The organism is Shewanella sp. HL-SH8 (assembly GCF_051165765.1).
GTDB classification, from domain to species: Bacteria; Pseudomonadota; Gammaproteobacteria; order Enterobacterales; family Shewanellaceae; genus Shewanella; species Shewanella glacialimarina.
This window is the reverse complement of the sequence record NZ_CP195039.1, coordinates 2,458,428-2,516,098: the sequence shown is the minus strand read 5'-3', so window position 1 is coordinate 2,516,098 and position 57,671 is coordinate 2,458,428. Positions and strand designations below refer to the sequence as shown.

Sequence of the window (57,671 nt, the reverse complement as noted above, 5' to 3'; positions counted from 1 at the left end):
GGAATAACACCATGTACATGATAGTTAAACACGCCCATCTGACAATAATTGCACTGACGTTTATATTTTTCATCATCAATTTTGTGTTAACGATGAGAGGTTCTGACAAGGTGAATAACAAACTGCTAAAGGTCGGCCCGCATGTTTTGTACACACTATTTATCTGTAGTTTTATCTACCTTGTCGTGGTTAACCCACTTAACTTATATCCATTCGTAAACGGCTGGGCCTCTTCTAAGCTAGGCGGCTTTGTGCTTTATGTATTATCTATTACGTTGGCACTTAAGTGGGCAAAGTCAACCTTGTGGCGTGTAGTCGGTTTGCTGAGTGCCATATTTTGGCTAGTGATGAGTGCACGATTAGGGTTTGCTGATCATCTTAAATCTAAAGCCGTTGCTGATGGCAATACCTACATTGAGTTAGTACAGTCGTTACTTATCGCTGTTAGCTAGGCTCAATGTCATAACAGTGGCTAATTCTGTTTGGCCACTGTTATGAATAACTCAAATTAGTACCTGCAATCATAGTGATAGCGATGCGATAGATTATCCACAATAGTTTACTTATCGTTACCCTATTCTTCTGCCATCATCAATACTTAGTGGCTTGAGTGAATAAAATATCAAATTGAGTTATGGGTACTGGTCGACTAAATAAGTAGCCTTGAAAATGAGTACAACCTTGGCTGACTAGATATTGCTGTTGTGGCAAAGTTTCAACACCTTCAGCAATCACATTTAATCCTAAGCTGTGCGCCATAGAAATAATGGTCTTAACAATTGTTTTATCGTTCTTATCGACACCTAAATCACGAACAAACGACTGATCTATTTTAAGTTGATGTAGTGGTAATGTTTTTAGGTATTGTAACGATGAATATCCGGTTCCAAAATCATCTAATGAAAACTGGATACCCATTGTAGCGAGTGTATTCATTTTATGAATGATGGTTTCAATATTATTCAATAGTATACTTTCTGTTAATTCAATTTTAAGTAGACTAGGATTAATACTATATTTATCAATATTATTCTTTATTATTTCAACAAAATCAGCTTGATGAAACTGTCTGGCACTGACATTAATAGATAATGATAGCCCCGCAGTGCTGTTATTTTCTTGCCAGGCTTTAAGTTGAATACAGGCCGATTCAAGTACCCACTGTCCTATATTGAGAATAATTCCAGTGTCTTCTGCTAGTGGAATAAAATCTAACGGTGAAACGATACCTCTCTTCGGATTAATCCAGCGGATAAGGGCCTCTACACCTATAGGGGTGTTAGAACTGTCTACTTGAACTTGATAGTATAATTGAAATTGATTGTGTTCTAGGGCAAATAGTAAGTCACGTTCAAGCTCAACTTTATTGATAAGAATACTCTCCATCTGGGGGTCAAAGAAACAAAAGGCATTGCGGCCTGATTTCTTAGCTTGGTACATGGAAATATCAGCTTGTTTAAGCAATTCGTCTGAAGTTGTTTTATGCCCTAGAAATAATGCAGCCCCTATACTAGTGCTAGTTGAATAACTATGCCCCGCTATATTGTATGACTGATTAATACTGTTCAAAATATTAGCCGCAATAGCTTTAACCTCTGTTGCGGCAATCACGGCGTTAATGTGTAAATTTTCTAACAGAATGACAAATTCATCACCACCAAAGCGAGAAATGGTATCACCTTTACGCATAATAGTGATTAAACGATTAGCGACCTGTTGCAATAACATATCGCCAATGTCATGACCTAGGGTGTCATTAAGTGTCTTGAAGTTGTCGAGGTCAAGGAATAATAATGCTCCGTAGTGGTTGCTACGTTGGCTCAATATTAATGCTTGTTTTAACCTGTCATCTAACAGTCGACGGTTTGGTAATTTTGTCAGCGGGTCAAAGTAGGCTAGTCTTTCTATTTGAATGGCGTCTTCTTTTTGCTTACTGATATCTTGAACCATCGCCATTACATAATCAACATTGCCATTTGTTTTACGAACACAGCGAACAACTAGCATGGTGGAAATGACTTTACCCGTTCGACTAATAAAACGTTTTTCTAAACTGTAACCATCAATTTCATTAGCAAGTAATTTGGTGAATTGTTCTACATCGGCGGCTAAATCATCTGGATGAGTTAAATCAACCCATGTTAACGCCTTGAGTTGTTCTTCGGTATATTCCAACATGGTACAAAGACAAGAATTTATACTGACCCAGCCTTTATCTGCTGAGGTCACTGTTAAGCCAACTAAATCTAATGAATAAAATGAGGCTAACTGCGCTTCTCTTAAGGCTAGGCTATCAAGCATTTTATCGAAATGCTTGGCCAGTGACGCTGCCTCATCATCGCCCTGCATATTTACGCGTAAATGAGTTGATCCTGTTTGTACTTTATCGGCGACTTTTTGGATTATATGCAAGCGACGAGTTAAATAACGGCTAGCTAAGGTCGTAATCAAAACACCAAACAAAATTGCAGCAAGTACATAAAAAAAGCTGTATATTTTGATTTGCATAATTTCTTCTAGATAAGTTTTTTTATTTAAATCAATAATCACCCAACCCACTTTGCGTTCTACTAATATAATAGCCTTAGCAAACTCTATGTTATTTTTTGAATACTTTACATGTTGAGTTTCAATATCATTCGGAAGCGTCTTGATGTGCGCCCCCACTTGGCTGGGGTCAGTATGCGCCAGAACTTGCCCCTGTAAACCAATGACAATGGCATGCTTTAAATCGGGATAGTGTGATAAGGCACTGACAATTTCCTGAAGACCATCAAAGTCTCGCGAGGAAATCAAAATGGCAGAAGATGACGATAAAGTATCAGCAAGGGCAATGGCTTGCTCTTTATACTGTTGAATTTTAATTGTCTGTTGATGCTGAGTCGTATTCCAAATAAATAACCCCATCATCAAGATCACGGTTATTGTCATACCCGCGACCATTTGGCGATGTAATGAGCCTACGAGTATTTGTTGCAGTTTTTTAATCATAAATGACTTCCACTGGTCGCATGTTTTCAGCAAAATTATATTTGTGCGTACAACATCATCAGTATCACTAGTCTAGTTAGATGGAACGGTTTCCATACCGATAATATTTAAATTTGTTTTTATCCGAAAATGTTATTTTCTAAAAGTGAATTTATTACTAATGTAAAATACTGTTTTTGCACATAATCAATACTTAACAAGCACGTTTCAGGATAATTATAGATTACTGTCAGCAATTAATTTACAACTTAGTACTTTAATGGGCCTTACTGGGTTCGTTGTTTATTGTGTGGCTGATGATAAAACATTAATGTCTTACCCACACTTAACCTGTCTTTATCGGTCATATTATTCCAGCGAGTGATCTGCTCTACACTGACTTTATATACCCTGGCGATGCTCCAAAGTGTATCGCCATACTGAACTGTGTGGTTACCGTTAACGGCGGTTTCACCTTTAGGCGTTCGAACTGTATTTGCCATTGTGGGTTTATTCGATGAAACTTGAGCAGATTTGGCGGCGGCCAGTTCTACATCTAATATCACTTGTGACGTTAAATGTGGCATAAAAAGTATTTGGCCTGCGATAATTCGATCACCACTAATGTCATTCATTTCTTGAATTTTAGACACGCTTATTTGATGACGTTTAGCAATAGCACTTATATTGTCACCTGCTTTTATCTGATATTTGAACCATTTAACTCTTTCACTAATGTCGGTGTCTTCAAGCGCTTTTTTAAACTGATTTACTTTACTGACTGGCACAACCAATTGATGTGGTCCGTCGGGCGATGTTGCCCAGCGATTAAACCCCGGGTTTAACTTTTGCAGTCGAGTAATGGGTATATTCGCCAGGTCGGCTGCTACAGCGATATCAATTTGACTACCGACATCAATCACTTCAACGAGCGGTTTGTTAGGAATTGATTGAAGGTTAATGCCATAACGTTCGGCATGTTTTATGACATCTGCAATTGCCAGTAATTGCGGTACGTATTGTCTGGTTTCTTTGGGTAAGGGTAAAGCCCAAAAGTCGGTGCTTAAGCCCCTAGCTTCATTGTATCGAATAGCCTCTCGCAACCGCCCTTCACCCGCATTGTATGCTGCTAATGCGTATAACCAGTTGTCAGTTTTTTTATACAAGTATTCCAACATATCTAATGCTGCAGTTGTGGCTGCAGGGACATCTCTTCTGCCGTCATACCACCAATTCATTTCTAATCCGAAATGACTGGCCATGGGAGAAGTAAATTGCCATAAGCCTGATGCATCGGCGCTGGAATAAGCAAGTGGATTAAAAGAGCTTTCAACCATAGGTAATAAAGCCAGCTCTATGGGTAAGTCTCTATCGTTAAATTCTTCAACAATTAAATATAAAAATGGTTTCGCACGTTGTGAAATACGTTCTAGATGCTGTGGATTATTGATATACCATTGTCGATATTGATTAACTAACTGTTCATCTGGAATAGGGATATCCATCGAAAAACGGATACGTTCCCACACATCACCACTATCTTGATACGGGCGGCGGACTAAAGACTTAGGCACTTTTGATGATGTTGTATTATCAAGATTACGAGAGATTTTTTCTGTTTCGACATCTTTAACCGTCACGGTTTGGCAACCACTTAACAGGATAAAACCTGTAGCAATAACAAAAATTGATGTTCTCAATTAAAGATGTTCCTTGGCAATGGCGTCGATATTTATGTGATTCGATCGCAAATTTTTTAAACAAAAAGTTAGACATTGTAATTTAGTTTTATTTTTCTAGCCATATGTTTAACTGCCTCATCTGTTGAAACGATATCAACAACAGATGAATACTGAAATAATCCCTCTTACAAAGAGGTGTTGATAATAGAAAACAATATTGCGTTAATTAAGTATTACTCTTCTATCGCAGATGAGCCTATACACGGTTGCCAAAAACAACGTCTTCTTTTAAGTCTAACCACATTGGCTGCTGGGCCATTACCTTGGTAAACATTCTGCTTTGTAAATAACCGTTAAGCCACTGACGCAGCTTTGGATAAGGAGATTGCAAATACCATTGCCGCTCTACCCTGGCAAACTGGCGTAAAAACGGCATTAAAGCTAAATCTGCCAGGCTTGGTTTATCTGACATTAAATATTGATGCTGGCAGAGTCGCTTTTCAAGGTCTGCTAGATAAGGTTCACACTTTTGCCTGTCATCAAGAAGTGAAGTCTCATGGTAACGTTTAGAACAGCGATATTGCTCTAAATGTCCTTTAAACTCACTATCAAACCTTTCAATCATAACTCGCATTTCAGCTAAGGCATTGGGTGCTGATTTGTGGAGATAGTCATTGGGATCGGTTTGTGAAAAAGCCCACTGCATAATCGATAAACTTTCATCAATGATCGCATTATCAAGTGTGACTAATACAGGGACAGTCCCTTTAGGCGATACAGCAAGCATTTCCGCGGGTTTATTACTCAATACTAAATCGCGTAAATACACCTGCTGACCAGAGGCATATATAGCTAATCTAGCGCGTATCGCATAGGGGCAATTTCTTAAAGAATAAAGAACAGGTAATGGCATGAAATTATTTCATCAGTAATCCGTTTAAAGAAAATATATTATATCACATTGCTAACTTAACTCTGATGCCATTAATATTCGCTATATTAAAAATGCACTAATACCGAACGTCTCTCTGAGAGTGTTATAAACCGCTATATATCTGCCAATAAACAAGCAATGATTGAAAATAATCAATAGCAGATTAGACTTGTGGGTGGGATAATCACCAAACTAGACCTCCGTGGATAATCCCTTACCGTTCTAAACAGTGATGCTTAGTATAAATTATCATTAGTCCCGCTAGGATGACTTAATTCGCTTTTTCAGCGGTATAACATGTTGGCTTTTTATGACAAATTACTCGGCTTCGCTTTACTTTGGTAATGCTGAATACAATACACGGTAGAAACTTGAATCATAAGCAATATACTCACCTTTTTCGGCGAGCCGGGGACAATTTGCCTTGACGGTAATGAGGTAAAAGCTTCGCTGTTACACGCATCAATTACAGATTCTTTATCCGATGAAATTACTTTGAACACGTTTAAACCTGAGGTATTAAATTGCTTTTACCAAAAATGCAGGGTTGAGAGCATGATGCCTTTAATAATTCACTTACTTTAACTTACCACCCCCTGTTTATTTGTAAATTAATTGAGGCGACAAATATCCTGATACAAGGAGATATATGTAAAAGGCCGAGATTGTTATCTGAATTATTAGAGGGCTAACCAAGCAAAAGACAAAGTGATACTGTATTTTTATTGTAAAAAGCTAGGGATCTATTAACAGTGTTGTAACTAGATACCTTGCGTATATCAATTGCGGTGTTATTATTTGATTTATTATTACCTTTGATCATAAAAAGGATTACATTCATAGATAATTCAGATACTAAGCTCGAAAGCTTTGGCGTGTTGCAACAAACTCGTGTAATTGCTTTATTCTCCCTCGTTGGCATGTCAATCACCTTCGCCATGGCGCTTTTTGCTATTTACGATAATAATTTTATATTATTTCTAGCCTTAGGCCTATCTAGTGTCATTTATGCTGCTGCCTACTATCTTGTTAAACAAAAAAAACATGTTAAGTTAAGTTCGTACATTGTTATTTATTCACTTTATGTATTGATGTTTTACTTAATTTACTCGGGTGGAGTTGCCTTAACGGGACCGCTGTGGATTTTTATTGTTCCTCCCGTATCTTTGTATATTCATGGTTTCAAGCGTGGCTTAATCAATATTGTTATTTTTATCGTAATAAGTTGTCTGATTATGTTTTGGCCACAACACATTTATCCCCACGCTGTTTACCCTACCGAGTTTAAACTTAGGCTACTGTATTCATTTTTAACCATCAGTTTTTTATCTGCCCTGTATGAATTTTCTAGAAATGAATTGTATAACAATGCGTTAGTTCTTAACGCTAAGTTACATCATCTTGCTCATTTTGATGAGCTGACTGGGTTACATAATCGCAGAAATGCGCAAGGCATATTAAATCAATATGTCAGTACTGCAGACGTTTCAGCGCCTTTTTCGGTATTATTATGCGACATCGATTATTTTAAGCAGGTTAATGATAAGTATGGTCACAATGCGGGGGATAAGCTGTTAGTTGATATTGGAAAGGTATTTAATCATAACTTAAGAGATTTAGATTATGTCGCACGATGGGGCGGAGAAGAGTTTCTTTTTATATTAACCGATACGGATAAAGTGAAAGCTTTTGATGTTGCAGAAAGGGTTCGTTGTGCAGTATCACAACATCTTTTTAGTCTGGAAGAGGAAGATATCAGCGTAACAATTAGTATTGGTATAGAAGAATACCACTCTCAGTTAACCATAGATCAGTTAATTAATTACGCCGACAAGCATCTCTATGAAGCAAAAAGATTAGGCCGTAATCGCTCAATTCCAGTACCAAAATATTAAACAAGCTTAATCCTGTATATAGTATTTAACGCAGTTTCTACCGTCAGATTTCGCTAGGTAAAGCTGTTTATCGGCACGTGCAAGTAAGGTATCGACATCATCACCCGTTTTAAAGTTTGAAATCCCTATAGATACCGTAACATGACCAAGATTTTGTTTAGTCTCTTTACCAATTGTTAGCTGTTTAGCAGATATGCGAGTTCTTAATTTCTCGGCGACAATCACGGCATCACTTATTTTGGTGTCTGGCAACATGATAATGAATTCTTCACCGCCATAACGAGCAACGAAATCTTCACCTTTAACGGCATTTTTCAAGGCTAAAGCGACATAAGCTAGCACCTTGTCACCTATCAGATGGCCATATGTATCATTAAAGGCTTTAAAATTATCGATATCAATCAGTAATAAGCAGCAGCCTGTTTGTGTTTCTTGAAAAGAGGTGAGTTGCTCTAATGCAAAAACTTCATATGCGCGACGATTATTTAATGAGGTTAATTCATCTGTCATTGCCACCTTACTTAAATTTTCCATTTCACCTTTTAAGTTAAGCAGTTCATCACCAAGTGTGACAAGATCAGATTTCATTCTATTATTATCAGCAACAACCTGCTCTACTTCTGCCGCTATATTTAGTACTAAATCGGCCAACATTTCTGACGATGGGTTTTGTTGTAGTTGCTCACTAAACCCGGATAAATTCTCACCAAATGAGGCTGTACCTTCGGTCATTTGATCAATTTTATTAAATAAGCTTTTTATTAGAATATGCGTTTCAATCTGAACATTTTCGATGATTTCTGGGCTACGCTCTTCAATAAAGCGATTATATAGACCTGAAGTGACGCTGGGAGTAAACACGACTCCATTGGCAATTAAACCATCAATAGCTCTTTTCAAATTAAGATTCGATTCGGCAAAATACTCATACCAAATTGCATAATTTTCTGGGGTCACGGGAATATTAAGCGCTGTCATTTTAGGTACGGCGAGTCTAAGAATATCTGCTGTTTGCTCTATATTTTGGTTATGCTGCATCATCTACGACTATCCTAATGACATTGTGACTGGTGTTAATGACTATAATAATGTTATGTCACACTTGTTACAGAAAAACAATTGTTTACGTGTAAATAGGTGTTAATTTGTTACTGGCCGCATCAGCCATTTCTATTATAATGTTAAAGATTAAATTTAATTTTATTTTTAACCCTTTTGTTATCTCTGTGCGTTTACAATTATATATTAGGTAATTATTTGGACGTCAAAGAGGTTTTTATGAATTATGTATTACCATTATCAGTTGTACTTTTATCAACTGGTCTATCATTTTCAGCTAATGTGATGGCGACAAGTCCCGTTTATCAAGAGCAACTAAATACTCTGTCTGCTAAAACAGATGTGTATACCGCAAGTGATTATGTATCTTCAGAGCAAATTAAGATGTTTCCTAAGCCTGATGACAATATGAAACAGCATGTTATAACACTGCCTACATTATCAAATGAAGACCAGTATATGCTTGAAATCCAGATTGGTCAGAATAAGTTAGTCGATTGTAATCGGCATAAACTTATGGGTGAAATTGTACAAAAAACGGTTGAAGGCTGGGGGTATAATTACTTTCAGGTAGATAAAATAATGACTGGCCCAAGTACCATGATGATGTGCACTGAGCCTAAGACGACTCAGTTTGTGATACTAGGGGAAAGTATAAATGAGAATTATGATAGCCGTTTACCAAAAATATACTACTTGCCACATGATGCACAGCTAAGATATCGCATTTGGCGCGCTGAAACACCTTTTAGCTTTAGTGGTAACTAACTCTGTAATATATTGTTTTTGAATAATAATCAAGCTCGGTTGTTGTAATGTTTGGCGATACTAATTTGTATTAACGTGTACTTATTGCTATGTACTCATTTACAGGTATTCGCTCACATTGGATATAATAGCCGAGCATTCAATATTCTATTTTGATGCTTTAAAATGATTAATATCGTCTTACTCGAACAACTTGCATTGTTTCAACTTTGAAACCCGCTACAGTCTGCTCTCGTGGGTAATAAGTTAAATTCACTTTTTGACCCACCAAGCTTTTAAACTTTTTATTACGACGATATTTGAAAGGAACATCAAAACCTTTAATCATTAAGGTTTGTAATACCCATTCACCCTGCTCTCGCTGAGTATGCGACTCAACTGTCACGCCGTCACTGTGGATTAGGTTTGAATGTTTTTTGAGTAACTCATCACTGTCTGTAGTCATTTATCCTCCAAAGTGTTTAAAACATTTACGATCTCTTGATAGCGCCATTCGCTTAATGCACCATATCCAGCCAGATTTTTAACCTTTAATCTGGCCAGAATGGGCACACTCATACCCGCAAGAAACTTTGTTAACGTAGAATGAGTGATAGTAATATTTTTAACTTTAACCTGTTGTTCTAATTCAGTTATAAACTGATTAAGTTGGTTTTTATCAATTTTTTGGCTTGTATGGGTAACAGGCAACTTTGCGACTTTACCGTCACACACACTGCAATGATGGCATTCAATTGGCGCGTTCATATCATCAAAGTAACACGCTAAGTTTCGCGACAAACACTTACCTAGCTCGAAAAAACGGACTAACTGGGCAATACGCAGTATCTCTTTAGTCTCTTTATCTTTAAAGTATGTATGCATTTGCGAAGCAATAGAAACCTCAACAATAGCGGTCATATTAACATAAAATACTTGAGTCATTTTCTTTGTTTCTAAAATAATTAATTCTTGCTCGGCTAAGTACTCAAGTGCGGCAACGACTCTTGCTCTAGGCTCCTTTGTGGCTTGATGTAATCCATCAAAATCAAGTTGGCCCCAGATTTTTTTGAACTGAGTATGGTCAAATATCTTTTGTATAAATGCGGCTCTAGATGGGTCAAAACGAGCCAACAAATCCAGCTTGTCAATTAACAATTGGTATTTAAAATCTGCAAAATAAGCAAATGTAGGTTGGATAACGCCCTGCAGTTCAAGTTGAACCAACAGCGTTTTCAAAGGCAATGTTTTGATATTACAGGCTTTGGATAGTGCCAGCTCTTGCATTTCCCATTTGCCGGTTTCATCGGTTTCTGTTTGAATAATGTTGAGTAATTTTTCGATATCTTGCAAATCTGGCGTATCAGCGTAAACAAAATTCTCAATGGTATTTAAGCCATCTAAATTGGCTAAGGTGATACATGTTGATGCTTGGCCATCTCTACCTGCTCGTCCTATTTCTTGACTGTAATTTTCGATTGATTTAGGTAAATCGTAATGAATGACAAAACGAATATCAGACTTATCTATGCCCATACCAAATGCAATAGTGGCTACAATGACTTGAATTTGGTTGCTCATAAACTGTTGCTGGATTGATTGCCTAGCCTGGGTATCCATACCAGCATGATACGCCTGCGCATTGATACCATTGCTTACTAGCGTGCTAGCAACTTGTTCTGCGGTTTGTTGCAATGTCACATATACAATACCACTGCCAAATAAGGCTTGGATTTGGCGAGTTAATTGCTGTGTCTTATCCAACTTAGCAACAGGAACGACCTGTAAGTTAAGATTGTCTCGATAAAACCCAGTTTGAATGACATGTTGAGCTTTAATACCAAATCGGGCACACATGTCCTGCTTAACTTTCTTGGTTGCTGTCGCGGTTAATAACAGCACTTGTGGAATAGAAAACGTTTGGCAAATTTGCGGTATTTTAAGATAGTCTGGCCTAAAATTGTGCCCCCATTCTGAAATACAGTGAGCTTCATCTACCACAAGCTGAGAAATAGTCACTTGGGAGAGGAACTGCCTGAATCTTTCATTTTTAAACCGTTCAACCGACACCATCAGTATTTTACATTCACCCTGCTTTACCGAGTGCATGACAGATTGAATTTCTTGTTGATTAAGGCTTGAATCAATACTTGCTGCGTTTATGCCTGTTGATTTAAGAAAAATCAATTGGTCTTGTATTAACGCAAGTAAAGGGGAAATGACCAAAGTAAGATGGGGGAGATTAATTGCACTGAGTTGATAACAAAGTGACTTACCTGATCCCGTAGGAAATATTGCTAGCGTAGACTGTCCTTGTATAACCTGCTGTATAGCCTCTAACTGACCGTCTCTGAAAGTATCAAAACCAAATTGTTGTTTTAATTGCTGATACAAATATGCTGCACTGTGGCGATCGGTCATCAATCTATTCCTAACGTTATCATGCTATTTTTGTGCGGGAAGTTTCCTCGCAATATATTTATTGATTAGTTCAGTTAACTTGTCTTCAAAAAACTCTTCAAGTTGGGCTAAATCAGCGTCACAGGCTAAAACATATTTAGCCGCTTTATCTTTTGTTAATATTTTACCTGCAAGGCTGTATTGTAACTCATCTAAACTTTTATCAAATCTGGGAGTAAGTTGCCATTGGCAAATATCAGCATTGAGTGACTGCAATGCACGTTCTGCGATGGAGCAAAATATTTCAATATGATCAATTCCATCTGGCCCTAAGCAGCCAGGCTCTAGGCGATACAGTATCACCAATTTGCTATTAACCATGCTTTGACTATGTTGAGTAACGCCATCACCCATGAGGAAATATCCTTAATATACCTGCATCAATTCAGTACTATAATCTTACTTGTTATTAATTTAGATCGCGAATAAATTAACATTGGTGACTATTTCGCTGCATGTACAGCATCAAGATACTGCTGTTGATAATCACTAATTGGCGTTAATGTATCTTTTGCGCGTCGATTTCTACCCAGTAATGATGACTCAACAAACAAATCGAACCATTTCTGAAGTACGGCACCATTTAAAGGCTCTCCAGCAGCTTCAAGCGCTAATGCTGCAACTTCCGCCGTGCCTAATTGAAAGTCATGGCTCCCTTTTCGAAGTGCATAGGTTGCCAAGATCTCAGGAGAAAAAGACAGTACCGGCATACTGTGAAGATAAGTACTTTTACGATACATTTTTATGGCTTCACGCCAACTGCCATCAAGCATCACTAATAAGGGACGCTTGCCCGCTAATTGCTGCGTGTCAACATGATTGATAACAGGCTGATGACTTTCAATGTACTGCTGAGGAAAAATTAAATAAGGCTGATAGATGGGGTTATCTAAGAGTGCCAACATTGCTTGAGGCGGACTGGTTCTGTCCCATAAAAAAGCATGAGTGTCTGGAATCAGATCGGCAATTAATCGACCAGAGTTAGTCGGCTTTAACACTTCATCATTATACATTACCAACAAAAAACTCACTGTCGATGTCAGTAACTGACGTAACGCACAGGTACAAAATTGTTCACCTAATAGGCACAGGTCACAACGAACGAGCTTCTTTCCTCTGGCACTAAATGGCTTAGTTGAGAGTGACTTTCTATATAAATAGAGTTGATGAACAGCGTGCTGTGGCGCATTTGACTTGTCAGTCATAACTTTCACTTATGCAATGAAAAAATCACCACTTAGATAAGTGATGATTTTTAGATAATTAGCTGGCTATTATAAAATACGTTTTAGCAAAAAGTCTGCTTTTAATCGCCGTATTCGATTCATTATCTTCTGAACCGGCTGCGGGTAAGTACGTAATGCGTCTAATTGACTGTAGTGAAATAAGCGCTCTGTATATTGCAGAATATGGATTTGCTCATCAATAAACTGTTGCTTCCAGCTGCCGGATTCATCATGCAATAACAGGCCGTTTTCTAGATCTAATGCCCATGCCCTAGGGTTTAGATTTGAACCGGTTATCAAATGTTTTCTATCATCACAACTGATGCCTTTAAGATGATATGAGTTATGTTCATGCTTCCACAAGTGGATACTCAATAGTCCTGATTCAATGGCCCATTGCTGACGTTTGGCAAACTTGCGTAACGACTGCTCATACATATAAGGTAAGGCGCCAATGGTAGAGAAATCTTTTTCTGGTGGAATATAAAAATCATTGGCGGTTTTATCACCGACAACGATATCCACTTTAACACCTTCTTTTAGCTTCTTGTTTATCACTTTAGATAACGCAGCTGGCGGATTAAAATAGGGCGTACAAATGAAAAGGCGTTTTGATGCACTGTCAACCAAATCAATAATCACTTGATTTAACGTATTGTCTTTTTTTCCAAGTCCAACAAGTGGCGTGACTCTATTGCCAATACGAGTAGACACATATTCGTAGTGAGCTTGTGATAAACGGTTTTTAAAATTGCGAATATCATTTTTGTCACTAACCACTTCGGTTTCAACTGGCTGTGTTAATGCTGTTACCGCAGGATCGCTAATAATGTAATCTTGGATCATAGTGCGCATGCTTTGTGCAAGTTCAGCACTTTTAATCAGATGGTATCGATCAAAGCGATATTTATCAGCTTGCTGCATGTAAATATTATTGATACTTGCGCCACTATAAATAACTGTGTCATCAATAATAAAACCCTTTAAGTGCAACACGCCCATAAACTCACGTGACTTTACTGGAACACCTAAAATATCAATGGGATATTGTGCTGCAGCAATGGCTTTTCTATATAAGATATAATTACCGCTATCCCCTTTTTGGCCAATCAAACCTCTTCTAGCCCGATGATAGTCAACCAGCACTTTAACATCGAGTGAAGGATTATTGGCTTTGGCGGTTAATAATGCTTGTAGCACTTCTCTACCCGCTTCGTCATCTTCAAGGTACAAAGCAGCAATATAAATTGATGTTTTAGCTGACGCGATTTGACTCATTAACGTTTGTTTGAAATTTTTGGGTGTTAATAACCAATTTAACGCATCAGGTGATAATGAAATTCCACCAAGCTTGTCCAGCAAGGCATCCTCCTTAAAATTGTGTACCATTGCGATAATACCTTTCACGCTCTAAAACATGAAAAATGACAACAATATCTTTAATTGATGACTGTACCGTTAATATGATATCGCGAACGGCGTACTCGACAGCATCTTGAATAAGTTTATCACGGGGGAACCAAGATATTTCGATCAACACCAGCCCTAAAAACGGACTTGCACCACTAAATTGCTTTGATTCAATCCACTCTAATGTATAACTACTCTTTGCATTACCACAGAGTTTAGAAAGCTGCTCAAATAATGGTTGGCTGATCTGCTCCGCAACGCGTTGGTTAACACCACGTATTGTTATGTGGGGCATATCGTTAACTCTGACTGTGAACAAGTTGGCATAGAAAGTACCGATTTAAAAACTATTGAGCAAGAAATTTCTGTTAAAACCCCTCATACCAGCATTTTTAGCAGTTTAAATGCTCACTTTTGTGGCGTAAAGCCCGTAATAATTGTAAATTTTTATTTTATACAAATCATTTTAAAACGCTTACAATTGCCGTAGTTTACCTAGATTGATTACCTTAAGTTGCTGATATATGCGTTTACATAAACCGTTGAACTTGTTCATTACCGCTTTAGTGTTATTTTGCCTAGATAGCTCAGCACAGCAAGTATTAACTCATACACAAATTGAACAAGATAGTGCTGAGGATCAGCTACATGTTGCTGCAATAATGAATTTGATCAAGCCGGAATCATCACTCATAGCATTAAGTGTGTGGGATTTAGCTGATAATAGGAGCGTATTTAAACAAAATTCAAATGCCTTGATGAACCCTGCCAGTATACAAAAATTACTGACGGCATTAGTCAGTGCAAAACAACTGGGTCAATCATTTCAATATAGAACCCAGCTTTTAAGCGAGCAGAAACTCGACATAACAAATGGTATATTGAAAAATGAGCTTTATGTTACTTTTTCTGGTGATCCAACTCTAAAGCAACGCCATTTAATTACCTTGATTAATCAATTAAAACAAGCAGGTGTTCACACTGTTAATGGCAACATACATCTTATTGGCCATCACCAAGATCAGCTTCAAGCACCTGGTTGGGTGTGGGATGATTTAGGCATTTGTTATGCCGCCCCTATCTCTAGTTTTATTATTGATAAAAATTGTGTTTTCGCTAGGCTTAGCGCAAATGGTTACAACAAAAAGGCGACCTTAAAAGTCATGGGGAAAAGACCGATATATGTTGAAAATGAAGCCGTTTTCGCGCCATATCAGCCAAGTGCTATTCCATGCGATTTACAGTTAATAAGAAAAGACAGTAATCATTTTACTCTTAAAGGTTGTTACGCTGGAGCCAAATCTTTACCGTTAGCCATTGCAATTAACGAACCTCTAGGTTATGCCGTCAATGTTGTTAAAGCGATTTTTAAGCAACAAAAGATAAGGTTAACCGGTAAAGTTGTTGTTGATACAACACTGGCCATACCAAATGGAGAATTGCAGCCTATTGCCACGCATTTATCAGCACCTTTGCCTAAGCTGATTGATGAGATGTTACTTAAATCAGATAACCTGATGGCTGAAGCCTTATTACGCACCAGCGCCGAGGATTTTAAACAACAGCCATTAAACTTTAAGCAGACAACACAAGCTTTAGTCGTCATGTTACGGGAATTGGGGATTGAGCTTGAAATGGCAAACATTGCCGATGGCTCAGGCCTTTCTCGCTATAATTTATTATCCGCAGAACATGTTATGGCTGTTTTAAAAGTCATTGCCACTGATCAGGATTATCAATACTTACTCGGCAGTCTGCCTGTTGCGGGCATAAAAGGCACCTTAAAGTACAAACGTTATTTCACTAAACCGCCATTAAAGTTCAAAGTCATGGCGAAAACCGGCAGTATGTTAGGCGTGTCAAACTTAGCGGGCCAGTTTCAAGCATCTAATGGTAAAATGTATCTGTTTGTGTTGATCGAAAATGGACTTAGTCCGAAAATCAAGCGAAAACAAAAAGCCCCTTTCTCGGCTATTTTATTGCAAAACTTGATGGATATGCCATTAGTTCGTCTACCAAATTAGTTCGTCTAACAAAAGATCACTCTATTCAGTAGAGTAAAGTCAAATAACTGCCAACAAAAAAAGCACCTTTCAGGTGCTTTTTAAACTGGTGCTATTACCTTTGTTAGTAAATGATGACTTTGTTAAAACATTTCAGCCGGCATCTGCATGATAGACACATCACCCTGATTAACCTGAGACAAATGGTAATCCACTTTGACCAGTAATTTATCCATATAAAAGTCAGCTACATAGCGCTTTTGTTGGCTAAAGTCTTTATCAATGTGATGAGTAGACTTATCCGCCATAACTAACCAGAAATATCCATATAATGCATAACCAAATGCATCCAAATAATCGACCGCACTAGCATTAATCAATGCAGGATGAGCTACTTTGTTATCGTTAATGTAGGCCGCTGTAACTAATAAAGCATTCAATCGTTCGCTGACTGCTGCAATATGCTTTTCGGATACATGGGTAAGGGTTTGCAGAGTTTGAATTGATTCTTCAATAAATAATGTCAAAGCAACTAAATTATCTCCGGTCACTTTACGGCCTAAGAAATCAATGGCTTGAATACCATTTGTACCTTCGTAAATTTGAGCAATTCGAGTATCACGTACAAATTGTTCTATACCCGTTTCACGAATATAACCATGACCACCAAAAACTTGCTGCGCCATAATAGTCGCATCAAGGCCTCTATCGGTTAAAAATGCTTTGGCAACAGGTGTTAATAATCCGACATACTGGCTGGCTTTGGCTTTTACATCGCCTTCGCCATATTTAGCCAAATCAAGTTGCTTACCAGTCAATACCGATAAGGCGCGCCCAGCTTCTGTCATTGCACGAATTGTGAGTAACATACGGCGCACGTCACCGTGCACAATAAGGGGATCTGACACGCCCGTTGGCTTAGTGCCTGCGGCTACGCCTTGCAAACGCTCTTTAGCATATTCACTGGCCATTTGATAAGCTGCTTGTGCGTTTCCTAGCCCTTGTATGCCAATCGCTAAGCGTTCATAGTTCATCATGGTAAACATACACACTAGGCCACGATCTGGCTCGCCTATCAAATAACCAATGGCGTTATCATAATTCATTACACAAGTCGCTGAGGCTTTCAACCCCATCTTATGTTCAATTGAACCAACCGTTACGCCATTAGCCTCGCCTAAGCTGCCATCAAGATTAACCTTAATTTTTGGCACTAAAAATAATGAAATACCTTTAGAATCTGGTAATTTTGCTAACACGAGATGGATAACGTTCTCAGTTAAATCCTGATCGCCACCAGTGATAAAGATTTTATTACCTGTGATGGCGTAACTGCCATCCTCTTGTGGTATGGCCTTGGTGCGAATACCACGTAAATCAGACCCGGCATGCGGCTCTGTCATATCCATGGCACCAGCCCATTGGCCAGAGTATAAGTTAGGTAAGTAGGTTTGTTTTAACTCATCACTAGCATGGGCATTAATACACAGTGCGGCGCCAGCCGTTAGCGAACTATAGAGAACGAATGAATTACAAGCACTGTAGCCCATTTCGTCGACCAAAATACCTAGCATTTTAGGCATACCCATACCGCCAAATTCGGCATCACCACAAAGACCAACCCAGCCACCTGCAGAAAATTGATTGTATACTTCTTTAAATCCATCGGGAGTAATAATTTTATTGCCATCATGGACGACGCCTTGTTCATCACCGCTTCTATTAATAGGGTGAAGTAAGTCGCGACTGATTTTGTTGGCTTCATCAAGAATAGCAACTGCAGTGTCCATATCAACCATGTCAGCTAATTCTGGTAATTGTTGCCAGGTATTTGTGGCATCAAATACGTCTTCTAACAAAAATTTCATGTCCTTTAGGGGCGCTTGGTATGGGTTCATATCAGTCTCTCAAACGAATAATTAAAACAGGTGTTTAAATTTATATAATTTACTCGCTGAATACAAGTGTAAACTGGTTCATTTACGATATTGCGTTAAAATTATACTACTTAATATATTTACGAATGCTTAACCGTTTTAGGCCATTTTTAAGTTAGAATAACTGCAATTGTTAACGATGTAGATGTAATGATGCCCCTGCAAAAGTTTTATGACTCTCTTGAACAAGTAACTATAATTGGTAATGCTGATGGAGATTGGCTGCCATCAGCTAATGGTGTTTCGATCACCTTCAATGCTACGCAACATAAAGACACTATTACTATTTGTAACGGTCCTTATGCCGGTGTAGACGAGGCATTTACGGTAGAAAGAAGTCATAACGATGCTATTTTTGTGCAAATATTAACCACAGTTGCTAACAGCTTAATAAAAAGAATTGATTGTTGGCCGTCATCTGGTCTTGTTACTGCAATAATGTCTGCAATGATATCTAAAACTGTTTACTTAACTCGCATGTCATTATTGCCTTCATTGGCAAGAAGCGTAACCATGGGGGAAACAGAAACTTTACCCTGTATGGTTCATAATTGGCTTGGTGAGAGGCGTATTGCATTAGGGATAGCACTCACTCATCCTCATCTGCATTGGCCCGAACTTTATGTGAAACCCAAATTTAACTCATCAATAGCTACCCAAAAGGGATTTAATCCAATTTCAGCATTATTGGGTGAGCATAATGATATGCGGACCCCGGCTTTAAAATGCCAAGTAACGCTACCTGATGACTATGTTGAGCAGCTGCAAATGCTGAAACAAATAGCGAGTTTAGATGCGCACTTCTGGCTTGAAGCAGCTAACATAAATAACCTGCTTAAATGTGAAAAACTATTTTATAATCAAACACCTGAAAATGGGTTATCCAATTGGTTTTTGATGGATTTTAATGCATCTCAGCATCTAGATGATATTCGCCATCATCTAGCATATTGCCAACAAATTTTGGCATTTAAAGCATTAAGGGTATAAAAAAAAAGCCTCAATCAATTGAGGCTTTTTTTATGTTGCAGTAATTATTTACCACATCAGATCATCAGGAATAGCATAATTAGCATATGGGTCATCTGCGTCAGCAACTTGTGCGACTGCATCTTGTGCGCTTGAATCCCATAAATACCCGCACCACTGAGGAACCAATAAATTAACTCTCACCGCCAATTTGTGGGGGACTAAATAGCTTTTATCTTCATAACGAATAATGCCCAATGAACCATTTAATAATTGGCCTTGAATTTTGTCATTAATATAGACAGAAAAAATCTTTTTTTCTAAGGTGTAGTTAAATTTAGTCTCAGCATCTTTTGGAATAGAGATGGCAAATTTTATGAATTCAGAGATTAAACCTTTCACTTGGCCTTTTTCAGTTGCTTCATTAAAGCGTTGTTCATTCAATTGCTTATCTTTTCTAGCTTGAAGCTGTTTTTGCTCTGCTATTTGTTGCTTTAATACCGTGCTACCGTCATCAACGTTGGCTTTCTTATCGCGACGCTTCTGTGTTTTCACATTTTTAACGCTTTGTTTGCTAGTTAAACCCGCTTTTAGTAATTGATCTTGTAATGCATTTGCCATGGTAGAACCCTTAATTATAATCCGTGTTTTGCTGCCAAACTGCCTAATTCGGTCATTGCGATACTCGCCCCCCCAAGTGACCAGCCACCGTCCACTGGCAACACGACGCCTGTGATATAAGAAGCCATATCGGAAGCCAAAAATAATGCAGCATTGGCAATATCTTGTTTCTGGCCATTACGTTGTAATGGCACACTTGAAGCGACTTTTTGTTGTAATGCTTCACTGGGAGCAAGTCTATTAAAACCTTCCGTTCCCTCAATTGGCCCTGGCACGATTGAATTTATCCTGACTCCCTCTATCCCCCACTCTAAAGCTAAAGTGCGCGTTAACATATCGACCCCTGCTTTAGCAGCGCAAACGTGAACCTGCAAAGGCATAGCGATATAGGCTTGAGGTGCTGAAATTTGGATAATAGAAGCTTTGGGACGTTTCAGTAAAGGATAAGCTTGTTTAAGCACTTGAAAACTGCCAATAAGATCAATATCGATAACTGACTTGAAGCCATTATTAGACAGTTTAGCTGCACTGGCAGGAAAATTACCTGCCGCGCCACTCACTAATACATCGATATGGCCATAGGTTTGTGAAATAGTGGCAAACCCTATCGCTAAAGCGTTTTCATCTCGTACATCAAAACTGACGCCAATGTGTGTGCCACTTGGGTTTGCTTGCTTTAATAATTCAACAGCTGAGTTCACTTTGTCTGCATTTCGACTGGCAGCGGCTACATTGGCGCCAGCTTGAGCGAAACTAATGGCAACGTGTAAATTGATCCCAGAAGTGCCACCGACAACAACGACATTTTGACCTGTATAATCAAACATATTTTATCCTTAATACGTTCAGCAAGTGAGCTACAAAATTAGCGATACTATTAGACTTGTAAAGATTGATGTATTGCCGTCAGCGCTGCGAGAGGATCTGCAGCCTGCGTAATTGGGCGACCTATTACTAAGTAATCAGAACCCGCGATAATAGCTTGTGGTGGCGTCATAATCCGATGTTGGTCGCCTGCATCACATCCTACAGGGCGTATGCCAGGGGTAATTAAATTAAAATCTTGACCAAAAGTCGATTTCAATAATTTTGCTTCCTGGGCCGAGCACACCACACCGTCTAAACCAGCTTGATGTGTTAGCTTAGCTAAACGTAACACATGTTCAAATGCTGGTACGTTAATACCAAGCAAGACTAAGTCTTCATCAGACATTGAAGTTAGTACAGTAACCGCAATTAATAATGGTGCATCTTTACCATATTTGTCTAGGGATTGTTTTGCCGCTTGCATCATGGCTAAGCCGCCACTGGCGTGCACATTGGTCATCCAAACGCCCAGATCCGCAGCAGCACTAACAGCTTTAGCCACAGTATTGGGAATATCATGAAATTTAAGGTCTAAAAACAAAGCAAATTTACGCTGATGAATATCGTCGACAAGTGTTGGCCCAAACAAAGTGAACATTTCTTTGCCGATTTTTAACCGGCATAAAGCAGGATCAAGTTTATCAATAAGCGTTAAGGCTTCAGCTTTGTTGTTATAATCTAAAGCCACAACAATAGGTTTATCAGTCATACTTTCTCCAACGTTTACAGTCAATTTTTTGAATTTTTATTTGCGCTAAAACTCAATGAGAACAAAAATCTATTCACCATCAAGCCCTTTTATTCGCTTAATGCTGCCCCAATGCTTACAAGAAGGACAATGCCAATACAAGGCATGAGCAGGAAAGCCACACTCACGGCAGCGGTAGCCAGGTCGAAATTTAATTTGTTGTTCTACTAATTTTTCAAGCATAGATAAACTTTGTTTAGCTTTACCATCTTCAGCTTGCTTAATATGTAGCTTCATTAAGTGCTGAAAACCTTTCATGGTGGGATGTCGATATAAATTATCTAACATCATAGCTTCAGCTGAGTCACTATTATTTTTTGAAATCTGATGCTCTGCCAATGCAATAGCAACACTCGCACCCGCGCCTTGTTTTAATGCCAGACTCAAAAGTTGCTCATAACCTTCGCTGTCCGATGACTGGCGGTAAACTTGTTTGGCAATGTTAATACTGTCGGGGAACAGTGCTATATCAGCATCAATTAATTGATGTAACGAATCCTTACATTCTTTTATTTGATCACTATCGAGATAAATATTCGCTAATGCAAGCCATGCACGCCCACAACTGGCGTCCTGCTTGATGGCTAATTGAAGTTTTTTAATTTTTACGAGCATGTCTGTAGCTTCATCAGCAAGCTGACAGTAGAAATGTGCGGTGGTAACTTTAAACACTTGCTGACGCTTTTTGGGCAGTTTTTTTGTCACATCAATGGCATTTTGCCATTCCTTAGTGACCTGATAGATTGAAATAAGCTGAGATTCGGCTTCTTCACTGTGATCATCTTGATTGACAAGATTAAGAAAGATTTCTTCTGCCCTATCGTAAAATCCGGCAGCCATATAATCTTTACCTAACTCCATCATAGCGATATCACGTTGTTCAGCGGTCAAGTTTGGTCTAGCGATAAGATTTTGATGAATACGAATAGAGCGGTCAACCTCACCGCGTTTTCGAAATAATGAACCTAATGAAAGATGAGTATCTATTGTTTCATCATCAACATCTAGCATACTAATAAATAGGTCAACGGCTTTATCTGACTCATTAGAAAGCAAAAAATTCAAGCCGGTAAAATAATCACGGCTTAATTTTTTACTTTTTTGACTATCGCGTTGCAGAATACTTCTGCGCCCCATGTACCAGCCGTAACCGGCAGCGATAGGCAATAATAAGAACAAAATTTCAAGCATAGTTAGCTAACGGTATCCACATTAAGTTGCTCTGTCGTACGGTGAGTCGGTATAGCCGTAATGTGACCAAGTTTGCTCAGACTTTTATTGGCTTTACGCAGTGCCAACTTCATTTTCATGATGTAAAAACTGGCTAATAACCAACTCAACATAAAACCCGATAAAAATACCACTGCCAAAACAACCGGTAAACGGTACTGTCCCTCTGCGATAAAATAACTCAATGTCACTACCTGCTCATTTTTAGCGCCAAACAATAATGCCAAAATAAACAACAACCCAACAATAATGATTGCAAAAAAAGACTTCACGGGATTCTCCATCAGAACAAAGCAATATAATGATTATCTAAGATATTTACGGCGCTGACCAGCTTTGACTTTCAATAGGTACAAAAAAGCCTCCAATTGGAGGCTTTTTATTCAAGCGTTAATCATTGATTAACCGCATCGACACGTTCGCGCAGTTCTTTGCCTGGCTTAAAGTGCGGTACATATTTGCCATCCAATTCAACTGAGGTACCAGTTTTAGGATTACGGCCAACACGTGGTGCACGATAATGAAGCGAGAAACTACCAAATCCACGGATTTCTATACGATCCCCGCTTTCTAATGTTGTCGCCATTTGGTCCAACATTTCTTTTATGGCAGCTTCAACCTCTTTCGCCGACAGTTGCGACTGCCTAGTGGCGAGTTTTTCGATAAGTTCAGATTTTGTCATCTTAGTTATTTCCTATTTCCAAGCCAAACACAGTCGCCTAATGGGGAGGCTCTCTCCCCATACAACAGGCGATTTTCGATTACTTACGAGCAGCTTTAAACGCTTCAGCCATTGCATTGCTGATAACCGCGTCATCTTGCTTGTTCAAAGTAGCGATAGCTTCTTTCTGTTCAGCTTCATCTTTCGCTTTGATAGATAAGCTGATAGAACGATTCTTACGATCTACGCCCATGAACTTAGCTTCGATAGCATCACCTACTGAGTATACAGTAGATGCATCTTCGATGCGCTCAGCAGAAATGTCAGCAACACGGATGTAACCTTCAACAGTATCAGCTAGTTCAACTGTAACACCTTTAGCATCAACAGCAGCAACGGTACCGTGTACTACGGTGCCTTTCTTCTTGTCAGCTAAATATGCATTGAATGGATCATCTTCAGTTTGCTTAACACCTAGGCTGATACGTTCACGTTCTGGGTCTACTGAAAGAACCACTGCATGGATTTCGTCGCCTTTCTTGTACTCAGACACTGCATCTTCGCCAGTACCGTTCCAAGAAATATCAGATAAGTGAACAAGACCATCGATTCCACCGTCAAGACCGATAAAGATACCGAAGTCAGTGATTGACTTGATCTTACCAGATACTTTGTCGCCTTTGTTAAACTTAGTTGCGAAGTCATCCCATGGGTTAACTTTACACTGTTTAAGGCCAAGAGAAATACGACGACGTTCTTCATCGATGTCTAATACTAACACTTCAACTTCATCACCTAAGTTAACAACTTTAGATGGGTGAATGTTCTTGTTAGTCCAATCCATTTCAGAAACGTGAACTAAACCTTCAACGCCTTCTTCGATTTCCACGAAACAGCCGTAGTCAGTTAAGTTAGTTACGCGACCAGTAAGACGTGTGCTTTCTGGGTAACGCTTGCTGATTTCTAACCATGGATCTTCGCCAAGTTGCTTAAGACCTAGTGACACACGAGTGCGTTCACGATCGTACTTAAGTACTTTAACGTTGATTTCGTCACCAACATTAACGATTTCAGATGGGTGCTTAACACGTTTCCACGCCATATCAGTGATATGTAATAGACCGTCAACACCACCTAAATCTACGAATGCACCGTAGTCAGTAAGGTTCTTAACGATACCTTTAACTGCTTGGCCTTCTTGTAGATTTTCAAGAAGTGCATCACGCTCAGCACTGCTTTCTGATTCGATAACAGCACGACGAGAAACAACAACGTTGTTGCGCTTCTGATCAAGCTTGATAACTTTGAATTCTAATTCTTTGTACTCTAAGTGAGCGGTGTCGCGAACTGGGCGCACGTCAACTAGAGAACCTGGTAAGAAGGCACGGATACCGTTTAATTCAACAGTGAAACCACCTTTAACTTTACCATTGATGATACCGATTACAGTTTCAGCATCTTCGTACGCTTTTTCTAGAACGATCCAAGCTTCATGACGCTTAGCTTTTTCGCGAGACAGTTGAGTCTCACCGAAGCCATCTTCAACAGAGTCAAGCGCAACATCAACTTCATCGCCAACTTGAATTTCTAAAACGCCTTGTGCGTTTTTGAATTCGTCAGCATTGATTGGGCTTTCAGACTTAAGGCCTGCGTCAACAAGTACCATACCGTTTTCGATGGCAACAACAGTACCACGAACGATAGAACCTGGACGGAACTCCAGAGTTAGAAGGGATTGTTCAAATAGATCAGCAAAAGATTCAGTCATGTTTTTGGGTTACTTTATGTAATAAACCACCATCCATCCTAGATGTGGAGTCTAGTAATATAATCCACGTCATCCATAACGCGAATACCTACAGCTAGTTTAGCTTAAATAACTAATAAAGTTACTATTTATCTTAACTAGTCTGTAATTTTTTTATTTACGTGCTCTAACACTAGAGCCAGTACGCCTTCAATTGAAATGCCGCTAGTGTCTATCACTAAGGCATCTTCAGCTGGCACTAACGGAGAAGCTGAACGATTTATATCACGTTCATCTCGTTCGATAATTTCAGCTAAAAGGCGGTCGATTTTAACATCGAAGCCTTTGTCCTGCAACTGATTAAAGCGTCTTTCAGCACGCTCTTGGGCAGAAGCCGTTAGGAATATCTTGGCTGGGGCTTGGGGGAACACAACTGTTCCCATATCTCTGCCGTCAGCAACTAAACCTGGCGTGGCAGAAAAAGCACGTTGGCGGCGTAGTAATGCTTCGCGTACACGCGGTAAAGCTGCGACCTTAGAAGCCGCATCTGAGCATTCTTGACTGCGGATGGTTGTCGTCACATCCTCGCCTTCAAGTACCACTTTAATGGCATTACTGTCTGCGTGAGTCAGAAACTGCACATCTAAATGAGCAGCCATTAACGTTAATGCTTCTTCGTTACTTAATTCTATATGATGGTGGATAGCCGCAAGTGCTAGTACGCGATATATTGCGCCGCTATCTAATAGATGCCAACCTAAATGTTTGGATAATAATTGGCAAATCGTCCCTTTTCCTGCACCGCTTGGACCGTCCACAGTCACTATTGGAGCCCGTTCAGTCATAAATTCCTCCGAAAAACATCATCCCTGAATATAAAAAAGGGTTTAGCCAAAAATAAGCGGCAGCATTGTATAACAATTTTCAATAAAAAGCCGTTGCTAAGATAAAATTAACTCAGAAGTGTGTGTTAATAGAGCTTTTCTGCTCTATTAACACCATACCCAAGAATTGAATTTTAGGGGTTTAATCTATTTTAACAATCAGTTAAACGTTTAAACTCACTAAAAAAGGTAGGAAATGTTTTTGAGGTGCAATCGGGATCATTAATTGTGATCCCGCAGTCTGCAAATGCCAATAATGAAAAACACATCGCCATACGGTGATCATTATAAGTATCAATTGCTGCAGTATTAATATTTTCCGGCGGGGTAATTGTGATGTAATCATAGCCTTCATCAACTATCGCCCCTACTTTGCGCAGCTCTGTCGCCATTGCTGCTAAGCGATCGGTTTCTTTAATTCGCCAGTTGTAAATATTGCGCAATGAAGTAGTTCCTTTGGCAAATAGAGCCGCTGTCGCAATGGTCATTGCCGCGTCTGGAATATGGTTCATATCCATATCGATGGCGGTTAATGTTGATTTTCTGGCGATAATATAATCATCACCCCACTCAATATTAGCCCCCATCGCCGCTAATGCATCAGCAAATTGGACATCACCTTGAATACTTAACTTACCTACTCCTGTGACTTTAACTTCACCGCCTTGAATCGCACCAGCAGCTAAAAAGTAAGAAGCCGATGAAGCATCTCCTTCAACTAACACTTTGCCCGGTGAAATATATTGCTGCCCTGCTAGGATTTCAAAACGCTGATAATTATGGTTAATCACTTCAACGCCAAATTGTTTCATTAGAGCGATAGTGATATCAATATAAGGTTTTGAAACTAATTCACCTTTAATAATGATATTAACGCTATCTTTGGCCAACGGTGCGACCATAAGTAGTGCAGTTAAAAATTGACTAGATAAATCACCCGCAATTTCGACATTACCACCATTTAACCCCGTAGCATTAACGGTTAATGGTGGAAAACCTGGGTTTTTAAGGTAACTGATTTGGGCACCAAGTTGTTGTAAGGCATCAACTAAATCACCGATAGGACGCTCTTCCATTCTGGGCTCACCCGTTAAATTGAACTCACCTTGGCCTAACGTTAAAGCCGCACAAAGTGGCCGCATGGCGGTGCCTGCATTACCGAGAAAAAGCGTTTGAGGTTTTTCGCTGTTTAATGTTCCTGCCAGCCCTTTAACTTTACAAACAGTATTATTTTCACTGAGTTCAAATTCAACTCCAAGCTGTTTCAAAGACGCTAACATGTAGCGTATGTCATCAGAGTCGAGTAAGTTGGTCAGTGTTGTCGTGCCTTTAGCTAATGTGGCAAGCAACAATGCTCTGTTCGAAATGCTTTTGGAGCCAGGAATATTTATTTCGCCATTCATGTTAGCGATAGGCTCTAAATGCAGTTGCTTCATTTGCTTTCTTCTTATATAAATTGATTAAAGTTTCGTTAACCAGGTTTCAAACATCCCTTATTCTATCGTTAAAAAATAGATTAAGTGGAACAAATTAATTACGACATAAATATGACACAAACCATAATTAAGACACTTATTTACTTACGCACTGTCACTAATTGTTGTGTGTTGATTTAGCATATAACCTCAACCATGCTCATTATCTTTATCAAATAAGACATAGCTCGTAATGGGTAACCATTACAGCAGAATAGTTTCAAAAATAACAGAATTATTTATTTGTCAGCATAAGTTTCCAACTGAAAAATACTCAACTAGAAATTAAAAGCCATTGTTTAGATTAATGACTTTAACTATCTGTTTAAAGCACGTTATCCTAAGAGCAATTCGCTAAGTATGCGCGATAATTTAAAATAGTATAAGTAAACAGCGCTAATAAAAGGTATCCACATGTTTGAATTATTAACAGCCTTACCAGCCGATCCTATTTTAGGATTATTAACCCAATACCGTGCAGATAATCACGCCAATAAAGTCGATTTAGGTGTAGGTGTTTATAAAGACCCTAAAGGTCACACGCCAATTCTAGATTGTGTCAAAGTTGCTGAGCAACGTCGTACCGACACTGAAGATACTAAGGTGTATATTGGTCCAACCGGTTCACCTTTATTTAATCAGTTAATGACTGAGCTCGCTTTTGGTAAAAGCCATCCAGCTCTTCTGGCTAACCGTATTAGAACGGTTTCAACTCCTGGCGGCACTGGCGCGCTGCGTGTTGCTGCCGATTTCATTAAACGCTGTCGCCCTAATGCAGTGCTATGGGTAAGCGATCCAACATGGGCCAACCATACTGGTTTATTTGAAGCCGCGGGGATCACAGTTAAAACCTATCCCTATTATAATTACGACACAAAATCATTAAAATTTGAACAAATGATTGCCGCGTTGAAACAGATCTCAAAAGATGATGTTGTGCTATTACATGCTTGCTGTCATAACCCCAGTGGTATGGATTTAACCACAACGCAATGGGATGAAGTCATTAAGGTGACTGCGCACCAAGGTTTTACACCACTTATTGATATGGCTTACCAAGGGTTTGGTGACGGTGTAGACGAAGATGCCTACGGCGTAAGGGAAATGGCCAAAGCAGTTGAGAACATGATTTTATGTAGTTCCTGTTCAAAAAACTTTGGCCTGTACCGAGAGCGCATCGGTGCATGTTCAATTATCGGTAGAGATGCCGCTCAATCTGATGTGGCCTTTTCCGTATTACTGTATGTTGTTCGTTGCATTTACTCTATGCCGCCAGCACATGGCGCGGCCATTGTTGAAACCATATTGGGTGATGAAACACTAAAACAGCAGTGGCTTGATGAATTGGCTGTGATGCGTAATCGCATTAATGGCAATCGTGCAATGTTAGTTAACAAGTTAATTGAACAGGGTGTTAGCCAGGATTTCAGTTTCATTGCGGCACAAAAAGGCATGTTCTCTTTTTTAGGGATCAGCCCTACCCAAGTTGAAACACTTAAATCTCAGCACAGTATTTATATGGTCGGTTCTAGCCGGATAAGTATTGCTGGGATCAGCGAGTCAAATGTAGACTATCTGGCTAAATCAATTGCAACAATATTATAATTGGTTAGCCATTATTGGTTTAATCATTGTGTTGTTAATAGTTCATTTAACGGTTAATCAACTGATGAAACGTAACTAACTATTTAGTATGTTGTAATAGATTAAAATTAAAAAGGGCTGATAATTCAGCCCTTTTTGCTATGAAAAAATTTGATTAACTGTGCTTCTTTGCGAACGCATGCATAAAGTCTACTAGTTTTTGTACACCTTCTAGTGGCATGGCATTATATAAACTCGCTCGCATACCACCAACGATACGATGGCCTTTTAATGCCACTAAACCTGCTTTTTCTGCGTCAGCTAAAAACTCAGCATCAAGTGCACTATCAGCTAGTTGAAAAGTCACATTCATTCTTGATCGATTATCAATATCAACGCCATTTTTATAAAACGCTAACTCATCAATACAGGTATAAAGCAGTGCAGCTTTTTGCTGGTTTATACTCTCAATCGCAGCAACCCCACCCACACCTTTTAACCATTTGAAAACTTCTGCTGCCAAGTACCAGGCAAACGTAGGTGGGGTATTAAACATTGAATCATTATCTTTAGTGATGGTGTAATCCATCACTGATGATTGTACTAAGGTTGGCATTGCCAACATATCATCACGCACTATCACTATCGACAAACCTGATGGACCTATATTTTTTTGTGCTCCAGCATAAATAAGACCAAACTTGCTGACATCAATTGCATGGGACATGATTGTTGATGATAAGTCCGCAACCACTGGCCAAGGACTTTCTAAGGCGTCAAATATTTCAATACCATCAACGGTTTCGTTGGCACAGTAATGTACGAAGCGGTAATCTTTATCCATGCTCATTAAATCAGGTAAGCATACTTGATGTAAACCATTTATCGTTTCGACTATATTGATTTCATCAATTTGTGAATCGCCAGCAATGCGTTTAGCTTCTTTTACCGCTGAACTTGACCATTGGCCCGATGTTAAATACAAAGCTCGGCCTTTATCGCCTAAAAAGTTTGTCACTACATTGGTAAACTGACCTCGACCACCACCATGCATAAATAGCACATGGTAATTTTGTGGAATGTTCATGAGCTCGCGAAGATTTTTTTCAGCTTCTTGTGTTAAGGCAATAAACTCTTTACTGCGATGACTTATCTCCATCACGGAGACCCCTAGCCCATTCCAATCAATTAATTCCTGTTGTGCTTTTTGCATTACCGGTTGCGGTAACATCGCAGGACCTGCACAGAAATTATAAATTGTGCTCACAGACAACTCCTTCACTCTACTAATGATGATAGATTTTTGATGTTCAATGTCAGTAATACTAAGGACTTTATCAACCGTTGAATAGCGCTTTTTTAAATGTTTTTGATGAAAAATTTTCCGTAAAACAAAACGAGCGCCAAAAGGCGCTCGTTTTCAATTAATCAACACTGACAATATTATGATTGCTCGTCTGACTCATCTTTAACTTCAGTATCACTAACTGCTTCAACTGTATCCACATCCGTCGTTGCTTCATCTGCTTCTGCAGTAGGATCAACAATGATTGGGTTACCGTCTTCATCTAATTCTTCATCAGATTGGATTTCTTCGATACGCTGCAAACCGACCACTTTCTCGTCTTCTGCAGTACGAATAATTGTCACACCTTGGGTGTTACGACCAATGACTGATACGCCTTCAGCTGGAGTTCTTACTAAAGTACCTTTGTCGCTTATCAACATTATTTCGTCAAAAGCACCAACTTGAACAGCGCCAACAACAGCACCATTTCGATCGCTGACTTTAATAGAAACCACACCTTTAGTGCCACGGCTCTTAGCTGGGTATTCACTTAGTTCAGTACGCTTACCGTAACCGTTTTCCGTTACAGTTAAGATAGCACCATCACCTTTTGGCACAATCAGGGATACTACGCGTTGGCCATCTTCTAACTTAATACCGCGAACACCTGTTGCTGTTCGGCCCATAGGACGTAGTGCAATGACTTCTTCACCGGTTTCTGCGTCAATTTTCACTTCACCCGTTTCAGAATCGCGTGCTTTTTCATTAAAGCGAACCACTTTACCGGTATTAGAGAACAACATGATGTCATCACTACCTTCAGTGATATCAACACCAATGAGCTGATCGCCCTCTTTCAGGTTAACAGCAATAATACCGTTTGCACGTGGATTACTGTAAGCAGTAAGTGCAGTTTTCTTAACGGTACCGTGCGCGGTAGCCATGATGATATATTTGTCATCAGCATATTCGCGAACCGGTAATATGGCGGTAATGTGTTCACCTTCAGATAAAGGTAATAAGTTAATAATTGGACGGCCACGTGCAGTACGGCTAGCCAATGGCAATTGATACACTTTAAGCCAGTACATTTTACCAAAGTCAGAGAAGCAGAGAATAGTATCGTGGGTATTAGCCACTAGTAGCTTCTCAACAAAATCTTCATCTTTTACTTTAGTTGCCGCTTTACCTTTACCACCACGACGTTGTGCTTGGTAGTCAGAAAGAGGTTGATACTTGGCATAACCTAAATGTGATAAGGTCACAACAACATCTTCTTCGTTGATCAAGTCTTCAAGACTCATATCAATTTCATTAGCGTTAATAATAGTACGACGTTCATCACCGTATTGCTCAAGAATTTCTTCTAGCTCTTCTTTGATGACTTCCATCAAACGCTCAGGACTGCTTAAAATCAGCAACAAAGCAGCAATAACAATTAACAATTCTTCATATTCAGCAAGAATTTTGTCATGTTCAAGACCGGTTAAACGGTGTAAACGTAACTCAAGAATAGCCTGTGCTTGTTGCTCAGTTAAATAGTAAGCCCCATCACGAATACCGTACTCAGGTTCTAACCATTCTGGACGAGCAGCATCATCACCCGCTTTTTCTAACATACCTTGTACGTGACCTAATTCCCAACCTTGAGCAACAAGCTTGGCTTTCGCTTCTGCTGGTGTTGGTGAGGCTTTAATTAAGGCAATAATCGGGTCGATGTTAGCCAATGCGATAGCAAGAGCTTCAAGAATATGAGCACGTTCACGGGCTTTTCTTAATTCAAATACTGTACGGCGGGTAACCACTTCACGGCGGTGAAGAATAAAGCACTCAAGCATTTCCTTAAGGTTAAATAACTTAGGTTGGCCATTTGTTAGCGCGACCATGTTAATACCAAACGAACATTGCATCTGAGTTTGAGCATAAAGGTTATTAAGAACAACCTCGCCCACTTCACCACGTTTTATCTCAATAACAATACGCATACCGTCTTTATCAGACTCGTCACGTAAACCACTGATGCCTTCGATTTTTTTATCTTTAACAAGCTCAGCAATTTTTTCAATTAGACGTGCTTTGTTAACTTGATATGGAATTTCATGAACAATAATACGTTCGCGACCATTCTCATCAGTTTCAACATCAGCCTTTGAGCGCATAATTGCGCGACCACGGCCAGTATTGTAGGCATCAATAATGCCTTTTCTGCCGTTAATCGATGCTGCTGTAGGAAAATCAGGACCAGGAATGTATTCCATTAGCTGCTCAATTGATAAGCTAGGCTCTTCAATTAAGGCTAAACACCCTTTAACAACTTCGTTTAAGTTATGCGGAGGAATATTGGTTGCCATACCCACAGCAATACCTGATGAACCGTTAATGAGTAGGTTCGGTACTCTAGTTGGTAATACTGCTGGAATAAATTCTGTGCCGTCATAGTTAGGTACAAAATCGACCGTTTCTTTCTCTAAATCAGCCAATAAAGAATGGGCTAATTTCTGCATACGAATTTCGGTATAACGCATCGCAGCCGCTGAATCACCGTCAACCGAACCAAAGTTACCTTGGCCGTCTACTAAGGTGTAGCGTAATGAGAATGGCTGTGCCATACGAACAATAGTGTCATAAACAGCGGTGTCACCATGTGGGTGGTATTTACCGATTACGTCACCGACAACACGAGCGGATTTTTTATAAGGTTTGTTCCAGTCGTTTTTAAGTTCGCTCATTGCAAACAAGACACGGCGATGTACAGGCTTTAGGCCGTCACGCACGTCAGGCAATGCACGACCAACAATTACACTCATAGCGTAATCTAGATACGAATTTTTGAGTTCGTCTTCAATATTAATTGGCGAAATAGATGAAGCCAGATCAGTCATAAACTGCGCGTTCCCCTGAAATTGAGCTGACGATTTTTAATCTATAATATCGTCAAGCTTTAAAACGTGATTTGGCATTCTAACACAGTTATTTAATGTCGCCAGAGCAAACCTAAACCAAATTGACTTTAGTGTTAATAAAAAGGCTAACTTACTCATTTACCAGTAACTTAGTACTTTAGCAAGTCCGGTTTTAATGGTTTAAAAATGTTTATATTGAGCAACAAACAATCAATACAACCAATAGATTGTTTAAATAACCACCTGAACATAGCAAAAGTTGACTGGGATCATCTGCATTGGCATATTTTAGCCCTATTAAAAACTGCATCAATGGATATAATGTCATCCATAATGCATAACGATATCTAGGTACATCATGTCTACTGAAACTGCTGCGAATAAAAATGTCGACCCCGATGAGATTGCTAAATTTGAAGCAATGGCACAAACCTGGTGGGATCCAAATGGCTCCTTTAAACCGTTACATCAGCTTAATCCATTACGTTTAAATTATATAGATCAAACAGCTCAGGGCATTTTTGGTAAAAAAGTGCTCGACATTGGTTGTGGCGGCGGAATTTTATCTGAAAGCATGGCTAAAATCGGCGCCCATGTAGATGGCTTAGATATGGGCAATGAACCTCTTGAAGTGGCTCGTTTACATGCATTAGAAACTGGTGTGACAGTCAATTACATCAAATGCACCGCTGAAGAGCACAGAGATATGCATCAAGCTTATTATGATGTGGTGACCTGTATGGAAATGTTAGAACATGTCCCTGACCCGCTATCTGTCATTCAAGCATGCTGTGACATGGTGAAACCAGATGGCTATGTGTTTTTCTCAACCATTAATCGTAATTGGATGTCTTATTTAACTGCGATTGTCGGTGCAGAGTATCTACTTAAGATGCTGCCAGTAGGCACCCATGATCACAGCAAGTTTATTCGCCCTTCTGAATTAATTAATCTTGTCGATAAAACAGACTTATTGTGCAAAGACGCATTGGGCATAGCCTATAACCCACTATCTGGTGTGTTTAAATACACTAACAGTGTTGATGTTAATTACATGATTGCTACACAAAAAGTCGATTAGCATTGTTTGCTACCGCTTAGGAGTCTGCGTGTTAAAGCCCTTGATTAAAGGTGTGTTATTCGATTTAGACGGCACACTTGCCGATACTGCGCCAGATTTGGTCTATGCACTGAACCTTGGCATGGCTGATGCGGGTTATGCTCCATGCAGTCTTGAAAAAGTGAAGCATGCTGCCACTCATGGCAGTTTGGCGCTGGTTAAGGCTGCACTGCCTGATATTAGCGATGATGAGCAAAAACAGATCCAACAAGCATTATTGCATCATTACCAGCTCATTAATGGTGACAAAAGCATTTTATTTGATAACCTTGCAGAGTTATTGAATCATTTCGATGATAACGGTACTCCCTATGGAATTGTGACTAATAAGCATGCTCGCTTTGCCCGCCCTTTGGTTGACAAACTCGGCTTGATGTCGCGAATTAAAACTCTTATCAGTGGTGATAGTACGTTGCACCCTAAACCTCATCGCGCCCCTATGCTACTTGCCGCGCAGCAGATGAACATCAGTCCTGAATCGATTATTTATATAGGAGATGCTGAACGTGACCTTATCGCGGCTCAAAATGCTAATATGATTGGTGGAATAGCGCATTGGGGTTATTTATCGCCCCAAGACAAACCTGACACTTGGCCTGGACAACTCCATTTTAAAACCACACAGTGTTTACATGACTATTTTGTATTGAACCGTCAACTTACTTAATATTATCGATATAAACGGTGTTGTTAAACGGCTTTTAAGCTAACTCAAACAATCAATCAAAGATCAATCTAAAAATCAGCTAATAGAATCGATCGCTGATATTTTTAGCGATCAAATTCTTTTAAAATTACGGACAATTATTCTACAGCCTACAGAAAAGCTATATAAATTTGGGGTGTAGGGTTAGCTTTTACTAACTGTTGCGATTATCCTCAACTTATCCACAAGATGTTCTAGAAATTGTGGCTTGCAAAAACCCTCCAACCTCACTATCTTGTATGTTAGATTTTAAAAAACACCATATCTTGTGTGTCAAATGCAATCACAGACACTAATGATTTGTTTAAAATAACTCATTTAATTAAGCTGAACGGGTGACTTAGCGTGCTAAAATGTCTCAATCCGTCGTATTTAATGCTTCAGCATGATTGTTTTTACATAAAAACGTAAACGTGGTTAGACACGATCGCTTTTGGTATTAAGCGCTCAATCACAATAACAGATATAATCAAGGCCTCTCTGCAATGAATAGCAATATGACTGTCACTAAACGCTGTGGCGAACGTGAAAATATCGATTTAGACAAAATCCATCGCGTTATTACTTGGGCAACCAAGGGATTAAAAAACGTCTCTGTATCTGAAGTTGAACTCAGATCGCATCTACAATTTTTTGATGGTATTCCAACAGAAGCGATTCATGAAACGATCATCAAAGCCGCGGCAGATCTTATTTCCCCTGAATCACCCGATTATCAGTTTGTGGCAGCACGCTTAGCGGTATTCCATTTACGTAAAAAAGCATTTGGTCAGTTCGAACCGCCTAAATTATATGACCATGTCACCAGACTGGTTGAAATGGGCAAATATGATATGCATATCTTGGCTGATTACAGCCGCGAAGAGTTAGACATCTTAGATACTTATGTTGACCATTGGCGCGACATGAACTTCTCTTATGCCGCCGTTAAGCAATTAGAGGGTAAGTATCTAGTTCAAAACCGTGTCACTCACGAAGTATATGAAAGTGCTCAGTTCCTTTATATATTGGTTGCTGCGTGTTTATTTTCAAAATACCCAAAAGACACTCGTTTACAGTTCGTAAAAGATTTTTATGATGCGACATCAAGCTTCAAGATATCTTTACCGACGCCGATTATGGCTGGTGTACGTACGCCAACACGTCAATTTAGCTCATGTGTATTGATTGAGTGTGACGATAGCTTAGATTCTATTAATGCAACCGCCTCATCAATTGTGAAATATGTCAGTCAACGTGCTGGTATTGGTATTAATGCTGGTCGTATTCGTGCCTTAGGCAGTCCTATTCGTGGCGGTGAAGCTTTCCATACTGGTTGCTTACCCTTTTATAAGTATTTTCAAACTGCGGTAAAATCATGCTCACAGGGCGGCGTTCGAGGCGGAGCGGCAACACTGTTTTACCCAATATGGCATTTAGAAGTAGAATCTTTACTTGTACTGAAAAATAACCGTGGTGTTGATGATAACCGTGTTCGCCATTTAGATTATGGTGTCCAGTTAAACAAGTTGATGTACCAACGTTTAATTAAAGGCGAAGATATCAGTTTATTCAGTCCATCTGATGTACCGGGTTTATATGATGCATTTTTTGAGGATCAAGTTGAATTTGAACGTTTATATGTTCAGTATGAGCAAGATCCAGCTGTGCGTAAAAAGCAAATTAAAGCGGTTGAGTTATTTTCGTTGATGATGCAAGAGCGCGCTTCTACAGGCCGTATCTATATTCAAAACGTGGATCACTGTAACACCCACAGCCCATTTGACTCAAAAGTAGCGCCAATTAAACAGTCTAATTTGTGTTTAGAAATCGCCCTGCCGACTAAGCCATTAAAGAACATTGATGATCCTAATGGTGAAATTGCACTTTGTACTTTATCTGCACTGAATTTAGGCACCATCAAGAATCTAGAAGAATTAGAACCGCTAGCTGAGCTTGCAGTTCGTGCGTTAGATAATTTACTTGATTATCAAGATTATCCGATCATTTCGGCGCAGTTAGGCTCAATGAATCGACGTACTTTGGGTATAGGCGTCATCAATTACGCCAATTACCTTGCTAAAAATGGTAAGCGTTATTCCGATGGTTCAGCCAATAATTTAACCCATAGAACATTTGAAGCGATTCAATTTTATCTATTAAAAGCCTCAATGAAACTTGCCCAAGAGAAAGGCGCCTGTCCGTTATTTAACGAGACAACCTATTCTAAAGGCATTCTACCCATTGATACTTACAAGCGTGACTTAGATAAAATTTGTGATGAGCCACTACATTTAGACTGGGAAGGTTTACGTACCGATATTTTGCAATATGGTTTACGTAACTCAACATTATCAGCATTGATGCCGTCTGAAACCTCGTCGCAAATATCTAACGCCACTAATGGTATTGAACCGCCACGTGGTCTTATTAGTGTCAAAGCCAGTAAAGACGGTCAATTAAAACAAGTTGTACCCGATTTTGACACATTGAAAGATCAATACGAGTTATTATGGAACATGCCAAATAACGACGGGTATTTACAACTTGTCGGCATTATGCAGAAGTTTGTTGATCAGGCGATATCTGCCAACACTAATTACGATCCAATGAAGTTCCAAAGTCGTAAAGTACCTATGCAAACACTATTAAAAGATTTGCTAACGGCTTACAAGCTGGGTGTAAAGACATTGTATTACCACAACACCCGTGACGGTGCGTCGGATCAACAAGATGAGATAATATCCATCGAAAAAGAAGACGATGATTGTGCCGGTGGTGCGTGTAAGATATAAACCTCTGGTTTATTGATATCACTTAATTAAGAAATTAAATGCGGGGAGCACTCCTCGCTTTTTTGGGAAAAGAAGTATGGCTTATTCAACATTTTGTCAAACACCTAATGATGCGACTCAAGAACCTATGTTCTTTGGTCAACCCGTTAATGTGGCGCGATATGACCAACAAAAATACGAGATTTTCGAAAAATTAATCGAAAAGCAGTTATCTTTCTTTTGGCGACCAGAAGAAGTAGATGTCAGCCGTGACAAAATTGACTTTGCCAGCCTTCCTGATCATGAAAAGCATATTTTCCTGTCAAACCTTAAATACCAAACTTTACTTGATTCGATTCAAGGCCGCTCACCTAACGTAGCTCTTTTGCCGTTAGTGTCACTGCCAGAACTCGAAACCTGGATTGAAACCTGGTCTTTTTCAGAAACGATCCACTCTCGCTCATATACTCATATTATTCGTAATATCGTGAACAACCCATCAGTGGTGTTTGATGATATTGTTGAAAATGAGCAGATTTTGAAACGTGCTGGTGATATTGCTAAGTACTATGATGATTTGATCTACCTGACCCAAGTTAATAATTTACACGGTGAAGGTACTCATTTGATTAATGGTCAAGAAGTAACGGTTAACTCCCGTATTCTTAAGAAGACCTTGTATCTTTGTATGATGTCAGTCAATGCATTGGAAGCAATTCGTTTTTATGTCAGTTTTGCTTGTTCATTTGCCTTTGCTGAACGTCGCTTAATGGAAGGTAATGCCAAAATCATTCGCTTAATTGCACGTGATGAAGCACTTCACTTAAATGGTACCCAACATATTTTAAGTTTAATGCAAGGTGGCAAAGACGATCCAGAAATGGCTGAAATTGCCATTGAGTGTTATTCAGAAGCCTATGACTTATTCCACAAAGCAGCTGAACAAGAAAAAGAGTGGGCTAAATACTTATTTAAAGACGGCTCAATGATCGGCTTAAATGAACAAATTCTTTGTCAATATGTTGAGTACATTACTAACCAACGTATGAAAGCGGTAAACTTACCTTTACCTTACGAAGAATTGTCTAATCCACTCCCTTGGATGAAGAACTGGTTAGAAAGTGATGCTGTGCAGGTTGCACCCCAAGAAGTTGAAGTATCATCTTATCTTGTGGGGCAAATTGACTCGGCTGTCGATGGCGATGAGTTTTTAGATTTTGACTTATAAACACTTTTTCATTACAGCGCCGATTGTTAGCTTAAAGGGACAACCGGCAATCTTGTTCGGCGGTAAACAAGCAACATTGCTTGAGGCGCTTGAGGACAAGAAAGTAAAAGTTTTTTCAGAGTGCCGTAATGGATTTTGCGGCGCCTGTAAAACAAAAGTCATTTCTGGTGAAGTCACTTATACCAAGCAGCCGTTGGCTGAACTTGAGCAAGACGAATGCCTACCCTGTTGCTGTATTCCAAAAACTGATTTAAATCTTTCATTGTCGAAGGACGATAGTGAACAGGTTAGTGCAAGCAAAGTAAATCCTACCCAGTCAATGACAAATAAATCACAACAAGGAGTTGAAATGGCTTTTCTCCTAGATGATGCAATACTTGGTGGGAATTGACATCAAATAAAATCACTATATTAACAGTATAAAACCTCGTATAATCAAAAATTTAGCTAAAAAAAATAAAGTCATGATGATTTATATCAAGTTTTAGATGAATTATATCGACACAAGATACCTAGATAGATTTTTGTTTGAACATCCCCTTTACGACAAGGTATGAAGTAGATAGCATTATCAGCACTATGAACTACTCCATCGGCCGCCCTTTTGTCTTCACATCAAAAAAGTAACCATTTACCAAGGTAAAACTTGACCATTTGCATGTTTAAACACCCCTGTTTGGCTTAGATCAAGTTGACTTATTAACTTTATTAGTCGGCCGGCGGATTCTGTTGCTGAAATATCGCCATTATGATTAACCATATCTGTTTGCACATATCCTGGATGGTAAATACCCACAGCGATATGTCTTTCGGCCAAATCAATACTCAGTGACATTGCAGCAGCATTTAACGCTGCTTTAGACATTCTATATCCATAGCGTCCACCGGAACCATTGTCTGCAATAGATCCCATTCTTGAGGTGATCATCGCCACTTTACTTCCATGACTTAATTGATCTTGTAAAGTATTCACAATTAATAGTGGTGCTAGTGCATTTACTTCAAACTGTTCTCTAATGCTACTTATATTTAAATCAAACAGACTTTCATCACGTAATATGCCCGCGTTACAGACTAATATATCAATATGAATACCCCGCAAGCCGTTTACCATTGCAGTGATACCTGAAGCGGTTGCGACATCAACCTCGGTAATGACATTAACCGATAATGCAGCTAATTTATCGGATGATTGACGGCATAAAGCATACACATTAAAACCTAAATCTTTAAAACCCTGTGCAAACGCTAAACCTATGCCACGATTTGCGCCGGTGATGACCACATTTTTACTCATTCCATTTTCCTATTATTGTTGGTTAACGTAAATGATGATTCAACAGATGGTAGTCTCACTCACTCTTTATCCAGAGTAGCAGCTAACTACATATCTTAGTTCAATAAAACTGCTGAACAGCATAGCAAGATTCTAATGGGCAGAGTAATGTTAAATCAGGATAATATTTTATAGAGACTTTCTACCAACTCTAGTACCTTAACGACAGTATGTTTAAACCTATTACTAATATTAATGCATAAGGACACAGGGCTATGTCATCATTGTCAAACACATCATCCAAAGCATTAGCTAGCCTTACTCTGCCTAATGATATTAAAGCCCATGAAAATATATGGCATCAACGTATACTCGGTGAAGACAAGCAACGTAGAAACGATCACCGCAGCCCTTTTCAGCGAGACCGAGCCCGTATACTTCACTCAGCTGCTTTTAGGCGTCTACAGGCAAAAACCCAAGTGTTGGGTATTGGCATGAACGATTTTTATCGTACTCGCCTTACACACTCACTTGAGGTATCTCAAATTGGAACCGGTATTGCTGCCCAACTAAGACGTAAGTATCCGAATCTTAAATATTTACTTAATTCAATGAGCTTAATTGAGTCACTGTGTCTAGCACATGATATTGGTCATCCTCCATTTGGTCACGGTGGCGAAGTAGCATTACACTATATGATGCGTGATCACGGTGGCTTTGAGGGCAATGGTCAAACCTTTAGAATATTAACCCGCCTTGAACCTTATACGCCTGATACTGGTATGAATTTAACCCGCAGAACCCTATTAGGTGTACTGAAGTATCCTGCGCCCTACTCTCAGTTAAGAATTGATACTCATCAAGCCGAGGTTAAACATCATCGCCAGTTAAAACCATCACAATGGCCGCCAGTTAAGGGCATTTTTGATGACGATAAACCGATACTCGATTGGGTACTGTCTAGCTTGACCGAACATGATCAACAATTGTTTCTATCCAGTGAGCAAAGTCTTATTCATCCTGATTACCCACACTTAAAAACAAAGTTTAAATCACTTGATTGCTCTATTATGGAGTTAGCTGACGATATAGCCTATGCGATACATGATCTTGAAGATGCCATTGTCATGGGTATTGTGAGTGCCAGCCAATGGCAACAAGATGTCATGAGTCAACTGCAAGGTATTGAAGACAATTGGCTTAAAAAGGAATTTAACACTATTGGTGATAAACTATTTTCTCACCAACATCACTTACGTAAAGACGCTATAGGCACACTCGTCAATGCATTTGTCACCGCAATTAATATACAAATTAAGCCTGAATTTGATGAACATTTATTAAAATACAATGCAGAACTAGAAACGGATTTTGCACTAGCTTTAAATGTCTTAAAACAGTTTGTGTTTAAATTTGTTATACGCAAACCTGAAATTCAAATGCTCGAGTACAAAGGCCAACAAATTGTAATGGAGTTGTTTGAAGCATTTGCATCCGATCCCGAACGATTACTGCCTTTAAATACCGGTGAACGTTGGACTAAAGCTGCCGAAGCAGATAACAATCCAATGAGGGTGATGGCGGATTATATATCTGGCATGACTGATGGCTTCGCAGCCAGATTACATCAACAATTATTTGGTGGCCAAGCGTCAGGAATGCTAGATCTCAGCCGAGAACCTTAACCATATTAATGTATAGCTTAAACGTCACGCCCTATTCGCTAACCTTTTAACTTTAGCATATAGGGCGATAAATACTTTTATGGGTATGGCTAGGCCCTAATGCAATGTTGATTACAACACTCAGCGACCTAGAAAATAGGATAAATATGGCTAACCTCAGCTCGGGATAATAAACGCTTACCAAACAGCCCTTTGTCTTGCTAACTGTGTTATTTTTTTCACAAGAGTACGTGCAATAGGCCAGCTATTGACGTGTTAATGCGCCTTGTTTTCAAAACAAATAGCAAGTTTGCTACAAAATAAGCTAAATCTGTTGAATTCAGCTTATTGAGCCCATCTCTTAACCCGAGTTGAGGTTAACTAAAGCTCAATCTGCTTATACTGTAGGGTGTTTTTGTTGACCCCAAGATTTGACAAAATAGCGTAATGGTATTTGTGAGACTAAAATGCCCATCAGCATTAATCCACACCCGAGTATTGCTCTAGCATCTAAGGTTTCACCCAGAATAACAATGCCACCAATTGCTGCAAACACAGTCTCTAAACTGAGAATAATGGCAACATGCGCTGGATGGGCATTTTTTTGTGCGACAACTTGTAAAGTATAACCCACGCCCACTGAAATAATCCCTGAATACGCTAGTGCGGCCCAGGCTAATCCAATATTAGCAACCACAGTCGTTTCAATCATCATAGAGACCGTAATACTTAATAAGCCACAGAAAATAAATTGTAAATGCGACAATAATATCGGTGAGTGTTTTTTGGCAAAGTGGTCGATGATCAGGATATGTATCGCCCAAAATACAGCGCCAATTAATTGCAATAAGTCACCATAGCCGATACTCATATCGTCTTTGATGCTTAAAAAATATAATCCCACCACAGCAATTGCACAGCCAATCCATGTATTAACACCGGTTTGATGTTTAAGAATAAGTCCAAGCACTGGCACTATTACAATATATAACCCTGTGATAAATCCAGCATTAGCCGCGGATGTATACTGTAACCCCACTTGTTGCAATGACGCGGCAATAAACAATACTGAGCCAGCACTAATTGACGCTATCAAAAGTGATTTCTTTTGGCCAACTAGTAAGGTTTTTTTATTGGCGAAATACCAGATCAATGGCAATAAACTCAGAGCACCAATAAAAAATCGTAAACTATTGAACATAAAGGGCGCTAAATGTTCCATCCCCAAAGATTGCGCAACAAATCCAAAGCCCCAAACAGCTGCTGTTAACAATAATAATAAATTAGCAATCACAGTTATTTCACCGGAAAAAAGAAAACAAGATTACTCAAGTTGTTAACTGACTACAAGATAGCCTGCTAATTTATCCTTCTAACATAAAAAACAGATAAAGCTTTTTAATCTACGCGAGCTAGGTTAGCCTAATTATTAACAAGTTTGCTAAGCCATTTTATTGATAAGCTTCATCGGAATTAATCACTCACCATGCAATTAAATGAATTTTTGATACGCTTTCAACTGCAACCTCTTTCAGCCAATAACATTACCTCTGCACCAGCACATTATCCTGGCAGAGAAGCCGCTGTGCTTATCCCTATTCAGCAGATTGGCGGTGAGCTATATCTCATCTTAACTAAACGCGCGATGCATCTTCGTCACCATCCTGGTCAAATAAGTTTTCCAGGCGGAAAATTTGAGCAAAGTGATCGTAATGCAATTGATACCGCACTTCGTGAAGCACAAGAAGAGATTGGTTTGCTAAAAACCAACGTCGATGTGATTGGCTCATTTCCACCGCACAAAACATTCACCGGATTTGAAATCACGCCAATTGTTGGCATTATCAAACAACCTTTTAAGCTAACAATTGATCCTGGTGAAGTAGCCAGCTGCTTTAGGGTGCCACTTAATTACTTTAAACAAACGAGTAATCGTCATTTAGGCCAACACTGGCGCAAAGGCAAGTGCTATGAAGTGCACTATATGCCGTTTGAGGATAAATTTATTTGGGGCGTGACGGCTGCGATGATTGACCTATTGTGTCGACATATTGACAACTATGGCTTAATCAAATAACAAAGCGGATATATAAACCGGCAGATAAAGACACTAACAACAACAAGGGAATATTAAACCATACCCCCATCCGCGAGGTAGTTTTTGCATAAAAGTTAACCAACAAATTAAGCAAGCTGACACCCGCACACCACCAAATAATATATTCTAATTTTACCGTTAATGCCGGATCCCAATTTAAACGTACCTCGGCTCCTTTTGATAAGAAGTAACCTACTGCACGATCTGGTCTTGCCTCACCGTAAATAAGTAATGCATAGATAGCCAAACTCCATCCTAACAAAGACAATATGGTTAATATGACTTGCAATACACCTAGCCGTGACATCCTGTATCCTTAAAAACGATAAAAAAACCATTAACTCAAACTTATTCCAATTTAATCTGGAAAGCTAAATCACTCATATCCAGCGACAAACAGAAATATACGTTCATTTCAGCCAGTATTTAAACCTGTTAATTAACACTATCATAATAATATCTCTAGAATAGCGTTTTCAGCTTGAGAAAAGCCACCATAAAGGTAAGATAAAGGCAAAATTACTTACTATTTTAATGTTGGAGAATAAAGCAACAATGAGCATTGCATCTGTCGCTTCTGTATTTAAAGGTGAACACGTCGTTGGTTCGCAAGTCACTGTACGTGGCTGGGTGAGAACTCGTCGTGATTCAAAAGCGGGTATCTCTTTCTTGGCCGTGTATGACGGCTCATGTTTTGACCCAATTCAAGGCGTCGTGCCAAATAGCCTAGCCAATTACAATGACGATGTATTGAAATTGACTGCTGGCTGTTCTGTCGTAATGACCGGTGAAGTCGTTGCCTCTCCTGGCGCTGGTCAAGCATTTGAATTACAAGTATCTGAATTGTTAGTCACAGGTTTTGTTGACGATCCAGATACTTACCCAATGTCGGCTAAACGTCATTCGATTGAGCATTTACGTGAACTTGCGCATTTGCGCCCACGCACTAACATTATTGGTGCTGTTGCGCGAGTACGTAACTGTTTATCGCAAGCTATTCATCGCTTTTATAATGAAGAAGGTTTTATCTGGGTATCTACCCCGCTGATCACCGCCTCTGATTGTGAAGGCGCAGGAGAAATGTTCCGTGTGTCGACATTAGACATGGAAAATCTGCCTCGTACCGCTGACGGTAAAGTCGATTACGATAAAGATTTCTTCGGAAAAGAATCATTTTTAACCGTATCAGGTCAACTAAACGCTGAAACCTATGCTTGTGCATTATCAAAAGTATACACCTTTGGTCCAACCTTCCGTGCTGAAAACTCTAACACTACTCGTCACCTTGCCGAATTCTGGATGGTTGAGCCTGAAGTGGCATTTGCGACCTTAGATGATGCTGCTGAACTCGCTGAAAAAATGCTTAAATTCGCATTTAAAGCGGTACTTGAAGAGCGAATGGATGATTTAAACTTCTTTAATGAACGAGTTGATAAAACTGTTATTGAACGTTTACAGTCATTTGTTAACAGCGATTTTGCCCAAGTGGATTACACTGATGCTGTTGAAATTCTTAAAAACTGCGGTAAAAAGTTTGAGTTCGATGTGGAATGGGGTATCGATTTACAGTCTGAACACGAGCGTTATTTAGCTGAAGAACACTTTAAAGCGCCTGTTGTAGTGAAAAACTACCCGAAAGACATTAAAGCTTTCTATATGCGCTTAAATGATGATGGTAAGACTGTTGCCGCAATGGACGTATTAGCACCAGGTATTGGTGAAATAATCGGTGGCGCACAACGTGAAGAACGTTTAGACGTACTTGATGCTCGTTTAGCTGAAATGGAGTTAAGCCAAGAAGATTACTGGTGGTATCGTGACTTACGCCGTTATGGCACAGTACCCCATGCAGGTTTTGGTTTAGGCTTTGAGCGTTTAGTGTCATATGTGACTGGTGTTAACAACATTCGTGATGTTATCCCCTTCCCACGTGCGCCACGCTCTGCAAGTTTCTAAATCATATTTGTAATAAAAAACGCGCTTTAATAGCGCGTTTTTTACGTCTTTAATTCAATGAATAAAATATTTTTAGTAACATTAGGAAGACATAATTAATTGTTGTCTTAATTGCTTAACCTCATCTCGAACCGCCGCGGCCTGTTCAAACTCGAGATTTTTTGCATGCTCATGCATCTGTTTCTCAAGTCGATCAATTTGATGGCTTAAATCGGCAATACTGACATATTGGCCAATTGGCTCAGCCACCTTATCATAGTGACTGTTTTTGTTGCTACGCTTACCTTGCTTACTGTCACCCATATCCATCACATCTGTGATGTTTTTAACCACACCTCTTGGGATAATTCCATTGGCTTCATTATGCAGTCGCTGCTTCTCACGGCGTCTATCAGTCTCGCCCATAGCTTTAGCCATTGAGTTAGTGATCCTGTCTGCATATAAGATAACTTTACCGTTAATATTGCGGGCGGCGCGGCCGATGGTTTGGATCAATGAACGCTCTGAACGTAAAAAACCTTCTTTATCAGCATCTAGAATACACACTAGCGACACTTCAGGTAAATCTAGACCTTCGCGTAATAAGTTAATCCCAACCAGTACATCAAAATGCCCTAAACGAAGATCGCGAATGATTTCCATCCGCTCGACAGTGTCAATATCGGAATGTAAATAGCGAACTTTAACCCCATGCTCATCCAGATAGTCGGTTAAATCTTCACTCATTTTTTTGGTTAACGTGGTCACTAAAATACGTTCATTAACCGCGACTCTTTTATGAATTTCAGACAATAAATCATCAACTTGTATTCCAACAGGCCTGACTTCAATAACAGGATCAAGTAAACCCGTTGGCCTAACAACCTGTTCGGCAATTTCACCTTCACTTTTATCCAACTCATATTGACTTGGGGTAGCTGACACAAAAATGGTTTGTGGCATCAAGTTTTCAAATTCTTCAAATTTTAATGGTCGGTTATCTAATGCCGAAGGCAGTCGAAACCCATAGTCGACTAAATTAGTTTTCCGGCTTCGGTCACCCTTATACATAGCGCCAATTTGTGGCACGGTGACATGGGACTCATCGATGATAAGCAAACCGTCTGCAGGTAAATAATCCAATAGTGTTGGCGGCCCTTCTCCTGGAGCCCTACCAGATAGGTAGCGTGAATAATTTTCAATGCCAGAGCAATATCCAAGCTCCACCATCATTTCAACATCGTACTGCACTCGCTCAGTGATCCGCTGAGCCTCAATTAACTTGTTGTTCTCGAGTAAATATTCTCGTCTCTCGCGCAGTTCTTCTTTGATGAATTCAGTTGCGGCCAAAATCTTTGATTTCGGAGTCACATAATGGGTTTTAGGATAAATAGTCGTTCGAACAATACGCTTAATGATGTGTCCGGTTAACGGGTCAAACTCACTTAATCGTTCTATTTCGTCGTCAAACAGCTCAATTCGAATTGCATCTCTTTCAGAATCAGCAGGAAATATGTCAATCACTTCACCACGAACCCGGTATGTACCACGCTGAAGTTCAATATCATTACGCTTGTACTGCAATTCACTTAGCCGGATCAATATGTCACGCTGCCCCATAAAATCGCCTTGGCGCAGATGTAATAGCATTTTCAAGTAAGAATCTGGATCGCCTAAACCATAAATGGCTGAAACAGAGGCAATCAATACCACATCTTTACGCTCTAAAAGTGCTTTGGTCGCTGATAGTCGCATTTGTTCGATATGAGCATTGACCGATGCATCTTTTTCAATAAAGGTGTTTGACGCGGGGACATAAGCTTCAGGCTGGTAATAATCATAGTAAGAAACAAAATATTCAACCGCGTTATCGGGGAAAAACTCTTTCATCTCACCATAAAGCTGAGCTGCAAGTGTTTTGTTAGGCGCCATAATAATCGTTGGACGTCCCATAGTCTCGATAACATTGGCAATGGTATAGGTTTTCCCCGATCCTGTAACACCTAGCAAGGTTTGGCTGGCAATACCATTGCGTATCCCTTCGACCAACTGCGCGATTGCGGTTGGCTGATCACCTGCCGGGGTATATTGAGAGGCTAAACGAAAAATCTTTTCTGGCACGCAGGTTCTCTAATGATTAAATGTCGCCATTATCATAATAAAAAATAGCCATTAACCCTAGATAATATTTTATGGCGTTGTAAACGAAAAAATTAATGTATAACGATTTAACGATCAAATGATGAAATAATTAAACAGGATCTAATTTGCCAGTAAACAGCTCAATTACTAAGCTAAACCGCAGTGAAAACTGCAATTTAATGCACAATGCTTGTTTGAAACTGATTACATTTTTGCAACAGTGAATATGTCGTGGTAAAGAAACATGTTGCATTTTTTTACTGTATAAAAAACAGTTACTTAATCACTTGCTAAATAAATCTACCATTTTAAGTTGAACTGAGGCTTAATCAGCGTTTGCAGGCAACAAAACAGAGTAACCCACAAGCTTATCCACAGATTTAGTGGATAACTCATACAACCTCAGTCAGGGTGCGGGGTTGACGTTATGGTCAATTCATTAAAGTGTCATCTTGGCTTGATGAAAGTTTATTACATTTGAAAGCTAATCTCACCTTGCCATGAACACAACAGCATTGTCCCTTTCTTTTTGCATTGTCCAATAACATGCCTAAACCACATCAAGCATACTATCAAAGGAGCTCTCCCCAAAAATAGTTGCTACTTCAAATTCAATATAATCTAAAGTCTTGCATTAGAAAATTACTGTGTACTTATATACCCACAAAAAATGTTGGCTAAGTAGTGCTATTAACCTAATTGTTGATTTTACAGAACTAATAAAAAATTGATGCGATTTCTCTAACACAACTAAAAATGTAATTACTTCATTTACTTGAGTGAAGTATCACCATATTAGATAAAATATTATTATCAGCTGATAATTGCTACCCACTAAAAACTACCAAATTTGACAATAAGTGCTGAAAAGTCGTGCACGATGCACATTACATGAGCAGTTAACAAGTTAATTGCACTTTTTTTTATAACTCGAGTTGACTCATGCTACTAGGCGTTTTACTATGCGCTCCGTTCTCAGCAATACATTGCTAAAACGATTCCCCAGTAGTTCAGTCGGTAGAACGGCGGACTGTTAATCCGTATGTCACTGGTTCAAGTCCAGTCTGGGGAGCCATTAGTAAAATTGTTAGGATAATATTATATAATTCCCCAGTAGTTCAGTCGGTAGAACGGCGGACTGTTAATCCGTATGTCACTGGTTCAAGTCCAGTCTGGGGAGCCATATAATATCACATTTAAGTATTCCCCAGTAGTTCAGTTGGTAGAACGGCGGACTGTTAATCCGTATGTCACTGGTTCGAGTCCAGTCTGGGGAGCCACTTAAAAGTATTTGATCAATTCCCCAGTAGTTCAGTTGGTAGAACGGCGGACTGTTAATCCGTATGTCACTGGTTCGAGTCCAGTCTGGGGAGCCATCAAAACTAATAGCAATAAAAATAAGTATCCTCAATTCCCCAGTAGTTCAGTTGGTAGAACGGCGGACTGTTAATCCGTATGTCACTGGTTCGAGTCCAGTCTGGGGAGCCATACTTCAATTTCTTATTAAAACTTGTTATTCACCCCCCTATTAGTATTAAGCAAATATTTAAATAACTGCTAAAATATAGTCTATTCAGGCTAATGTTTTCAGATGTATAATCCTGTTATCCTTCACATCCTTTTAATGACCCCGTTTATAGGGCTTACAAGAAAACTCAAAAGCTTAACTTGTTTAAATATTGCTCTGCCTTTAGTGTTAGTTAATAAAGGATAACTTTTATAAAATGGATATGTTATGGGCTTATCAAAATCCTTTCATCTGGTACTGTTAATCGTCTTCGGCTTGCTCTTTTATCGAATTTATACCATTGAAAACGACCAGGTCAGAATACAAGGCGATGCTGCACGACAACATTTCGCCGAATATATTGAGAAATACAGTTATTGGACTGGAAATGGTGATGATTTATTTAAGACATTCAGCAGAGACTATGACTTCCAGTTTTTCCAATATGTGCATAACTCCGATAGCATCCATAACTTTACTTATGGTTCGCTAGCAAAAACAGACCAATCGTTTGCAGATACCGTATTTAATATCGACCTTGGATATAGCTTTACTTTTCCTGATGGCCGTATGCAAGTGAAACTGAACCCTATTGCAGCAATAGAAACCAGTCTGTACAAACTTGAACAAGTCACTCAGCTATTAATTTTGGCCTACGTGATTCTGATGCTGTTATTCACCATACTCATTTTAGTGCATAAACGTCGAATCAAGTATGCGGCACAATATATTGATAACATTTCCACACTTTCTTTTCAGGCGGTAGAAATGTCACGCCTTAGGGGCGTATTAAAACCTCTGGGTAATGCATTAGAAAAGTGCCGTTCCAAACTAAAAGAAAGTTTAGAGATCATTAGAATTGATAATGACAAACTCACAAAAGAGGCCTATCAAGACCCAATTACTGGTTTCTCAACCCGTCATAGATTCAACGCATATTTAGAAAAAATAACACAGTCACAAAAAAATCTTTTTGGTACTTTAGTTGTCGTCAAAGCATCTGAATTAACCAATGTGAATCAATTATATGGACGGATTGCTGGCGATAATTATTTAGCAAAATTATCAGACTGTATACGTAATGCAGCCCCAAGACAGGCAAAACCAGAACATTTTAGAATCTCAAGTAGCGATTTTGCGGTTTTTTTGGATGGTGTTTCTATTAAAGAAAGCATTAATTACATCGAAAAACTTAAACAACAACTCGATGACTATACTCAAAGTACTCAACAAGATTCAGTTGCTCACATAGGAGTCGTACCCTATACGTCTGACAATGATCCAATCACTTTACTCGCCATGACAGATTCAGCGGTCAGTATTGCGCAAACCTTAGGACCCAATCGTTATCACTATTTAGAGAAGTTTGACGGTAATGAAACATTTGGAGATGAACATTGGAAAATCACCATCAACGATATTATCAATCGTAGGGGGATAAAGTTTTTCCAACAACCCATTTTACCCTGTAATACCGACAACGACTTATATCGTGAATTACTCGCAAGATTTTACAATGCAGAAGGTAAACATCTACCTACGGCATCAGTTATTGCGATGTCAGAGCGATATGGTTTAAGTATTGAGCTAGATAAAATGATTATCACCAGTACCTTACAATTGATGAAAGAAAATCCATTACTAACAGGTATGTTGGGTGTTAACATCAGTGCAACATCAGCCTTGCAAGCAGTTTTTGTTTACTGGTTAAAAGAGGTATTAACTCACCATCGTACAGAAGCATCTAGATTAGTTTTCGAGGTCAATGAGTCTGGTATGCAAACTAATTTAACGGCAAGTTTTAATTTTGTATCAGAAATACATAAAGTAGGTGCAAAAGTTGCTGTTGAGCGATTTGGTTTAGGTTTTACCTCGTTTAAGTTTTTCAGAGAGGTTCGCCCTGATTACATTAAATTGGATAATAGCTACAGTAATTCGATTGAATCAGACAATAACAATAAATTTTTTGTTCGAATGATTGTCGATATAGCAAAGCGTCTTAATATTTTGGTTTTAGCGACAGGGGTTGAACGTCAAGATGAAAAGCTAACCCTAGAGAAGTTATTAGTCGATGGCCTGCAAGGATACTATATTGCCAAACCAGATAGCGTTATTAACACTGATTAATAGGCTATTAATTCATTTTCTGGCAAGCAATATGAACATTTTTTATCAAGGTTAATGATTATCTCGTTAACCTTGTTTTTTATCCGTTGTTTATCAGTGCTAAACCTTAGATAATACCCAGATGTTTTATTAGAAAATGTGCAGCAATGACAGAGTATCTCCTCTTATTGATTGGTACCGTACTGGTCAACAACTTTGTATTAGTTAAATTTTTAGGTTTATGTCCGTTTATGGGTGTATCCAGTAAACTGGCATCGGCTGTGGGTATGTCTATGGCTACCACCTTTGTACTTACTTTAGCCTCGATTCTTAGCTATTTAACTAACGAGTTTCTACTACAACCATTCGACTTATCCTACTTACGTACCATGAGCTTTATTTTGGTGATCGCTGTGGTTGTTCAGTTCACTGAAATGTTAGTTCAAAAAACCAGTGCAACTTTACATCGTGCGCTAGGAATTTATCTACCTCTTATTACGACTAACTGTGCAGTGTTAGGCGTAGCCTTGCTCAACGTTAATGAAGACCATAACTTTATCCAATCCGCTGTTTACGGATTTGGCGCCGCGGTTGGTTTTTCTTTGGTGCTGATTTTGTTTTCTGCGATGCGTGAGCGCCTTGCGGCGGCAGATGTCCCCTTGCCATTTAAAGGCGGCGCGATAGCAATGATTACCGCAGGCCTTATGTCACTTGCCTTTATGGGCTTTGCAGGGCTGGTTAAGTAATGATGACAAGCATTTTTATTGCAGTAGCTGTCTTAACGATAGTGGCCATTGTTTTTGGCGTTATATTAGGCTTTGCTGCAGATAGATTCAAAGTTGAAGGCGATCCGATAATCGATCAAGTTGAAGCATTACTACCCCAAACTCAATGTGGTCAATGTGGATATCCAGGTTGTAGGCCATACGCAGAAGCCATTGCTAATGGTGATAAAGTCAATAAATGCCCTCCTGGTGGCACAGCCACAATGGAAAAGCTCGCTGAGTTAATGGGAGTTGATCCAGAACCACTGAATGCTGAAGCCCAAGAGTCGGTTAAAAAAGTCGCTTACATTCGGGAAGATGAATGTATTGGTTGTACCAAATGCATTCAGGCATGCCCAGTAGATGCTATTTTAGGCGCTGGTAAGCTAATGCATACCGTTATTGCCAAAGATTGTACTGGCTGTGACTTGTGTGTTGAGCCTTGCCCGGTAGATTGTATTGATATGATCCCTGTTGAAACAACCCTTAAAAATTGGGACTGGAAGCTCAATGCCATTCCTATTACTGTGTTGTCTGAAACTCGAGAGGAAATATAGTGTTAACTTTATTAGAACAATTAGATAAAGGCTCACTGTGGCAATCTCCTGGTGGCATACATCCACCTGAGCTTAAACACCTTTCTAATCAACAACCGATAGCTCGACTGCCATTAGCGAAACAATTCATTGTGCCTGTACCTCAGGTGGGTGATCAAGCTCGATTAATTGTCGAGTTAGGTCAATCTGTGTTAAAAGGTCAAGTGTTAACTGAAGGGAGTGGGTTTATCTACTTGCCAGTACACGCTCCCACTTCAGGCATAATTATGGGTATTGAACCTGTTGCAAGTAATCATGCATCGGGTTTGCCCGTAATGAGCTGTATCATTGAAGCAGATGGTTTAGATACCTGGTGCGAGTTAGCACCCTCGGATATTTTATCCGTTAGTAATGATGAAATAATCGCTAGAATTAAACAAGCTGGGATTGCGGGTATGGGCGGTGCGACCTTTCCTACTCATATTAAGCTCAATACCGCCAGTAAAATTGATCTCGTGATTATCAATGGTATTGAATGCGAGCCTTATATCACATCAGATGATCGCTTAATGCGTGATTACAGTAATGAGATATTGGCAGGTATAGAGATTATTTACCGCGTGATTAAGCCGCAACGGATTATTATCGCTATTGAAGATAATAAGCCAGAAGCGGTTGAAGCAATGAAAGTTGCTATCAGCCACAGTCAGTTGCCTCCAAACAGTACCAGAGTAACCGTAATACCAACTAAATACCCTTCTGGGGGCGAAAAACAACTTATTCAAATTATCACTGGCAAAGAAGTGCCTAGTGGTTGCCTACCTTCTCAATTAGGGATAGTGGTCCAAAACGTCGGTACCGCATTCGCCATTCAAGATGCTGTCATTCACGGCAAGCCTTTGGTTGAACGAGTAGTCACATTAACCGGTAACAATATTCACCGCCCGGGAAATTATTGGCTGCCCATCGGCACGCCGATTTCAACCGTACTTGATCAAGTTAATTTTAGCGTCGAACAAAATCAAAAAGTGATTATTGGCGGCCCAATGATGGGCTACGCTATTCAAAATACCAATGTACCTATTCTTAAAGGGACTAACTGTATTTTGGCGCCATCTGCTACCGAAATAGCTCCTGACAGTGTAGAGAAAGCCTGTATTCGCTGTGGTGAATGCGCTATTGCTTGTCCTGCACTATTATTACCACAACAATTATTTTGGCACGCAAAGGCAGAAGAATATGACAAAGCCGCTAGTTTTAACTTACAAGATTGTATTGAATGTGGCTGCTGTAGTTATGTGTGCCCAAGTGATATACCGTTAGTTCAATATTATCGTATTGCGAAATCAGCACTTAAAATTGAGGCTGAAGAAAAAGTGCAAGCTGATAAAGCCAAAGTGCGATTTGAAGCACGACTACAACGTTTGGAAGATGAAAAGCTAGCACGCGAAGCCAAAGCCAAAGACGCGGCAGCAAAACGACAAGCAAGTATGAAAACTACTGACAAAGATGCTGTTGCCGCTGCTATGGCACGTATTGCCGCTAAAAAAGCATCTGCCACGCAAGATGATAATGTCATGGTGACAGAATTAACGCCTAACACACAAGTTAGTCAACAAACCAGTAACGATGTTAATAACACCTCTGACAAAAAGACCGCTGTCAGCGCAGCAATTCAAAGAGCGAAGGCAAAGAAAGCCGCCCAAGTGCAAAATAGCGATACTCCAGCGACTGATAGAGTCGTACTTGATTCCACACATGCTAATAATACTGAACCAGTTAAAGCAGCCTTATCGCAACAAGAAAGAGCTGCGGCTGCTGTTGCACGTGCCAAAGCCAAAAAGGCATTGCAGACACAGCAAGCTGAAATCGTTAGTACTGAACAAGCGAATAGTGACGAACTTGACGATCTGATAGCTGACGTCGCGGAGCGACCTCATGTGTCAGCACAAGATGCAGATAAACAAGCCAGAGTGGCTGCGGCAATTGCTAAAGCAAAAGCTAAGAAATTACAGTCAGTAGTGGCTGACAACACAATAGCTGACCAACTTGATAAAAGTGCAGAATTAGCTGCGTCAGCAGAACATCAGCCAATCTTGACAGAACCAACAAATGATATAAGCCAAAGTCCGGATGACCTTAAAAAAGCCCGAGTTGCTGCCGCAATTGCAAAAGCAAAAGCGAAAAAAATGACATCAGTAGCCCTAACGGAAGAAGCGCCAGTAGGCAAAAGTACAACTAATATTACATTAACAAAAGACAGTGTAGCCGAACATACAGTACAAGATAAACAAGCAAAAATTGCCGCAGCAATTGCTAAGGCAAAAGCTAAAAAGCTCGCTCAACAAGCAGAGAAAGAGGATTAAACATGGCATTTAAAATTGCCTCATCACCCCATGTAGCCACCACACTGCAAACGGCTAAAGTTATGCAACGCGTTGCTTTATGTCTAATACCTGGAATTGCTGCACAGCTGTATTTTTTCGGCTTTGGGACTTTATTACAAATCGTGTTGGCTGTCATAACCGCTTATGTGGCAGAGGCTGTTATATTACGCCTGCGTAATCGTCCTATAGTCCCCACACTAGCAGACAATAGTGCACTGGTAACAGCCCTTTTACTGGCCATTGCAATTCCCCCGCTAGCCCCTTGGTGGATTATCGTTATTGGTACACTTTTCTCTATTGTTATTGTTAAAAATTTATACGGTGGGCTGGGAAATAATCTTTTCAATCCTGCTATGGCTGGCTATGTTTTGTTGTTAATTTCTTTTCCTGTGCAAATGACTGATTGGGTATCTCCTGTGTCTGTAGCACAACATTCGGTTGACTTATCCTCTGCATGGCATGCGGTTATAGGCTCATCGTCAGAATGGGTTGCTATAAACCATAATCTTGCTATTGATGGCACCACGATGGCCACGCCGTTAGACACCCTTAAAACAGATTTATCTATGGGGCTAACCACTACCGAAAGCTTAACTAAACCGATATTTTCTGGAATGGTGGGCGCTGGCTGGTTTGCCGTCAATCTTGCCTTCTTAATAGGCGGATTAATCATGTTAAAGCTCAACGTGATCCGCTGGCACATTAGTACTGGAATCTTAGTCGCTTTGTTTGTGTGTTCCAGTTTTGGCTTTTTACTTAATCCAGATACCCATGTCAGCCCAATAATGCACTTATTTTCCGGTGGTACCATGTTGGCCGTTTTCTTCATTGCCACCGACCCAGTCACTGCAGCAACGAGTGCAAGAGGAAGACTCATTTTTGGCGCCATGATAGGTATACTGATTTATGTTATCAGAACTTATGGCGGCTATCCTGATGCGGTTGCATTTGCTGTTTTGCTAGCCAACATGTGTGCTCCATTTATCGACCACTATGTTCGACCAAGAACTTATGGTCATCGCTCAGGGAGTTAATCTGTGTCATTAAAAGATAATTCAATGCTTAAAAACGGCACAATCCTCGGTGTATTTGCACTGTGTTGTACCGGTTTAGTTGCCGTGGTCAATGGCTTAACCAAAGATACCATTCACAAACAACAAGTCGCTCAGTTAAGTCAAACATTAACCCAAGTGATCCCTGCTCAATATCATGATAATGAGCTAGTTTCACAGTGCATTTGGGTTAACTCCCCTGATTTACTCGGCACATCTGATGACTTACCCGCTTATATCGCTATGAAACAACAGCAGCCGACAGCAATAGCTATAGAAGCAATTGCCCCGGACGGCTACAACGGCGCGATTAAGATTATTATTGGTATCGACAACGATAATAGCGTACTAGGAGTTCGTACCCTCACCCATCAAGAAACTCCCGGTTTAGGGGATAAAATTGAGTTAAGAAAATCCGATTGGGTAACTGAATTTACTGATAAAATTTGGGAACAAGAAGATAAATCCTGGTTCGTAAAAAAAGATGGCGGCCAATTTGATCAATTCACTGGCGCCACAATAACCCCAAGAGCATATGTTAAAGCCATTCGCAATGCGGTCGCCTTTGTTGAGGCTAATCGCAAAGATTTGTACCTAGGTGGACGACCTTGTGGAGAAACAGAAACACATGAGTAAGTATCAAGAAATTGCCAAGCAAGGCTTATGGTCAAACAACCCCGGATTAGTCCAGCTACTCGGTTTATGTCCGTTATTAGCGGTTACCGCGACAGTGACAAATGCGTTGGGTTTAGGCCTTGCAACTTTATTAGTATTGGTAGGTTCCAACATTTTAGTGTCTTTAGTTCGTGATCTTGTGCCTAAAGAAATCCGCATACCGGTTTTTGTGATGATCATTGCCGCACTCGTCACCTGTGTTCAATTACTGGTTAACGCTTATGCCTACGGCTTATATTTATCCCTTGGAATATTTTTACCATTGATAGTGACCAACTGCGTCATTATTGGCCGTGCCGAAGCATTTGCATCTCGTAACTCCCTCGCCCACTCGACATTTGATGGCTTAATGATGGGGTTAGGATTTACTGCTGTGTTAATAGTTTTGGGCGCAACACGTGAAATTATTGGTCAGGGAACCC

At 39.5% G+C, this 57,671-nt stretch carries 47 protein-coding genes, 5 tRNA genes and 1 pseudogene (1 of these 53 only partly in view); 26 read left to right on the top strand and 27 right to left on the bottom strand.

Going from position 1 to position 57,671, the window contains the following annotated elements; genetic code table 11:
* Window positions 1–11 precede the first annotated feature (11 nt).
* The gene (locus ACRWQN_RS11055) at window positions 12–452 is read left to right on the top strand and encodes a SirB2 family protein (protein ID WP_434937741.1); all 441 of its coding nucleotides are present in this window, start codon (window positions 12–14) and stop codon (window positions 450–452) included.
* 139 nt (window positions 453–591) lie between these two features.
* On the opposite strand, the gene ACRWQN_RS11050 is transcribed toward ACRWQN_RS11055, so the two are convergent.
* The 4 genes and pseudogenes from ACRWQN_RS11050 to ACRWQN_RS11035 all read right to left on the bottom strand — a co-directional run.
* Window positions 592–2,991 (bottom strand): EAL domain-containing protein, encoded by a 2,400-nt coding sequence (locus ACRWQN_RS11050; RefSeq protein WP_434937739.1) that lies wholly within the window; start codon window positions 2,989–2,991, stop codon window positions 592–594.
* 266 nt (window positions 2,992–3,257) lie between these two features.
* A complete protein-coding gene (locus ACRWQN_RS11045; protein WP_434937737.1) occupies window positions 3,258–4,670 on the bottom strand; it encodes a LysM peptidoglycan-binding domain-containing protein in 1,413 nt (470 codons plus the stop codon).
* Window positions 4,671–4,908: 238 nt separating this feature from the next.
* Window positions 4,909–5,565, bottom strand: a complete 657-nt coding sequence (locus ACRWQN_RS11040) for a glutathione S-transferase (protein ID WP_434937735.1) — start codon at window positions 5,563–5,565, stop codon at window positions 4,909–4,911.
* Between the two features lie 295 nt (window positions 5,566–5,860).
* Window positions 5,861–6,059: pseudogene (locus tag ACRWQN_RS11035) on the bottom strand (IS3 family transposase); the annotation flags it as partial.
* Window positions 6,060–6,461: 402 nt separating this feature from the next.
* Here ACRWQN_RS11035 and ACRWQN_RS11030 point away from each other — a divergent pair.
* Window positions 6,462–7,481, top strand: coding sequence for a GGDEF domain-containing protein (locus ACRWQN_RS11030; protein WP_434937733.1), 1,020 nt, complete (start codon window positions 6,462–6,464; stop codon window positions 7,479–7,481).
* A 6-nt stretch (window positions 7,482–7,487) separates the two neighbouring features.
* Here the strand turns inward: ACRWQN_RS11030 and ACRWQN_RS11025 are convergent, their stop codons facing one another.
* Window positions 7,488–8,519, bottom strand: coding sequence for a GGDEF domain-containing protein (locus tag ACRWQN_RS11025; protein WP_434929040.1), 1,032 nt, complete (start codon window positions 8,517–8,519; stop codon window positions 7,488–7,490).
* Between the two features lie 240 nt (window positions 8,520–8,759).
* Here ACRWQN_RS11025 and eco point away from each other — a divergent pair, with 240 nt between their 5' ends.
* On the top strand, window positions 8,760–9,308 hold the full coding sequence (gene eco / locus ACRWQN_RS11020; protein ID WP_434931892.1) for a serine protease inhibitor ecotin: 549 nt from the start codon (window positions 8,760–8,762) through the stop codon (window positions 9,306–9,308).
* A gap of 169 nt (window positions 9,309–9,477) precedes the next feature.
* Here eco and ACRWQN_RS11015 read toward each other — a convergent pair whose 3' ends face one another.
* The 6 genes from ACRWQN_RS11015 to ACRWQN_RS10990 form a co-directional block, all read right to left on the bottom strand.
* Complete coding sequence (locus tag ACRWQN_RS11015) at window positions 9,478–9,753, bottom strand: hypothetical protein (protein ID WP_434926136.1); 276 nt, start codon at window positions 9,751–9,753, stop codon at window positions 9,478–9,480.
* On the bottom strand, window positions 9,750–11,708 hold the full coding sequence (locus ACRWQN_RS11010; RefSeq protein WP_434937731.1) for a RecQ family ATP-dependent DNA helicase: 1,959 nt from the start codon (window positions 11,706–11,708) through the stop codon (window positions 9,750–9,752). Before ACRWQN_RS11010 ends, ACRWQN_RS11015 begins: the two co-directional genes overlap by 4 nt.
* A gap of 24 nt (window positions 11,709–11,732) precedes the next feature.
* Window positions 11,733–12,101 carry a hypothetical protein gene (locus ACRWQN_RS11005; RefSeq protein ID WP_434937730.1) on the bottom strand — a complete coding sequence of 123 codons (369 nt, stop codon included), beginning with the start codon at window positions 12,099–12,101 and terminating at the stop codon, window positions 11,733–11,735.
* 89 nt (window positions 12,102–12,190) lie between these two features.
* Complete coding sequence (locus ACRWQN_RS11000; RefSeq protein WP_434937728.1) at window positions 12,191–12,952, bottom strand: tRNA-uridine aminocarboxypropyltransferase; 762 nt, start codon at window positions 12,950–12,952, stop codon at window positions 12,191–12,193.
* A gap of 69 nt (window positions 12,953–13,021) precedes the next feature.
* A complete protein-coding gene (gene pssA, locus ACRWQN_RS10995) occupies window positions 13,022–14,335 on the bottom strand; it encodes a CDP-diacylglycerol--serine O-phosphatidyltransferase (protein WP_434931895.1) in 1,314 nt (437 codons plus the stop codon).
* A gap of 10 nt (window positions 14,336–14,345) precedes the next feature.
* On the bottom strand, window positions 14,346–14,678 hold the full coding sequence (locus ACRWQN_RS10990; protein ID WP_434926131.1) for a DUF1904 family protein: 333 nt from the start codon (window positions 14,676–14,678) through the stop codon (window positions 14,346–14,348).
* 229 nt (window positions 14,679–14,907) lie between these two features.
* Between ACRWQN_RS10990 and dacB the strand changes: the two genes are divergently transcribed.
* Window positions 14,908–16,407, top strand: a complete 1,500-nt coding sequence (gene dacB, locus ACRWQN_RS10985) for a D-alanyl-D-alanine carboxypeptidase/D-alanyl-D-alanine endopeptidase (RefSeq protein ID WP_434937726.1) — start codon at window positions 14,908–14,910, stop codon at window positions 16,405–16,407.
* A gap of 122 nt (window positions 16,408–16,529) precedes the next feature.
* Here dacB and ACRWQN_RS10980 read toward each other — a convergent pair whose 3' ends face one another.
* The gene (locus tag ACRWQN_RS10980) at window positions 16,530–18,284 is read right to left on the bottom strand and encodes an acyl-CoA dehydrogenase C-terminal domain-containing protein (RefSeq protein ID WP_434937724.1); all 1,755 of its coding nucleotides are present in this window, start codon (window positions 18,282–18,284) and stop codon (window positions 16,530–16,532) included.
* 189 nt (window positions 18,285–18,473) lie between these two features.
* On the opposite strand from ACRWQN_RS10980, the gene ACRWQN_RS10975 reads away from it, so the two are divergent.
* Window positions 18,474–19,313, top strand: a complete 840-nt coding sequence (locus ACRWQN_RS10975; protein ID WP_434937722.1) for a hypothetical protein — start codon at window positions 18,474–18,476, stop codon at window positions 19,311–19,313.
* Between the two features lie 48 nt (window positions 19,314–19,361).
* Here the strand turns inward: ACRWQN_RS10975 and ACRWQN_RS10970 are convergent, their stop codons facing one another.
* The 9 genes from ACRWQN_RS10970 to aroA form a co-directional block, all read right to left on the bottom strand.
* Window positions 19,362–19,913, bottom strand: coding sequence for a DUF2058 domain-containing protein (locus ACRWQN_RS10970; protein WP_434937720.1), 552 nt, complete (start codon window positions 19,911–19,913; stop codon window positions 19,362–19,364).
* 14 nt (window positions 19,914–19,927) lie between these two features.
* Window positions 19,928–20,740 carry an SDR family oxidoreductase gene (locus ACRWQN_RS10965; protein ID WP_434937719.1) on the bottom strand — a complete coding sequence of 271 codons (813 nt, stop codon included), beginning with the start codon at window positions 20,738–20,740 and terminating at the stop codon, window positions 19,928–19,930.
* A 50-nt stretch (window positions 20,741–20,790) separates the two neighbouring features.
* Window positions 20,791–21,489, bottom strand: a complete 699-nt coding sequence (gene pyrF, locus ACRWQN_RS10960; RefSeq protein ID WP_434937718.1) for an orotidine-5'-phosphate decarboxylase — start codon at window positions 21,487–21,489, stop codon at window positions 20,791–20,793.
* Between the two features lie 69 nt (window positions 21,490–21,558).
* Window positions 21,559–22,719, bottom strand: a complete 1,161-nt coding sequence (lapB, locus tag ACRWQN_RS10955) for a lipopolysaccharide assembly protein LapB (RefSeq protein ID WP_434937716.1) — start codon at window positions 22,717–22,719, stop codon at window positions 21,559–21,561.
* A 2-nt stretch (window positions 22,720–22,721) separates the two neighbouring features.
* Complete coding sequence (locus tag ACRWQN_RS10950; RefSeq protein WP_434937714.1) at window positions 22,722–23,030, bottom strand: LapA family protein; 309 nt, start codon at window positions 23,028–23,030, stop codon at window positions 22,722–22,724.
* Window positions 23,031–23,152: 122 nt separating this feature from the next.
* Entirely contained in the window at window positions 23,153–23,440 is a 288-nt protein-coding gene (gene ihfB, locus ACRWQN_RS10945) for an integration host factor subunit beta (RefSeq protein ID WP_226409903.1), read from the bottom strand.
* Window positions 23,441–23,519: 79 nt separating this feature from the next.
* Entirely contained in the window at window positions 23,520–25,187 is a 1,668-nt protein-coding gene (rpsA, locus tag ACRWQN_RS10940; RefSeq protein WP_226409904.1) for a 30S ribosomal protein S1, read from the bottom strand.
* A 137-nt stretch (window positions 25,188–25,324) separates the two neighbouring features.
* Window positions 25,325–26,011: a (d)CMP kinase gene (gene cmk / locus ACRWQN_RS10935; protein WP_226409905.1), complete on the bottom strand. Its 687-nt coding sequence runs from the start codon at window positions 26,009–26,011 to the stop codon at window positions 25,325–25,327.
* Between the two features lie 191 nt (window positions 26,012–26,202).
* The gene (gene aroA, locus ACRWQN_RS10930) at window positions 26,203–27,486 is read right to left on the bottom strand and encodes a 3-phosphoshikimate 1-carboxyvinyltransferase (RefSeq protein WP_434937712.1); all 1,284 of its coding nucleotides are present in this window, start codon (window positions 27,484–27,486) and stop codon (window positions 26,203–26,205) included.
* 453 nt (window positions 27,487–27,939) lie between these two features.
* Between aroA and ACRWQN_RS10925 the strand changes: the two genes are divergently transcribed.
* A complete protein-coding gene (locus ACRWQN_RS10925; RefSeq protein ID WP_434937710.1) occupies window positions 27,940–29,130 on the top strand; it encodes an amino acid aminotransferase in 1,191 nt (396 codons plus the stop codon).
* Window positions 29,131–29,284: 154 nt separating this feature from the next.
* On the opposite strand, the gene serC is transcribed toward ACRWQN_RS10925, so the two are convergent.
* Window positions 29,285–30,376, bottom strand: a complete 1,092-nt coding sequence (gene serC, locus ACRWQN_RS10920) for a 3-phosphoserine/phosphohydroxythreonine transaminase (protein ID WP_434937709.1) — start codon at window positions 30,374–30,376, stop codon at window positions 29,285–29,287.
* Between the two features lie 176 nt (window positions 30,377–30,552).
* Entirely contained in the window at window positions 30,553–33,279 is a 2,727-nt protein-coding gene (gene gyrA, locus ACRWQN_RS10915) for a DNA gyrase subunit A (RefSeq protein ID WP_434937708.1), read from the bottom strand.
* A 379-nt stretch (window positions 33,280–33,658) separates the two neighbouring features.
* Here gyrA and ubiG point away from each other — a divergent pair, with 379 nt between their 5' ends.
* The 5 genes from ubiG (at window position 33,659) to yfaE (ending at window position 39,498) form a co-directional block, all read left to right on the top strand.
* Window positions 33,659–34,381: a bifunctional 2-polyprenyl-6-hydroxyphenol methylase/3-demethylubiquinol 3-O-methyltransferase UbiG gene (ubiG, locus tag ACRWQN_RS10910; RefSeq protein ID WP_434937707.1), complete on the top strand. Its 723-nt coding sequence runs from the start codon at window positions 33,659–33,661 to the stop codon at window positions 34,379–34,381.
* A gap of 28 nt (window positions 34,382–34,409) precedes the next feature.
* Complete coding sequence (locus ACRWQN_RS10905) at window positions 34,410–35,087, top strand: HAD family hydrolase (RefSeq protein WP_434937705.1); 678 nt, start codon at window positions 34,410–34,412, stop codon at window positions 35,085–35,087.
* Window positions 35,088–35,611: 524 nt separating this feature from the next.
* Complete coding sequence (nrdA, locus tag ACRWQN_RS10900; protein WP_434926116.1) at window positions 35,612–37,900, top strand: class 1a ribonucleoside-diphosphate reductase subunit alpha; 2,289 nt, start codon at window positions 35,612–35,614, stop codon at window positions 37,898–37,900.
* A 76-nt stretch (window positions 37,901–37,976) separates the two neighbouring features.
* The gene (nrdB, locus tag ACRWQN_RS10895) at window positions 37,977–39,107 is read left to right on the top strand and encodes a class Ia ribonucleoside-diphosphate reductase subunit beta (RefSeq protein WP_226409913.1); all 1,131 of its coding nucleotides are present in this window, start codon (window positions 37,977–37,979) and stop codon (window positions 39,105–39,107) included.
* The gene (gene yfaE / locus ACRWQN_RS10890) at window positions 39,097–39,498 is read left to right on the top strand and encodes a class I ribonucleotide reductase maintenance protein YfaE (protein WP_434937703.1); all 402 of its coding nucleotides are present in this window, start codon (window positions 39,097–39,099) and stop codon (window positions 39,496–39,498) included. The genes nrdB and yfaE overlap by 11 nt, the downstream gene beginning before the upstream one ends.
* Before the next feature lie 240 nt (window positions 39,499–39,738).
* Here the strand turns inward: yfaE and ACRWQN_RS10885 are convergent, their stop codons facing one another.
* A complete protein-coding gene (locus ACRWQN_RS10885) occupies window positions 39,739–40,404 on the bottom strand; it encodes an SDR family oxidoreductase (protein WP_434937701.1) in 666 nt (221 codons plus the stop codon).
* A 254-nt stretch (window positions 40,405–40,658) separates the two neighbouring features.
* Here ACRWQN_RS10885 and ACRWQN_RS10880 point away from each other — a divergent pair, with 254 nt between their 5' ends.
* Window positions 40,659–42,068 carry an anti-phage deoxyguanosine triphosphatase gene (locus ACRWQN_RS10880; protein ID WP_434937699.1) on the top strand — a complete coding sequence of 470 codons (1,410 nt, stop codon included), beginning with the start codon at window positions 40,659–40,661 and terminating at the stop codon, window positions 42,066–42,068.
* 376 nt (window positions 42,069–42,444) lie between these two features.
* On the opposite strand, the gene ACRWQN_RS10875 is transcribed toward ACRWQN_RS10880, so the two are convergent.
* Entirely contained in the window at window positions 42,445–43,341 is an 897-nt protein-coding gene (locus ACRWQN_RS10875; protein WP_434937697.1) for a DMT family transporter, read from the bottom strand.
* 192 nt (window positions 43,342–43,533) lie between these two features.
* On the opposite strand from ACRWQN_RS10875, the gene ACRWQN_RS10870 reads away from it, so the two are divergent.
* Window positions 43,534–44,124, top strand: a complete 591-nt coding sequence (locus ACRWQN_RS10870) for a CoA pyrophosphatase (RefSeq protein WP_434937695.1) — start codon at window positions 43,534–43,536, stop codon at window positions 44,122–44,124.
* Here ACRWQN_RS10870 and ACRWQN_RS10865 read toward each other — a convergent pair.
* Window positions 44,117–44,452 (bottom strand): hypothetical protein, encoded by a 336-nt coding sequence (locus ACRWQN_RS10865; protein ID WP_434937693.1) that lies wholly within the window; start codon window positions 44,450–44,452, stop codon window positions 44,117–44,119. The two genes, ACRWQN_RS10870 and ACRWQN_RS10865, sit on opposite strands and share 8 nt — an antisense overlap.
* Before the next feature lie 248 nt (window positions 44,453–44,700).
* On the opposite strand from ACRWQN_RS10865, the gene asnS reads away from it, so the two are divergent.
* Window positions 44,701–46,101: an asparagine--tRNA ligase gene (asnS, locus tag ACRWQN_RS10860; protein WP_434937692.1), complete on the top strand. Its 1,401-nt coding sequence runs from the start codon at window positions 44,701–44,703 to the stop codon at window positions 46,099–46,101.
* An 81-nt stretch (window positions 46,102–46,182) separates the two neighbouring features.
* On the opposite strand, the gene uvrB is transcribed toward asnS, so the two are convergent.
* Window positions 46,183–48,201, bottom strand: a complete 2,019-nt coding sequence (gene uvrB / locus ACRWQN_RS10855) for an excinuclease ABC subunit UvrB (protein WP_434937691.1) — start codon at window positions 48,199–48,201, stop codon at window positions 46,183–46,185.
* A gap of 1,020 nt (window positions 48,202–49,221) precedes the next feature.
* On the opposite strand from uvrB, the gene ACRWQN_RS10850 reads away from it, so the two are divergent.
* From ACRWQN_RS10850 to ACRWQN_RS10795, 12 genes are all read left to right on the top strand, one after another.
* A tRNA-Asn gene (locus tag ACRWQN_RS10850) sits at window positions 49,222–49,297 on the top strand.
* A 32-nt stretch (window positions 49,298–49,329) separates the two neighbouring features.
* A tRNA-Asn gene (locus ACRWQN_RS10845) sits at window positions 49,330–49,405 on the top strand.
* A 21-nt stretch (window positions 49,406–49,426) separates the two neighbouring features.
* Window positions 49,427–49,502, top strand: a tRNA-Asn gene (locus ACRWQN_RS10840).
* 20 nt (window positions 49,503–49,522) lie between these two features.
* Window positions 49,523–49,598, top strand: a tRNA-Asn gene (locus tag ACRWQN_RS10835).
* Window positions 49,599–49,634: 36 nt separating this feature from the next.
* Window positions 49,635–49,710: transfer RNA gene (locus ACRWQN_RS10830), tRNA-Asn, on the top strand.
* Window positions 49,711–49,957: 247 nt separating this feature from the next.
* Window positions 49,958–51,856: an EAL domain-containing protein gene (locus tag ACRWQN_RS10825; protein ID WP_434937689.1), complete on the top strand. Its 1,899-nt coding sequence runs from the start codon at window positions 49,958–49,960 to the stop codon at window positions 51,854–51,856.
* Between the two features lie 146 nt (window positions 51,857–52,002).
* On the top strand, window positions 52,003–52,581 hold the full coding sequence (gene rsxA, locus ACRWQN_RS10820; RefSeq protein WP_235084718.1) for an electron transport complex subunit RsxA: 579 nt from the start codon (window positions 52,003–52,005) through the stop codon (window positions 52,579–52,581).
* A gap of 2 nt (window positions 52,582–52,583) precedes the next feature.
* Entirely contained in the window at window positions 52,584–53,156 is a 573-nt protein-coding gene (gene rsxB, locus ACRWQN_RS10815) for an electron transport complex subunit RsxB (RefSeq protein WP_434940640.1), read from the top strand.
* On the top strand, window positions 53,156–55,501 hold the full coding sequence (rsxC, locus tag ACRWQN_RS10810; RefSeq protein WP_434937688.1) for an electron transport complex subunit RsxC: 2,346 nt from the start codon (window positions 53,156–53,158) through the stop codon (window positions 55,499–55,501). The genes rsxB and rsxC overlap by 1 nt, the downstream gene beginning before the upstream one ends.
* Before the next feature lie 2 nt (window positions 55,502–55,503).
* Window positions 55,504–56,556, top strand: a complete 1,053-nt coding sequence (rsxD, locus tag ACRWQN_RS10805) for an electron transport complex subunit RsxD (RefSeq protein WP_434937686.1) — start codon at window positions 55,504–55,506, stop codon at window positions 56,554–56,556.
* Window positions 56,557–56,580: 24 nt separating this feature from the next.
* Window positions 56,581–57,210 (top strand): electron transport complex subunit RsxG, encoded by a 630-nt coding sequence (gene rsxG, locus ACRWQN_RS10800; RefSeq protein ID WP_434940639.1) that lies wholly within the window; start codon window positions 56,581–56,583, stop codon window positions 57,208–57,210.
* Window positions 57,203–57,671, top strand: the 5' portion of a protein-coding gene (locus ACRWQN_RS10795) for an electron transport complex subunit E (RefSeq protein ID WP_434937684.1). It continues 227 nt past the right edge of the window; only the first 469 of its 696 coding nucleotides appear in the window; it begins with the start codon at window positions 57,203–57,205; its stop codon lies beyond the right edge, outside the window. Before rsxG ends, ACRWQN_RS10795 begins: the two co-directional genes overlap by 8 nt.

Excerpts from the sequence above, each read along its gene's own strand:
- ACRWQN_RS10885 (WP_434937701.1), bottom strand. The coding sequence starts at position 40,404 with ATGAGTAAAAATGTGGTCATCACCGGCGCAAATCGTGGCATAGGTTTA.
- ACRWQN_RS10865 (WP_434937693.1), bottom strand. The coding sequence starts at position 44,452 with ATGTCACGGCTAGGTGTATTGCAAGTCATATTAACCATATTGTCTTTG.
- ACRWQN_RS10880 (WP_434937699.1), top strand. The coding sequence starts at position 40,659 with ATGTCATCATTGTCAAACACATCATCCAAAGCATTAGCTAGCCTTACT.
- ACRWQN_RS11015 (WP_434926136.1), bottom strand. The coding sequence starts at position 9,753 with ATGACTACAGACAGTGATGAGTTACTCAAAAAACATTCAAACCTAATC.
- ACRWQN_RS11010 (WP_434937731.1), bottom strand. The coding sequence starts at position 11,708 with ATGACCGATCGCCACAGTGCAGCATATTTGTATCAGCAATTAAAACAA.
- ACRWQN_RS10825 (WP_434937689.1), top strand. The coding sequence starts at position 49,958 with ATGGGCTTATCAAAATCCTTTCATCTGGTACTGTTAATCGTCTTCGGC.
- ACRWQN_RS10990 (WP_434926131.1), bottom strand. The coding sequence starts at position 14,678 with ATGCCCCACATAACAATACGTGGTGTTAACCAACGCGTTGCGGAGCAG.
- rpsA (WP_226409904.1), bottom strand. The coding sequence starts at position 25,187 with ATGACTGAATCTTTTGCTGATCTATTTGAACAATCCCTTCTAACTCTG.
- ACRWQN_RS10970 (WP_434937720.1), bottom strand. The coding sequence starts at position 19,913 with ATGGCAAATGCATTACAAGATCAATTACTAAAAGCGGGTTTAACTAGC.
- ACRWQN_RS11040 (WP_434937735.1), bottom strand. The coding sequence starts at position 5,565 with ATGCCATTACCTGTTCTTTATTCTTTAAGAAATTGCCCCTATGCGATA.
- cmk (WP_226409905.1), bottom strand. The coding sequence starts at position 26,011 with ATGACTGAACGGGCTCCAATAGTGACTGTGGACGGTCCAAGCGGTGCA.
- rsxD (WP_434937686.1), top strand. The coding sequence starts at position 55,504 with ATGGCATTTAAAATTGCCTCATCACCCCATGTAGCCACCACACTGCAA.
- eco (WP_434931892.1), top strand. The coding sequence starts at position 8,760 with ATGAATTATGTATTACCATTATCAGTTGTACTTTTATCAACTGGTCTA.
- ACRWQN_RS11000 (WP_434937728.1), bottom strand. The coding sequence starts at position 12,952 with ATGACTGACAAGTCAAATGCGCCACAGCACGCTGTTCATCAACTCTAT.
- ACRWQN_RS10975 (WP_434937722.1), top strand. The coding sequence starts at position 18,474 with ATGATGCCCCTGCAAAAGTTTTATGACTCTCTTGAACAAGTAACTATA.
- pyrF (WP_434937718.1), bottom strand. The coding sequence starts at position 21,489 with ATGACTGATAAACCTATTGTTGTGGCTTTAGATTATAACAACAAAGCT.
- rsxB (WP_434940640.1), top strand. The coding sequence starts at position 52,584 with ATGACAAGCATTTTTATTGCAGTAGCTGTCTTAACGATAGTGGCCATT.
- ACRWQN_RS11055 (WP_434937741.1), top strand. The coding sequence starts at position 12 with ATGTACATGATAGTTAAACACGCCCATCTGACAATAATTGCACTGACG.
- ihfB (WP_226409903.1), bottom strand. The coding sequence starts at position 23,440 with ATGACAAAATCTGAACTTATCGAAAAACTCGCCACTAGGCAGTCGCAA.
- ubiG (WP_434937707.1), top strand. The coding sequence starts at position 33,659 with ATGTCTACTGAAACTGCTGCGAATAAAAATGTCGACCCCGATGAGATT.
- ACRWQN_RS10925 (WP_434937710.1), top strand. The coding sequence starts at position 27,940 with ATGTTTGAATTATTAACAGCCTTACCAGCCGATCCTATTTTAGGATTA.
- ACRWQN_RS11025 (WP_434929040.1), bottom strand. The coding sequence starts at position 8,519 with ATGCAGCATAACCAAAATATAGAGCAAACAGCAGATATTCTTAGACTC.
- aroA (WP_434937712.1), bottom strand. The coding sequence starts at position 27,486 with ATGAAGCAACTGCATTTAGAGCCTATCGCTAACATGAATGGCGAAATA.
- ACRWQN_RS11050 (WP_434937739.1), bottom strand. The coding sequence starts at position 2,991 with ATGATTAAAAAACTGCAACAAATACTCGTAGGCTCATTACATCGCCAA.
- ACRWQN_RS11005 (WP_434937730.1), bottom strand. The coding sequence starts at position 12,101 with ATGGGTGATGGCGTTACTCAACATAGTCAAAGCATGGTTAATAGCAAA.
- ACRWQN_RS10870 (WP_434937695.1), top strand. The coding sequence starts at position 43,534 with ATGCAATTAAATGAATTTTTGATACGCTTTCAACTGCAACCTCTTTCA.
- nrdA (WP_434926116.1), top strand. The coding sequence starts at position 35,612 with ATGAATAGCAATATGACTGTCACTAAACGCTGTGGCGAACGTGAAAAT.
- nrdB (WP_226409913.1), top strand. The coding sequence starts at position 37,977 with ATGGCTTATTCAACATTTTGTCAAACACCTAATGATGCGACTCAAGAA.
- dacB (WP_434937726.1), top strand. The coding sequence starts at position 14,908 with ATGCGTTTACATAAACCGTTGAACTTGTTCATTACCGCTTTAGTGTTA.
- rsxG (WP_434940639.1), top strand. The coding sequence starts at position 56,581 with ATGCTTAAAAACGGCACAATCCTCGGTGTATTTGCACTGTGTTGTACC.
- ACRWQN_RS10980 (WP_434937724.1), bottom strand. The coding sequence starts at position 18,284 with ATGAACCCATACCAAGCGCCCCTAAAGGACATGAAATTTTTGTTAGAA.
- asnS (WP_434937692.1), top strand. The coding sequence starts at position 44,701 with ATGAGCATTGCATCTGTCGCTTCTGTATTTAAAGGTGAACACGTCGTT.
- lapB (WP_434937716.1), bottom strand. The coding sequence starts at position 22,719 with ATGCTTGAAATTTTGTTCTTATTATTGCCTATCGCTGCCGGTTACGGC.
- rsxA (WP_235084718.1), top strand. The coding sequence starts at position 52,003 with ATGACAGAGTATCTCCTCTTATTGATTGGTACCGTACTGGTCAACAAC.
- gyrA (WP_434937708.1), bottom strand. The coding sequence starts at position 33,279 with ATGACTGATCTGGCTTCATCTATTTCGCCAATTAATATTGAAGACGAA.
- ACRWQN_RS10965 (WP_434937719.1), bottom strand. The coding sequence starts at position 20,740 with ATGTTTGATTATACAGGTCAAAATGTCGTTGTTGTCGGTGGCACTTCT.